This is a genomic window from Bartonella sp. MR90HLJMH (assembly GCF_042194115.1).
Classification (GTDB): Bacteria; Pseudomonadota; Alphaproteobacteria; order Rhizobiales; family Rhizobiaceae; genus Bartonella; species Bartonella grahamii.
The window spans coordinates 188,463-246,133 of the sequence record NZ_JBHIMM010000002.1 but is presented as its reverse complement, the minus strand read 5'-3'; the positions used below and the strand labels follow the sequence as shown (position 1 = coordinate 246,133).

Annotated in this window: 54 protein-coding genes, 1 tRNA gene, 1 other RNA gene and 1 pseudogene; 17 read left to right on the top strand and 40 right to left on the bottom strand. The window is 39.8% G+C overall.

The window, feature by feature from the left end:
* Positions 1-1,458 precede the first annotated feature (1,458 nt).
* The 4 genes from ACFIJ9_RS02365 to ACFIJ9_RS02350 all read right to left on the bottom strand — a co-directional run bounded on the left by ACFIJ9_RS02365 (position 1,459) and on the right by ACFIJ9_RS02350 (position 5,253).
* Positions 1,459-1,854: a hypothetical protein gene (locus ACFIJ9_RS02365; protein WP_375635636.1), complete on the bottom strand. Its 396-nt coding sequence runs from the start codon at positions 1,852-1,854 to the stop codon at positions 1,459-1,461.
* A 974-nt stretch (positions 1,855-2,828) separates the two neighbouring features.
* Positions 2,829-2,951, bottom strand: a complete 123-nt coding sequence (locus ACFIJ9_RS02360) for a hypothetical protein (RefSeq protein ID WP_273788452.1) — start codon at positions 2,949-2,951, stop codon at positions 2,829-2,831.
* 164 nt (positions 2,952-3,115) lie between these two features.
* Entirely contained in the window at positions 3,116-4,351 is a 1,236-nt protein-coding gene (locus ACFIJ9_RS02355; protein WP_375635635.1) for an MFS transporter, read from the bottom strand.
* A 434-nt stretch (positions 4,352-4,785) separates the two neighbouring features.
* Positions 4,786-5,253, bottom strand: a complete 468-nt coding sequence (locus ACFIJ9_RS02350; protein WP_375635634.1) for a DNA polymerase — start codon at positions 5,251-5,253, stop codon at positions 4,786-4,788.
* A 1,827-nt stretch (positions 5,254-7,080) separates the two neighbouring features.
* Here ACFIJ9_RS02350 and ACFIJ9_RS02345 point away from each other — a divergent pair.
* Positions 7,081-7,452 carry a helix-turn-helix domain-containing protein gene (locus ACFIJ9_RS02345; protein WP_375635663.1) on the top strand — a complete coding sequence of 124 codons (372 nt, stop codon included), beginning with the start codon at positions 7,081-7,083 and terminating at the stop codon, positions 7,450-7,452.
* Positions 7,453-7,626: 174 nt separating this feature from the next.
* Here the strand turns inward: ACFIJ9_RS02345 and ACFIJ9_RS02340 are convergent, their stop codons facing one another.
* Both ACFIJ9_RS02340 and clpB read right to left on the bottom strand, forming a co-directional pair.
* Positions 7,627-8,766, bottom strand: coding sequence for a hypothetical protein (locus ACFIJ9_RS02340; protein ID WP_375635633.1), 1,140 nt, complete (start codon positions 8,764-8,766; stop codon positions 7,627-7,629).
* A gap of 872 nt (positions 8,767-9,638) precedes the next feature.
* Positions 9,639-12,218, bottom strand: coding sequence for an ATP-dependent chaperone ClpB (gene clpB, locus ACFIJ9_RS02335; RefSeq protein ID WP_375635632.1), 2,580 nt, complete (start codon positions 12,216-12,218; stop codon positions 9,639-9,641).
* A gap of 617 nt (positions 12,219-12,835) precedes the next feature.
* Between clpB and ACFIJ9_RS02330 the strand changes: the two genes are divergently transcribed.
* Positions 12,836-13,765 (top strand): DUF3472 domain-containing protein, encoded by a 930-nt coding sequence (locus ACFIJ9_RS02330; RefSeq protein ID WP_375635631.1) that lies wholly within the window; start codon positions 12,836-12,838, stop codon positions 13,763-13,765.
* Positions 13,766-13,835: 70 nt separating this feature from the next.
* Here the strand turns inward: ACFIJ9_RS02330 and ACFIJ9_RS02325 are convergent, their stop codons facing one another.
* Both ACFIJ9_RS02325 and ACFIJ9_RS02320 read right to left on the bottom strand, forming a co-directional pair.
* Complete coding sequence (locus ACFIJ9_RS02325; protein ID WP_375635630.1) at positions 13,836-14,024, bottom strand: hypothetical protein; 189 nt, start codon at positions 14,022-14,024, stop codon at positions 13,836-13,838.
* A gap of 722 nt (positions 14,025-14,746) precedes the next feature.
* Complete coding sequence (locus ACFIJ9_RS02320; protein WP_375635629.1) at positions 14,747-14,887, bottom strand: hypothetical protein; 141 nt, start codon at positions 14,885-14,887, stop codon at positions 14,747-14,749.
* A 1,022-nt stretch (positions 14,888-15,909) separates the two neighbouring features.
* On the opposite strand from ACFIJ9_RS02320, the gene ACFIJ9_RS02315 reads away from it, so the two are divergent.
* Positions 15,910-16,281, top strand: coding sequence for a helix-turn-helix domain-containing protein (locus tag ACFIJ9_RS02315; RefSeq protein ID WP_375635628.1), 372 nt, complete (start codon positions 15,910-15,912; stop codon positions 16,279-16,281).
* A gap of 426 nt (positions 16,282-16,707) precedes the next feature.
* On the opposite strand, the gene ACFIJ9_RS02310 is transcribed toward ACFIJ9_RS02315, so the two are convergent.
* The 6 genes from ACFIJ9_RS02310 to ACFIJ9_RS02285 all read right to left on the bottom strand — a co-directional run bounded on the left by ACFIJ9_RS02310 (position 16,708) and on the right by ACFIJ9_RS02285 (position 20,717).
* A complete protein-coding gene (locus ACFIJ9_RS02310) occupies positions 16,708-17,916 on the bottom strand; it encodes an MFS transporter (RefSeq protein ID WP_375635627.1) in 1,209 nt (402 codons plus the stop codon).
* Positions 17,917-18,221: 305 nt separating this feature from the next.
* A complete protein-coding gene (gene yacG / locus ACFIJ9_RS02305) occupies positions 18,222-18,428 on the bottom strand; it encodes a DNA gyrase inhibitor YacG (RefSeq protein ID WP_375622490.1) in 207 nt (68 codons plus the stop codon).
* A gap of 98 nt (positions 18,429-18,526) precedes the next feature.
* Positions 18,527-19,240, bottom strand: coding sequence for a Maf family nucleotide pyrophosphatase (locus ACFIJ9_RS02300; protein WP_375635662.1), 714 nt, complete (start codon positions 19,238-19,240; stop codon positions 18,527-18,529).
* A gap of 220 nt (positions 19,241-19,460) precedes the next feature.
* Positions 19,461-19,679: a translation initiation factor IF-1 gene (gene infA, locus ACFIJ9_RS02295; protein ID WP_004857577.1), complete on the bottom strand. Its 219-nt coding sequence runs from the start codon at positions 19,677-19,679 to the stop codon at positions 19,461-19,463.
* Positions 19,680-20,010: 331 nt separating this feature from the next.
* A complete protein-coding gene (locus ACFIJ9_RS02290; RefSeq protein WP_375635626.1) occupies positions 20,011-20,142 on the bottom strand; it encodes a hypothetical protein in 132 nt (43 codons plus the stop codon).
* 437 nt (positions 20,143-20,579) lie between these two features.
* A complete protein-coding gene (locus ACFIJ9_RS02285; protein ID WP_375635625.1) occupies positions 20,580-20,717 on the bottom strand; it encodes a hypothetical protein in 138 nt (45 codons plus the stop codon).
* Positions 20,718-20,872: 155 nt separating this feature from the next.
* Here ACFIJ9_RS02285 and ACFIJ9_RS02280 point away from each other — a divergent pair, with 155 nt between their 5' ends.
* The 3 genes from ACFIJ9_RS02280 (at position 20,873) to ACFIJ9_RS02270 (ending at position 23,217) form a co-directional block, all read left to right on the top strand.
* Complete coding sequence (locus ACFIJ9_RS02280) at positions 20,873-21,238, top strand: helix-turn-helix domain-containing protein (protein ID WP_375635624.1); 366 nt, start codon at positions 20,873-20,875, stop codon at positions 21,236-21,238.
* Positions 21,239-22,106: 868 nt separating this feature from the next.
* Positions 22,107-22,472 carry a helix-turn-helix domain-containing protein gene (locus ACFIJ9_RS02275; protein WP_375635624.1) on the top strand — a complete coding sequence of 122 codons (366 nt, stop codon included), beginning with the start codon at positions 22,107-22,109 and terminating at the stop codon, positions 22,470-22,472.
* 379 nt (positions 22,473-22,851) lie between these two features.
* Complete coding sequence (locus ACFIJ9_RS02270; protein WP_375635623.1) at positions 22,852-23,217, top strand: helix-turn-helix domain-containing protein; 366 nt, start codon at positions 22,852-22,854, stop codon at positions 23,215-23,217.
* Positions 23,218-24,132: 915 nt separating this feature from the next.
* Here ACFIJ9_RS02270 and ACFIJ9_RS02265 read toward each other — a convergent pair.
* The 3 genes from ACFIJ9_RS02265 to ACFIJ9_RS02255 form a co-directional block, all read right to left on the bottom strand.
* A complete protein-coding gene (locus tag ACFIJ9_RS02265) occupies positions 24,133-24,276 on the bottom strand; it encodes a hypothetical protein (protein WP_375635622.1) in 144 nt (47 codons plus the stop codon).
* A 698-nt stretch (positions 24,277-24,974) separates the two neighbouring features.
* The gene (locus ACFIJ9_RS02260) at positions 24,975-25,556 is read right to left on the bottom strand and encodes a disulfide bond formation protein B (RefSeq protein ID WP_375635621.1); all 582 of its coding nucleotides are present in this window, start codon (positions 25,554-25,556) and stop codon (positions 24,975-24,977) included.
* 10 nt (positions 25,557-25,566) lie between these two features.
* Complete coding sequence (locus tag ACFIJ9_RS02255) at positions 25,567-25,719, bottom strand: DUF5993 family protein (protein WP_015856857.1); 153 nt, start codon at positions 25,717-25,719, stop codon at positions 25,567-25,569.
* 814 nt (positions 25,720-26,533) lie between these two features.
* On the opposite strand from ACFIJ9_RS02255, the gene purE reads away from it, so the two are divergent.
* Complete coding sequence (gene purE, locus ACFIJ9_RS02250) at positions 26,534-27,031, top strand: 5-(carboxyamino)imidazole ribonucleotide mutase (RefSeq protein ID WP_015856858.1); 498 nt, start codon at positions 26,534-26,536, stop codon at positions 27,029-27,031.
* A gap of 1 nt (position 27,032) precedes the next feature.
* The gene (locus ACFIJ9_RS02245; RefSeq protein WP_375635620.1) at positions 27,033-28,184 is read left to right on the top strand and encodes a 5-(carboxyamino)imidazole ribonucleotide synthase; all 1,152 of its coding nucleotides are present in this window, start codon (positions 27,033-27,035) and stop codon (positions 28,182-28,184) included.
* 248 nt (positions 28,185-28,432) lie between these two features.
* Here ACFIJ9_RS02245 and ACFIJ9_RS02240 read toward each other — a convergent pair whose 3' ends face one another.
* Entirely contained in the window at positions 28,433-28,576 is a 144-nt protein-coding gene (locus ACFIJ9_RS02240) for a hypothetical protein (protein WP_375635619.1), read from the bottom strand.
* A 2,578-nt stretch (positions 28,577-31,154) separates the two neighbouring features.
* On the opposite strand from ACFIJ9_RS02240, the gene ykgO reads away from it, so the two are divergent.
* From ykgO to ACFIJ9_RS02215, 5 genes are all read left to right on the top strand, one after another.
* The gene (gene ykgO / locus ACFIJ9_RS02235) at positions 31,155-31,280 is read left to right on the top strand and encodes a type B 50S ribosomal protein L36 (protein ID WP_013545486.1); all 126 of its coding nucleotides are present in this window, start codon (positions 31,155-31,157) and stop codon (positions 31,278-31,280) included.
* A 140-nt stretch (positions 31,281-31,420) separates the two neighbouring features.
* Positions 31,421-32,206, top strand: a complete 786-nt coding sequence (locus ACFIJ9_RS02230; RefSeq protein WP_375635618.1) for a tetratricopeptide repeat protein — start codon at positions 31,421-31,423, stop codon at positions 32,204-32,206.
* 802 nt (positions 32,207-33,008) lie between these two features.
* A non-coding RNA gene (gene ssrS / locus ACFIJ9_RS02225) (6S RNA) lies at positions 33,009-33,169 on the top strand.
* Positions 33,170-33,500: 331 nt separating this feature from the next.
* Positions 33,501-34,106: a 5-formyltetrahydrofolate cyclo-ligase gene (locus tag ACFIJ9_RS02220; RefSeq protein ID WP_375635661.1), complete on the top strand. Its 606-nt coding sequence runs from the start codon at positions 33,501-33,503 to the stop codon at positions 34,104-34,106.
* An 18-nt stretch (positions 34,107-34,124) separates the two neighbouring features.
* On the top strand, positions 34,125-34,946 hold the full coding sequence (locus tag ACFIJ9_RS02215; protein ID WP_375635660.1) for a TIGR00282 family metallophosphoesterase: 822 nt from the start codon (positions 34,125-34,127) through the stop codon (positions 34,944-34,946).
* A gap of 368 nt (positions 34,947-35,314) precedes the next feature.
* Here ACFIJ9_RS02215 and ACFIJ9_RS02210 read toward each other — a convergent pair whose 3' ends face one another.
* The 8 genes and pseudogenes from ACFIJ9_RS02210 to ACFIJ9_RS02175 form a co-directional block, all read right to left on the bottom strand.
* Positions 35,315-35,671 (bottom strand): helix-turn-helix domain-containing protein, encoded by a 357-nt coding sequence (locus ACFIJ9_RS02210; protein ID WP_375635617.1) that lies wholly within the window; start codon positions 35,669-35,671, stop codon positions 35,315-35,317.
* A 281-nt stretch (positions 35,672-35,952) separates the two neighbouring features.
* A complete protein-coding gene (locus tag ACFIJ9_RS02205) occupies positions 35,953-36,309 on the bottom strand; it encodes a helix-turn-helix domain-containing protein (protein ID WP_375635616.1) in 357 nt (118 codons plus the stop codon).
* Positions 36,310-37,182: 873 nt separating this feature from the next.
* Positions 37,183-39,090, bottom strand: coding sequence for a Ti-type conjugative transfer system protein TraG (gene traG, locus ACFIJ9_RS02200; protein WP_375635615.1), 1,908 nt, complete (start codon positions 39,088-39,090; stop codon positions 37,183-37,185).
* 525 nt (positions 39,091-39,615) lie between these two features.
* Positions 39,616-40,083 carry a helix-turn-helix domain-containing protein gene (locus tag ACFIJ9_RS02195; protein ID WP_375635659.1) on the bottom strand — a complete coding sequence of 156 codons (468 nt, stop codon included), beginning with the start codon at positions 40,081-40,083 and terminating at the stop codon, positions 39,616-39,618.
* 733 nt (positions 40,084-40,816) lie between these two features.
* Entirely contained in the window at positions 40,817-41,083 is a 267-nt protein-coding gene (locus tag ACFIJ9_RS02190) for a hypothetical protein (RefSeq protein ID WP_375635614.1), read from the bottom strand.
* A 163-nt stretch (positions 41,084-41,246) separates the two neighbouring features.
* A pseudogene (locus tag ACFIJ9_RS02185) lies at positions 41,247-41,440 on the bottom strand (UDP-N-acetylglucosamine 1-carboxyvinyltransferase); the annotation flags it as partial.
* Positions 41,441-41,630: 190 nt separating this feature from the next.
* The gene (murA, locus tag ACFIJ9_RS02180) at positions 41,631-42,926 is read right to left on the bottom strand and encodes a UDP-N-acetylglucosamine 1-carboxyvinyltransferase (RefSeq protein ID WP_375635613.1); all 1,296 of its coding nucleotides are present in this window, start codon (positions 42,924-42,926) and stop codon (positions 41,631-41,633) included.
* Between the two features lie 159 nt (positions 42,927-43,085).
* Positions 43,086-43,238, bottom strand: a complete 153-nt coding sequence (locus tag ACFIJ9_RS02175) for a hypothetical protein (RefSeq protein WP_375635612.1) — start codon at positions 43,236-43,238, stop codon at positions 43,086-43,088.
* A gap of 177 nt (positions 43,239-43,415) precedes the next feature.
* Between ACFIJ9_RS02175 and ACFIJ9_RS02170 the strand changes: the two genes are divergently transcribed.
* Positions 43,416-43,490, top strand: a tRNA-Thr gene (locus ACFIJ9_RS02170).
* A gap of 619 nt (positions 43,491-44,109) precedes the next feature.
* On the opposite strand, the gene ACFIJ9_RS02165 is transcribed toward ACFIJ9_RS02170, so the two are convergent.
* The 4 genes from ACFIJ9_RS02165 to ACFIJ9_RS02150 form a co-directional block, all read right to left on the bottom strand.
* The gene (locus ACFIJ9_RS02165) at positions 44,110-44,853 is read right to left on the bottom strand and encodes a YqaJ viral recombinase family protein (RefSeq protein ID WP_375635611.1); all 744 of its coding nucleotides are present in this window, start codon (positions 44,851-44,853) and stop codon (positions 44,110-44,112) included.
* Positions 44,854-45,642: 789 nt separating this feature from the next.
* Positions 45,643-45,831, bottom strand: coding sequence for a hypothetical protein (locus tag ACFIJ9_RS02160; protein ID WP_375635610.1), 189 nt, complete (start codon positions 45,829-45,831; stop codon positions 45,643-45,645).
* A 2-nt stretch (positions 45,832-45,833) separates the two neighbouring features.
* Entirely contained in the window at positions 45,834-46,223 is a 390-nt protein-coding gene (locus ACFIJ9_RS02155) for a hypothetical protein (RefSeq protein ID WP_015856872.1), read from the bottom strand.
* 312 nt (positions 46,224-46,535) lie between these two features.
* The gene (locus ACFIJ9_RS02150; RefSeq protein ID WP_015857134.1) at positions 46,536-46,853 is read right to left on the bottom strand and encodes a transcriptional regulator; all 318 of its coding nucleotides are present in this window, start codon (positions 46,851-46,853) and stop codon (positions 46,536-46,538) included.
* Positions 46,854-47,268: 415 nt separating this feature from the next.
* Here ACFIJ9_RS02150 and ACFIJ9_RS02145 point away from each other — a divergent pair, with 415 nt between their 5' ends.
* Positions 47,269-48,339 (top strand): YdaU family protein, encoded by a 1,071-nt coding sequence (locus ACFIJ9_RS02145; RefSeq protein ID WP_375635609.1) that lies wholly within the window; start codon positions 47,269-47,271, stop codon positions 48,337-48,339.
* A gap of 137 nt (positions 48,340-48,476) precedes the next feature.
* Here the strand turns inward: ACFIJ9_RS02145 and ACFIJ9_RS02140 are convergent, their stop codons facing one another.
* Both ACFIJ9_RS02140 and ACFIJ9_RS02135 read right to left on the bottom strand, forming a co-directional pair.
* Positions 48,477-48,599, bottom strand: a complete 123-nt coding sequence (locus ACFIJ9_RS02140; protein WP_375635608.1) for a hypothetical protein — start codon at positions 48,597-48,599, stop codon at positions 48,477-48,479.
* A 295-nt stretch (positions 48,600-48,894) separates the two neighbouring features.
* Complete coding sequence (locus tag ACFIJ9_RS02135) at positions 48,895-49,017, bottom strand: hypothetical protein (protein ID WP_273788622.1); 123 nt, start codon at positions 49,015-49,017, stop codon at positions 48,895-48,897.
* Here ACFIJ9_RS02135 and ACFIJ9_RS02130 point away from each other — a divergent pair.
* On the top strand, positions 49,016-51,013 hold the full coding sequence (locus ACFIJ9_RS02130; protein WP_375635607.1) for a toprim domain-containing protein: 1,998 nt from the start codon (positions 49,016-49,018) through the stop codon (positions 51,011-51,013). The genes ACFIJ9_RS02135 and ACFIJ9_RS02130 overlap by 2 nt on opposite strands.
* Here the strand turns inward: ACFIJ9_RS02130 and ACFIJ9_RS02125 are convergent.
* The 8 genes from ACFIJ9_RS02125 to ACFIJ9_RS02090 form a co-directional block, all read right to left on the bottom strand.
* Positions 51,004-51,348: a hypothetical protein gene (locus tag ACFIJ9_RS02125; protein ID WP_375635606.1), complete on the bottom strand. Its 345-nt coding sequence runs from the start codon at positions 51,346-51,348 to the stop codon at positions 51,004-51,006. The two genes, ACFIJ9_RS02130 and ACFIJ9_RS02125, sit on opposite strands and share 10 nt — an antisense overlap.
* Positions 51,349-51,746: 398 nt before the next feature.
* Positions 51,747-52,307, bottom strand: coding sequence for a hypothetical protein (locus ACFIJ9_RS02120; RefSeq protein WP_375635605.1), 561 nt, complete (start codon positions 52,305-52,307; stop codon positions 51,747-51,749).
* A 24-nt stretch (positions 52,308-52,331) separates the two neighbouring features.
* Positions 52,332-52,559 (bottom strand): hypothetical protein, encoded by a 228-nt coding sequence (locus tag ACFIJ9_RS02115; RefSeq protein WP_375635604.1) that lies wholly within the window; start codon positions 52,557-52,559, stop codon positions 52,332-52,334.
* An 82-nt stretch (positions 52,560-52,641) separates the two neighbouring features.
* A complete protein-coding gene (locus ACFIJ9_RS02110) occupies positions 52,642-52,965 on the bottom strand; it encodes a hypothetical protein (protein ID WP_375635603.1) in 324 nt (107 codons plus the stop codon).
* 24 nt (positions 52,966-52,989) lie between these two features.
* Positions 52,990-53,613: a hypothetical protein gene (locus tag ACFIJ9_RS02105; RefSeq protein WP_375635602.1), complete on the bottom strand. Its 624-nt coding sequence runs from the start codon at positions 53,611-53,613 to the stop codon at positions 52,990-52,992.
* A 58-nt stretch (positions 53,614-53,671) separates the two neighbouring features.
* Positions 53,672-53,872: a hypothetical protein gene (locus tag ACFIJ9_RS02100; RefSeq protein ID WP_375635601.1), complete on the bottom strand. Its 201-nt coding sequence runs from the start codon at positions 53,870-53,872 to the stop codon at positions 53,672-53,674.
* Positions 53,873-54,142: 270 nt separating this feature from the next.
* Positions 54,143-54,385 carry a hypothetical protein gene (locus ACFIJ9_RS02095; RefSeq protein ID WP_375635600.1) on the bottom strand — a complete coding sequence of 81 codons (243 nt, stop codon included), beginning with the start codon at positions 54,383-54,385 and terminating at the stop codon, positions 54,143-54,145.
* Positions 54,386-54,389: 4 nt separating this feature from the next.
* Entirely contained in the window at positions 54,390-54,713 is a 324-nt protein-coding gene (locus ACFIJ9_RS02090) for a hypothetical protein (protein WP_375635599.1), read from the bottom strand.
* A gap of 85 nt (positions 54,714-54,798) precedes the next feature.
* On the opposite strand from ACFIJ9_RS02090, the gene ACFIJ9_RS02085 reads away from it, so the two are divergent.
* Positions 54,799-55,368, top strand: coding sequence for a hypothetical protein (locus ACFIJ9_RS02085; protein ID WP_375635598.1), 570 nt, complete (start codon positions 54,799-54,801; stop codon positions 55,366-55,368).
* Positions 55,369-57,671 lie beyond the last annotated feature (2,303 nt).

The following is a 57,671-nucleotide window of genomic DNA, read 5'->3' as shown; positions in this document are numbered from 1 at the left end:
AAAAAAACATCTCTCAATGCTTCTCACACCCATTTCACGGATATCCCCCATACAAATATAGACGCAAATATAATTGTTAAATTCCGCATAGAATATAAAAGCCAACCACGATTTTTCTCTCTTCACATCTCTTCACACATCCCCTCTTTACACATCCCCCTTTCAATCTGTTCACAGCTATTCCCAAACTCTCCTCTCCAACCAACGCACGAACAGCACTCTTCATTTCCCCTCCAGTTTGCATAACTCTTCGCCTCATCCCCTCCTTCTCACCACTCCATACCATAACAATATATTGATTTATAAGAAATAATTTAGCATTATTGATACTGATTGAGAGTTCCAAACATCGTAAGATTCTCTCATTTCAAATCTCTCCCATGTTGAATCAATCAAAATCATTCGCTTGCACGTCAAAAGCAAGGAGAGCCCGTGTGGATAAAAAACGATTCAGAAAGGAATAAAAATGGCTCTTATGAACCGTCTCAAGTGCCAAGGGCTGTAGCCAACACCCACGAGCTAGCAAATATAATGATGATACCGGCTTGCTTCTTCATAAGCGTAAAGATAGGGGAGCTCAATGGATTTATCATTATACCATGACAAAAAACACGCACAATACATAAATCCATAAGTCCTCCGCTTCACTTTTACAGATTCACATTTTTACGCTTTTACATCTTTACAGAACAAAGCCAAAGGAAAGATTCACCACCCCACGCTGCTCTATAAACACTGGTCTGCAACAATCTGATTTCTCGTCTATCAGATTCCCCTGTTGATTATTTCATATGGCTATCCCACACCTCAAAGAAGGCTATTTCATCAGACAAGACAGATAAGCCATGCCCTAAAATATTCCCCACACGCTCTTCTCCAGTCAACACGCTTAACACCCCTCTTCATCCCAGCCTTTCCCCACTCCATTCACAAACGCGTCCCCCTAGTTCTCTGACCACATTCCATGCCATGATAAAAGCATACACAAAGCACAAATCCCCCGCCTCACTTTCACAGATTCACATTTTTACGCTTTTACATCTTTACAAAACGCAGCCAAACGAAACTCCCAAACCACCACGCGACAATTTGATAAAAACAAAACACCTTTCAACAATCTCAAACAACAGATTTCCGTAAAGAGTTCATATGAATTTGATTGTTTAGATCTGACTATTAAATTGGCATATAGAGCTGTAGAACAGAAAGTAATTTTCTATAAGACAGAAATGATAAAAGCGCTATATAACTGAGACAGAACATGAAGAATTGCGAACAGATAAAACGATATCTCTTTTCATTACAATACTGAAATTGTAAACGAGACGACTGGTAATTGTCAGCTGAATATATAATTTTCACATCTGTAAATTTTTATTGATTAATTCAATCCCAACATTTCCCCTGAAACACATTTCTTCATTATCTACTTCTTTGAGACAAACCGGCAAAGGGGTTTCATCTATTATAAGTACGGAAATAATAACGGGTTACTCCAACCTCATCATAAGAAACCATAGACAGAATACCTGTCTTTATTGGCATTATTTGATAAGTCAAGATTACACCATTTTGCTGTTTGTTTGGTTGGTCTGTATAGATCACGTTATATCCATTCCGTCGCAAGAGATTAATAAATACAGGAGTAAAGTTGTCTTCTGTTTTATTTTTTTTCACAATAAGTGTTGTTGTAGCTGGTGGTAAAGGTTTTTTAAGATTACGAACAAAATCGTTAGCAATTAATTTTATATCACTCTTCGTAACATTAGGACTGACATAATTTGATGAATAATTACTCATAGATGCACAACCAGCCACCAAGACAAGAGGCAACGGAAATAAATATTTTGACATCTAGACTTCCCCTATAAATTGTATTTCCTTTTTTGAGAAGCTCCTACACAAGAAATAAGAGCATCCTTTCTAAGAATAGCATTAACAACATACTGCTTTACAATCAAACATTAGTTAATCAATTTCTCACTTGTAAAAGAACAACCACCATCTCTAATAGTACTCAAAGCTTATGCTTAACATAAAAAATATATATGTTAAAAGTACACAAAACATATGTAAAGAATATAGTATACATATACTATATGTATACTTATTTTCATGATTTTCTGTATTACATATTATTTAAGACAGATTTATCATTAAAGAAGCACAAACATTGGATGACTTTCCAAGCAATAAAAATGATATTTTTTATCCCCATAACATTGAAATTATCACTTGCTCGAAGAGTAATTATTGTTTGAATATTTAGGTTTTTACGGGCCATTTAGATCCCGACTTCCCCACTATCTACCAATTTGTACCGATATTGTTTCTTTTGGTTTTTCATTTACGCTCATCATTAGCTATTTTATGTGTTTTTTGAGACAATTGTGAAGCTCTACCCCAAAACAACGAATGAAATTTCAAAACACCACGCAACAATTTGATAAAAACAAAACACTTCACAACTTAAATTCCACTGGCAAGCTTATCCCCACCCCTTTTCATTCTTTCTCCATCCCAAGGAGGGTATCTACCCCTCACACATCATCCTTCATCCCTTCGCACCACCACCTCTTATCCACACTCTCCTAACCTATCCATGCGCACTCTCTTCATCTTCTATTCCCCCTTTTTCCCCCCCATTATACACTTAACAACTTAACACCCCTCTTCCTCCCAACGTCCCCCTCCATTCAAGAAAACTCTTCCCCCAATCCTCGCACCACATTCCACGCCCAAAAAAGCCCAACGTGACCAAAAACACGCACAATATATAAATCCACAAATCCTTCGCTTCACTTTTACGGATTCACATTTTTACGCTTTTACGTCATTACAGAACAAAGCCAAAGGAAAGGCTCACCACCCCACGCTGCTCTATACACACTGGTCTGTAAACGAACAAAGCTTTTTGCCCAGCCAATCCGCTCCCCACAGTCTTCAGACACCCCTCCTCAAACGACAGGACTTCATCAGGCTCAACAAATCAAGCCCTGCCCTCAAATATTCCAGCTTTTCACTCCCCCCTCAAAGAGCGATGTTTTTACATCATGAACAGGATAATTAACGAACCGTCTTAGAAAAAAGAAACGGCATGGAGATATTAAATATATCAATGGTCGTCATCTACTGTCGTATTAAGAGATGTTGTATCTTTATTTTTCTTAATTTTTAAAATGCCAATCATTCCCGTGGAAATAATTAATGCAGACATAGCTAAAAAGGAGCTTAACAATCCCACGAGTGCAAAAAGTCCAGCAATAAAGCCAGACACTGCTTCCGCAGAGTTCGCTAAAGTTGAAAAAGTTCCAAAACTCTTACCAAAATCTTCACGACGAGAGTATAATTGAATAGCTGAGACTAAACTAATATCCACAAATGCACCAATAAATCCTAAAACAAATGCTAACACGAGAAGGAGTTTTAAATAAAGTTCTGCAGCTAAGGGCATAACAAACAGAATAACCCCATAAAGAAGCCAAAATACCATGAGTTTCAACGATGTAATCTTGAATATAATTTTATGATATAACAAACCACCAACAATAGTTCCAACAGCCATGAGAGAAAAAATATAACTAACAAGGCTTTCCTCTCCCCCTATAGAGAGGACAAAAGCTGGAATTAAAAATCTTAAAATTGCACCAGTAAAGAGAATAGCAAACGACGAGCCAACGAGCGTAATAAATAAATTATTATTTTCTTTAGAAATATATTTAAGATAGGAAGCTGTTTCTCGATAAATTTTTATAAAATTGAATGATTTATTCTCGCTTGAATTTAAATTCATGAGATTAAATAACACTATAATAGATATAAAATAGGTAAAAAAATCAAAAATGAGTACTGCCGATTTATTTGCTAAAAAAAGCAGTAGGGAACAAACTAAAGGACCCATGACGGATGCAGTTTCCTCTATAATTTGTGCAATGCTATTGGCCTTTGTCAGATCCTTTACTGAGAACATTCTGGGAATAGCAGCTTGAAAACTTGGTTGGAAAATACTTCTTCCTATCGTTGTACATATTGCTGCGAAAATAAGAACAATAATATGTGCAGTCCCTGTTATAGTGGTTATAAAAACGAATAATGAGGCTAATAATCTAACAAGTTCACTTAAGATCATATTTTTCTTCAAAGAAAAATTATCAGCTAACCAACCTCCTATAGGACCAAAAAAGAGAAAAGGGATAAATCGAAAAAAATACACAAGACCTGTAAAAAAGATGTTATCTGTTAATTCTAAGACCAGTAAAACAAAAACAACTTCATAAGCATAATCACCAACTTTAGAAATAAAGAGAGAGGAAAAAAGAGCTAAAGGACTCTTTTTTAAAAATAAATTCATATCAACCATCCGATATTAAACTTTTCTACAGTTAAAGTTGCACTCCCTTCAATACAATTGGTGATATGAACTTCAAAAGAGTTGTTTACTCTAACAAATTGCTTAATAAGTTAAGTGAAAATTTTTAAAGAAATACTCCTCTTGATATAAGCATTTAGACCAATATCAAGTAATATATTAATTTTTCTTTCTTATTTGCTTTAAAAAAGAAAGAATGTAAAAATTATGAGATCAAAATCTGCTATATTATTATATTGACTTCCAGCCCACATCTCAAAGAATGAAAATTCCCAACCAGCACTGGTCTACAACCCCACTTCAAAAAGCAGCTTTCCCCACAGAACAAAGCTTACACCCAACCGCCCCTCAAACGACAACACTTCGTCAGGCTCAACAAATCAAGCCCACTCTCCTCCTATCCATGCGCACTCTCTTCATCCTCCATTCCCCCTTTTCTCTCCCATCACACACTTAACAACTGAACAGCACTCTTCCTCTAAACTTCCCCCTCCATTTATGAAAACACTTCCCCCAATCCTCGCACTACATTCCACGCCCCAAAAAGCCCAACGTGACAAAAAACACGCACAATATGAATTTGTGAATATTTCGTCTTTTTTGTAGATAGAATTACTTATAGGTAACAGTTTTAACATCATAGCTGGGTACATACTGTTAACATCATATACTTCAATTCCATTATATATATATGTCCCCATTTCTTGATTTAAAAAACAAAGCCCACCTTTATATGCATTTTTTAATATCTCATCATCATTTAATTCTAAAGTAGGTGTTAAAAAGTTGCTTTTGTAATTCCCGATAAATTTTTCATTACAGGGCTTGGTAAAGTATCGTATTTTTTTAAAATATCCTTTTTTAATAAAATGTCTTTTAACCATATCTTTTATGATATCATCTTTAGCTTTTGAGAAATTATTTTTTTTAAATCAGTCTTTTAGAACTTCTATCTTTAACAATATTTCTGTTTAATTTTGTTATTATATTTATTGTAGTGAATTAACTGATTTTCAGTTTCTGGATACGCTTTACAATAAAAAGCACTATTTGGAATTAATTCATTATATTTATGGGCACGAACAGCAAAGTTTTCTTTTTTTGTTTAAACTTTTTTTCTGCTTGCCATTTTTTTAATTCTCTGCTAGCCTCACACACATTCTTAGTAGTGACGGTTTCCGAAGGTGCGATTTCCTCCATCGCCCTTATACCTAATGAATTACTAAGATATGAACATGCATAATTTATATGTGGTTTTAAGTTTTGCATATCAGTTTTTTTGACATTGTTTCCCCAATGTTGAGAATTTTTTCCACTATTGAAGCCCTCTGTTCCCGCAGAGGGCTTATTTTATAATAATGTGACAAGTGTAACTGTATCATCTATTTTTTCTTGTAATAAATTAATAAATTTTTCACCATTAAAACATCTGTTTAAAATTTCATAATCTTTAAACTCATAAGTTTTTTGTTTCTGGATTAGAAAATTGAACTTACATTCTTATTTTAAAGTCAAATCTCATTAGCAATACCGTGTATTTTATTACATAGTAAGCTCTATTATTGTTACTAGATTTAGTTAATTTTACTGATAAAATTAGACCCATATTTTGACTGGGGGTTTCAAATTTAGAGACAATATCAAAAAATCTGGAATAGCTGTTCTTGCTATGACAAATAGAACTTTTTTATCATCAAAATATAGAACTGTTTGTACAGTATTAGTCTTTTTGTCTAAACGAGGAAATTCTGCTTTACCAGCTGAACAACCTAGTACTTTAAATTTAAAATCATCTTGACTATACATAAAGCACAAATCTCCCGTTTTGCTTTTACAGATTCACATTTTCACGTTTTTACATCTTCATAGAACGAAGCCAAACGAAACTTCCAAACCACCACTCCGCACTGCTCTGCAAACGAACAAAGCTTTTTGCCTAGTACCCTTAAACTTCAAATCTCCCTCAAACAACAGCACTTAATCAGGCTCAATAAATCAAGCCCTGCCCTCAAATATTCCAGATTTTCACTCCCCCTCAAAGAGCCGTGTTTTACGGCACAATAGAATAGAAAATTTTTGATTTTTCTTGCTAATCTTCTGAAATTCCTTTAACTTAAAGTGTAATTTTGATCGTCTACGCACCGATCAAGAGGGATTAAAGGTCCTAAGCTCTAGCGTAAAAACGAACCCGCTTTGCGAATATCTCGGAATTCCGGGAGATTTTGCTATGTCCAGGTGCTTCTCAGCACTAAAAGCAAAATGCTGATTCGAGGTCAGTGCTTTCAGGCTCCCGGAATACCAATGCGAGGGCGCTCGCAACCGGAGGGGGCTTGAAGTGCAAACCAAAAATCCACATTTTATCGACATTTCTGATTAAGCAAAAAACGCGATTTATAATCCATATTTCGCACTTTTTTAAAAAGTACCCAATCTTATAGTCTTTGAAATTATTTTGATTTTTCTTGCTAATCTTCTGAAATTACTTTATCACTTAAAGTGTAATTTTGGTCGTCTACGCAACGACCAATAGGGATTAAAAACCCGAAGACTTGACACATAAATTTATCCCGCTTTGCGGGTATCCCGGAATTCCGGGAGATTTTGCTATGTCCAGGTGCTTTAGCACTAAAAGCAAAAAGCTGAGTCAAGTCAGTGTTTTTAACTCCCGGAATACCAATGCGAGGGCGCTCGCAACCGGAGGGGGGCTTGAAGTGCCAACTAAAAATCCACATTTTATCGACATTTTGATAGGCAAAAGAATCCGTCACAGACGCATTTCAATAGGGCTTTCCCAAAAAGAATTAGGGAGCCATTTAGGTGTCAGTTTCCAACAAATCCAAAAATATGAAAAAGGCTTCAATCGTGTAAGCGCAAAATGTTTGCTCGAAATCGCCCAAAAACTAGATGTCCCCGTAAACTTCTTTTATGCAGACCTTGCCACAAAAGAAGATCTTTCAACAAAAGAAACTCTCTTACACCACGATCAAGAAACCTATAGCGAAAAAGAACACACCCTTTTAAAAAACTTTAGAGAGCTCAAATCTAAAAAACAAAAAGCAATCTTGTGGCTAATTTCTGATTAAGCAACAGCGCAACGATCAACATTATTCCATTCATATCCCCCCTTAAATCGAATTCAAACCAGCTCCCCACACCCCCTCAAAGAGCAATATTTTACGGCAGATAGAATAATCAGCTGCATTTTTGTTTTCACTTATAATTTTCCAATGACTTTTGAATGCCTCTATTAATCTTTTTTATAGCACTTTTACTCTTTTTAAAGCTTCTTTCTCTGCTTCTTCTTTTAACTTCATGTCATTGGCGCCTTCGTACCTTTTTATTGTTTTTTCAATCTGATCATCAGTCCCTGCTTTAAAGACAATCATTGTTTCAAACGGACGAAATAATGACGATTGCGAAATATGAAACAAGATATTCGTGCGCGAATTGCTTGGATCAAACTTGCTATACCTTTTTATTTTTAAGTCATCGATAGATATCGCTTTTTTTGACATAGCAAGACCAATAACATCGCTATTTTTCTCACCAAAATCTTTCACTTTTAAAAGGTTATTTTTAGCGTCACAAACTGTCGATATATTCATGACTTCGTTAAGAACTTGATCATTTATGTCAAATTGAGCACCTATGCCAAAAATGAATACAAGATCACGCAAAGAACAAGCTTTTTGAAAATAACAAGCATTGTACAAACGTGAGTGAATCCCAAGACAGTTGACTGCTTGTCGAATGATTTTTATAGCGAGCTCATATGATTTTTCATCTAAACGAAGATTACGAATGTCTGGAATGTAGATTTCTTGTGTTTCTTGTAACGGTGCAACTTCACTGTTTAATGCACTATCAATAAGCTTTTCTAACCAATTGTAACTCTCAATATTATCCTGATTTCGGAAGAACGATCTGATCTCTTCTAAAAGATTGTCCAGCCCATACTCTTCTCTAAAAGCACGCTCTCTTCGATCACACGTCATCGTAAATGTATGGGTATTTTCTCGTTTGTCCGGTATAGATGATGCGTCAATTTCTGGATCATTCACTTTAAATGGATCAACGCTTTCTCCACTTTTAACAGATATCGAATGCTCACCTCTAATAGTATCAAAAACTCTCGCCCCTTGCTCCTCCCTAAAAGAAATGCCTTGTTCAAGAAACATCTTTAATGGATTGGAATCATCCGGTGTTAACGATATACGCTGTATTAAAGAGTCCAAAATTTCCTGTTGAAGCTTATCATCACTTATTAACGAATCTTTCCTATCCTCATAGAAATCCTTTAAGCCTTTTGGAATACGCCGATTGTAACTCTTAACGCCCTCTGCAAACCAGCTGTTAATTAATTCCTTGTTTGTGGCTAAGTTTGTGGCTAAGTTCATGAGATTATACCCCCCGCTTAAATTTCAAATGATCCTTTTGATCAATAAACTCCAATACAGTTTTTATTAAAACTCTTGAAAAAAGTTCATTATCTTTTTGTTTTACTTAATATTTACCGTATTTTAGCTTATTGGTAAAAATAGACTCAATTAAGATATAGATGATATTTTTATTATACACCTCCACTTAAACTTGCTTTTATAACGCGAATAGAGAAAATTTTAACAAAAAACAGGTTAGAGGTCTTGTTTTTTAAGTCTTTATCTTGATTAAAAAATTACAAAGGAGCAAACTTGATTGTGCAGATAATCATGCTTCATTATCTACGAGCCACCAACATAGAGTTGTGATCAATCAAACAGTTTTAAAAAACTTTTAGCAAAATTTTAAAGCAGAAAAACGCATAGCACCGAAAAAAATGAGAGAGCAGTGCATTTTCCGCATCCTCCACCTTTTGCTTAAACAGCAAAACTCCAATCCATCGTCAAAATATCTTCGTCTAAAATTCCCCATGTCACAGATCAGCCCCCTCAAAGAGCAATGTTTTACGGCAGATAAACGGCATTTCTCTTTAACGCTTTTACGCACAAAGCAATAAAGCAATAAAGCAATAAAGCAATAAAGCAATCCCGCTTGTGACTTCACTCATTACATTGCAAGAAAATAGTTTTCACTACAAACAGAAGTAAAAGAATCCTACGATATTCGAGAACACTCATTTAACATGCAAAAACACCGACCACTCCCTTTGCTTTGCAATAAAACACCCGCTGTCTCATCGTGAATTTTTCTAAATCAGCACGCCTCAAAGAGCGGTGTTTATCACATAATAGGATTATCACCGCCCTTTATAGCGTGAATTTCTTCAAACTTAATCTTCAGGCAAAAATTCCAACCGATCACCTTGTTTTATAATTTTCACCGTTGTTTCATCGTGAATTTTTCCAAATAAGATATTTTCCGCCAGTGGGTCTTGAATTTCTTTTTGGATAATCCGTTTAAGCGGACGTGCACCATAGAGGGGATCATAGCCTTTATCGGCAAGAAATTTCCTCACCTCTGGCTCGATTTGCAAAGTTATTTTGCGTTCATTGAGCAAATTTTGCAAATGTTCTATCTGAATATCGACGATCGCTTCCATATCGTGGCGTTGCAATCTTTGAAAGAGAATAATCTCATCAATACGGTTTAAAAACTCCGGACGAAAAGCCGCTTTGACGACATTCATGACATCATTTTTTGCCTGATCAGTTGTTTGTCCTTCAGGCAAAGCGGTTAAAAATTCAGCGCCAAGATTAGAAGTCATAATCAGCAAGGTATTACGAAAATCAACGGTACGTCCTTGACTATCGGTCAAACGTCCCTCATCGAGCACTTGCAACAAGAGATTAAAAATATCAGGATGTGCTTTTTCAATTTCGTCGAACAGAATGACCTGATAAGGTCTTCTGCGTACGGCTTCGGTCAGCACGCCTCCCTCTTCATATCCAACATATCCAGGCGGCGCCCCAATAAGCCGCGCCCCAGCATGTTTTTCCATATATTCAGACATATCGATGCGCAACATGGCATTGGAGTCTTGGAAAAGAAAAGCGGCCAGAGCTTTGGTTAATTCGGTTTTTCCCACACCAGTAGGACCCAAAAACATGAAAGAGCCAAGCGGACGATTGGGATCTTGCAACCCTGCGCGCGCGCGGCGTACAGCGCGAGAAACAGCTTGAACAGCCTCTCCCTGACCAATCACACGTTTGCTAATTTCATCTTCCATCCGCAACAGCGCCTCCCGTTCTGCCTCCAGCATTCGATCAACAGGAATACCGGTCCAGCGTGAAACAATCCGTGCCACATGTTCAGCAGTGACCGTTTCTTCAACGAGATGATTTTGTTGGTCATCATTTTCAGCGATGCTCAATTGTTTTTCGAGTTCAGGGATAACACTATAAGCGAGCTCTCCAGCTTTTTGGAATTGTCCATCACGCTGTGCAATAGCCAAAGCATTGCGTGCTTCTTCGAGTTGTTTTTTCAAATCAGCAGCATGCCCTAATTTTTGTTTCTCAGCCTGCCAAGCCGTTGTCATCTCAGCGGACTGTTGTTCCAATATTTTCAGTTCATCCTGCACGCTTTTCAAACGTTCTTTTGCTGTTGGCTCGACATCTGTTTTCAAAGCTTCACGTTCAATTTTCAACTGTAAAATACGCCGATCAAGTGCATCAAGTTCTTCCGGCTTTGAATCGACCTGCATCCGCAACCGTGCCGCCGCTTCATCGATAAGATCAATAGCTTTATCAGGCAAGAAACGATCCGTAATATAGCGGTTAGACAAACGCGCCGCCGCAATCAAAGCACTATCAGCCAAGCGCACTTTGTGATGTTGTTCATATTTTTCTTTAATACCGCGCAAAATAGAAATAGTATCCTCTAAAGAGGGTTCAGGCACAAAGACAGGCTGGAAGCGGCGTGCAAGAGCAGCATCTTTTTCGACATATTTTCGATATTCATCCAAAGTCGTAGCCCCCACACAATGGAGTTCTCCGCGTGCGAGAGCAGGTTTTAGCAGGTTGGAAGCATCCATAGGACCATCGGATTTTCCTGCCCCCACGAGATTATGCAATTCATCGATAAACAAAATGATCTGTCCATTTTCAGCTTGCACCTCTGCCAGCACCGCTTTGAGGCGCTCTTCGAATTCCCCACGAAACTTTGCACCAGCGATAAGCGCTCCCATATCGAGCGCATGAAGCTGTTTATCACGCAAAGTTTCAGGCACATCGCCATTAACAATGCGCAATGCCAACCCTTCCACAATAGCTGTTTTCCCCACCCCAGGCTCCCCAATCAACACAGGATTATTTTTCGTCCGCCGTGAAAGCACCTGAATAGTGCGGCGAATTTCCTCTTCCCGCCCAATAACAGGATCAAGTTTTCCTTCACGAGCATCTTTTGTCAAATCACGAGCATATTTTTGCAAAGCATCATATTGGCTTTCGGCATGGGGGCTTGTTGCTGTTTTTCCCTTCCGCAAATCATTAATAGCCTGATTAAGCGCTTGCGCTGTCAAACCACCCTTTGTTAAAATATCAGCGGTTTTTGCGGTCTTTTCCATGATCAGTGCTTGCAACACACGCTCCACAGTCACAAATTGATCACCGGCTTTTTTCGCCAGATCTTCAGCCATGTTAAAGACTTTTGCCAACGGCTGAGACAAATAGAGCTGTCCATTTCCCCCTTGCACTTTTGGCAAAGCATCAAGTGCTTTGTTAAGCGCCTTTCGAATAAGAGTAAGATCACCACCCGCTTTTTGGATCAGTGATGCCGCCAACCCTTGAGAATCGTCTAACAGCACTTTCAACAGATGCTCCGGCATAAATTGCTGATGATCAGAAGAGAGGGCACTATTTTGTGCTGATTGTAAAAAACCTTGCAACCGTTCGCTATATTTTTCCAAGTTCATTTTTTTTCCTTAAATCTCAAGCCACCGCCGCACTTTAAACTCCCCCAACATTCCACAAAAGAGACATCTTCAAAGGACCGACTAATCCCCACAAAACACCGCAAATGATGCCGCATGAAGAAGAACCGTAGTGCTAAAAAGAATATGGGTCCTCACAAGCCCTATAGCAAGAGGGAGAGAAAGGCGCACTGTCATTATTTAAATAAAAACTGCAACTCCCCTATAACCCCACCAGCACAACCCCACCAGCACAACCCCACCAGCACAACCCCACCAGCACAGCCCCACCAGCACAGCCCCCACCAGCACAGCCTTACAAGTAAAACCACAACATCAGTACATCATTATTAATGAATTGAATTTAAATGAAAGCAAATACACCTTTTGATTTTTAAAAAGCGTATTTTACGACATGTAGTTAAGAGTGAAATAAAAAGTATTTATTATATTTTCTATTTAAAATAGATTAAATATAATTATATTTATGGAATCATTTCAAATTTATTAAATGAAATTAGGTTAATTTGTACAGTAAAGTAAAAAATATTCTTATAATTATTCTATTTTGTCTCATAAGCAAGCCAAGCTACGCTGTTTTTGCTGGTAAAGTTGTCACGATGCAACACACATGGTCTCAAAATAGGTCATTTGATACATTTTCTTTTTTTCAGCAAATAACTTATGATGGTGGACCTCATTCCATCTATTTCTGGGGAAACGAGTTTCAATTCAAAAATGGAAAAAGTGGCTATATTGGTTTATTCAACAGAGGCACCCGCACCATTCACTTTTCTATCCGGAATGCCACGGGATGGAAGAGTGAGAAATGTAAACATTTTACCCATGAGGGCTCAGGAGTACGCTGTGAGATTGAATTTCCGTGGAAAATTGGAACTCGATACAGATTGGATGTTTCCAAGAATGGAAATCTAGTTACAGGAACAATAATCGACCTTATAGCTGGTAAAGCAACAACAGTCGGTGTTATCGAAGTTCCAAACACATTTGGCAAGCTCCATAAATCTTCGAGTTTTGTTGAAGATCATTCTCGTTGGAAGAGGCATCTTTCCTCCTGTTATGTGTTAAGTCCACAAAGTTCCACCTTTTTCAGCCCTATAGCTGATTACAAATACCAAGCGTTCATAAATGCCTCTGCTGAAGGACACTGTAAAGATCCTCACGTCGTCCAAATAGTATGTAAATTCAGTACGTGCATGAATAGTATAAGCGACCTTGGAGGTTTAGCCTCCCCCACAGCTGAGCCGAAAGTCCCCATTTCCAATGGGAAAGACCTCTCTGCACAAACTATTTCGGATAAATTGAAAAAAGAAGAGCTTGTCGTCGTTTATTTACAAGATGGTGCTTGGGCACCCAATATCTTTTTCCCGTCCCCCGGCCCATTTATGTGGAAATCAATCTTCGTAGACAACCATGCAGCTTCAAGTTCCTCAATTCGTACCGATCATGAGATACGAAAAGTAACCACAGGCCAAAAAATCATGTATATGTCTGATGGAAAAACTTGGAAAATTATGAAAAAAAACTAAGCTTTTCTTCTTAATAAAACATAAATTCCTCACGCCCTTTGAAAACAAATGGGAGGTTAGGTAGTTTTTTTCATCTTCCAACCACTGTTTTTCTCCATTTTCTAGTTCCTTTTTCCAGCCCTGCTCTCATCCCATCTAGCTTACCCCATCCCCGTGCTTCCCAGCACATTTTCTCCACTCTCACCCTCCTCTCAAAACCACAACACCCTTTTAATAGAATCCTCACCTCCCTCTCTATCATCCTTACACCATCCTTCACGCATCCCTTTGCACCACCCGCCTCTTATCCACCCCCTCTCTTTGTCCATACGCACTCTCTTCATCCTCCATTCCACACACCCCTTCCTCGCCGTCATATACTTACGACTTAACACCCCTCTTCATCTCAATTTTCCCCCCTCCATTCACAGTCTCTTCACCCCCCATTTATCTCACCACATTCCATGCCATGATAAAAGCATACACAAAGGACAAATCCTCCGCTTCACTTTTACAGATTCACATTTTTACGCTTTTACATCTTTACAGAACGAAGCCAACGAAACTTCCAAACCAGCACCCCACGCCACTCTATAAACAATAGTCTGTAAATAATTCAAATGCTTGCATAGCAAGTTTCCACCACTGACCACCCATTCGTTTCAGATCATTCCCCCATTCCCCCTACACACTCTTCTCCAATCTCCAACCAACGCCCCTAACAGCATTCTTTCATTTCCTTTCCAGTCTGCACACCCTCCAGCTCGCCAATCCTGTCAACACATTCCACGCCAGACAAAAGCCAAACATGACAAAAACACGCACAATGCATCAATCAAATCCATAAGTCCTTCGCTTCACTTTTACAGATATACATTTTTACGCTTTTACATCTTTACAGAACGAAGCCAACGAAACTTCCAAACCAGCACCCCACGCACCACTCTGTAAACACTGTTCTGTAAACAATCTGATTTCCCGTCTATCAGATTCCCCTGCTGATTATTTCATATGGCTATCCCACACCTCAAACGAGACTGTTTCATCAAACACGCCAGATAAGCCATGCCCTAAAATATTCCCCACACACTCTTCTCCAACCAACGCGCTTAACAACTCTCTTCCTCCCAACTTCTCCTCCATTCACAAACTCTTTCCCCATTTATCTCACCGCATTCCACGCCAGACAAAATCCCAACATGACCCGAAAACATGCACAATGCATAAATCCACAAATCCTCCGCATCATTGTACGGATATACGTTTTCACGCTTTTACACATTCACAGAATGCAACCAAATGAAAGGTTCACCACTCCGCAGTGCTCTATAAACAATACTCTACAATTTAACTTCTTACCCAACACCCCCTATAAACTTCAGATCACCCACTCCTCAAACGAAACTGTTTCATCAGACCAGACAAGGAAATCCAGCCTAAATATTCATCACACTCTAAAAAACACCTTGATAAATTGATATGCCTGATATCATCGCCTCTCCAAATAACGCCGTTTTATGACATATTGATTTTTCTTGCCAATTTTCTGAAATTACTTTATCACTTAAAAGATATTTTGATCGTCCACGCAACGATCAAGAGGGAAAACAAGCCCTAAACCCTAGCGTACAATTGAACCCACTTTTGTGGGGGACCCGGGATTCCGGGAGTTTTTGCCATGTCCAGGTGCTCTTAGCACTAAAAGCAAAAAAACTGACTAGAGCTCAGTATTTTGACTCCCAGAATACCAATGCGAGGGCGCTCGCCCCCAGCGGGGGGCTTGAAGTGCAAACCAAAAATCCACATTTTATCGACATTTCTGATTAAGCAAAAAACGCGATTTATAATCCATATTTCGCACTTTTTTAAAAAGTACCCAATCTTATAGTCTTTGATATTATTTTAATTTTTCTTGCCAATTTCCTGAAACTACTTTATCACTTAAAGTGTAATTTTGGTCGTCTACGCAGCGATCAAGAGGGAACTGAAAGCCCTAAGCTCTAGCGTAAAAATGAACCCACTCTTGTGGGTGTCCCGGGGTTCCGGGAGATTTTGCTATGTCCAGGTGCTTTAAGCACTAAAAGCAAAAAGCTGACTAGAGCTCAGTACTTTCAGACTCCCGGAATACCAATGCGAGGGCGCTCGCAACCGGAGGGGGGCTTTAAGTGCCAACTAAAAATCCACATTTTATCGACATTTTGATAGGCAAAAGAATCCGTCACAGACGCATTTCAATAGGACTTTCCCAAAAGGAATTAGGAAGCCATTTAGGTGTCAGTTTTCAACAAATCCAAAAGTATGAAAAAGGCTTCAATCGTGTAAGTGCCAAATGTTTACTGGAAATCGCCCAAAAACTAGATGTTCCCATGAGCTTTTTTTATGCAGACCTTGCTACAAAAGAAGATATCTCAATAAAAGACACTCTCTTACACCACGATCAAGAAACCTATAGCGAAAAAGAACACACCCTTTTAAAAAACTTTAGAGAGCTCCAGCCGAAAAAACAAAAAGCAATCTTGTGGTTGATTTCTGATTAAGCAAAAGCACAACAGTTAACATACCCCCTGCCTAAAATTTCCCATACTTGATATCACCACACCCCTCAAAGAGTGATATTTTACGGCATGTAGGATAATTTATACTATAGCTCATTTTCTGTTTCCGTTATTGCTTCAAGCCAAGCTGATTGAGGATCAGTGGCTGGGGTTGAAAGTTTAACTATTCGTAGCATAACAGGGTTCAATACAGTGCAATCGTTACTCAAAACCATGTCTCCGCTTGAGTTTATGAGACGGTAGAACAGTGTCAAGAAGGCAAAGCCCCGAAAAAAACATATGAGCGGTTAAGTAAAAATCAAAAGATTGAGCTTATAACGTTGAAAAAGCTGCTCTATGTTGGATTATCTCCACGTCCTCTAAATCTCAGAAAAATGATTTACAACACATGTTTCGTTGATGAGCCAATCATTCAGAATGAATAATGAACAAAGGACGGCTTACCAATATCCTGATACCCAATAAACAGAATAACCCACTCAATCCAGAAAAAAGGAACAACTGCCCAGCCGAAGTGTGACCTAAAACAAACGCTCCAACAAAGGGAGCCACCAACATAGCTAAATTTTGTATAGACTGCACCCATCCAGAAGCCAACCCAATCTGTTCATTGAAATTGGTTACCAGATAAACATTAGAAGATATGGAAAAGTAGGCACTAACCATTCCAACAAGAAAAGAACAGAAAAACAAAGTTTCAATACGGAGTAAATCCAAGTAAAAAAAGCACACTGAAATCATTACAAAACAAACCATTGTTGACATTGCAGGCATTAACAACTCTGATATTTTGCCTGTAAGGGGTTTATGCTTTGATTGTTTCACTCTCCAAAACCCATATAAAAAATTACCAATCCCTGAAGCAGATACCAACATCCCAAGAGCCTGTTTATTCATTTTCAGTGCATTAAGGATGACAGGCAACTGATTATTCACCATAAAGATCATGGCAAAATACACAAACATCACCGCCACATAGGCATACCAAGTTGTCCCATAAAGCCTATGCTGTGATTTCATGGTGTTCGCTGTTTTTACTATGAGCGACGAGACAGGTTGTGCACCAATACAACAAAACACTATAAAGCCTAGCAACGTCAGAAATCCAGAAAACAATAAAGTATATGTATCTGACAAAAACGCAGAGAGCGTACTCCCCAAAGCAGGTCCTATCATCTTCGCCATGCTATTGATCATGTTAAGCACAGAATAGTAACGAGTACGTTCTTTTTCAGGCACAGAATTTGCACTGAGAACGAAAATTGCTGGAATGGCTAGACTATTGAATGTCGCTCGAATAACTGCCAGTATAATAAATCCCTGCAGACTCGTCGCCATCAATAAAACGACAGTACATAACGCCCGTAACAACAACGATGCACGCAACCAATGTATCATATAACGATGACTTACCAACATTCCAATTGGCTTAGACAGAACGATACCCGGTAATAATGTTGCCGCTCCAATAAAAGCGACATCATATTGATCAGCTTTCCAGATGAACACAGATACGGTCAAAATCACGATATAATCAATCCAGCCCCCAAATGACACCATGCCATTACCCAGCAAAAGCACCAACAAGCGATTGTTTGTTGCCCCGTCTATTTGCACTAAAACACGCCCCCCTCTTTTTCCTTAGCAATACTGATTGGATTATCAATTCTTCCCTCACACCCTAAAGGCATCAACGACCTTCCGCAACAAAGCAATTTATAATTACAAAACCACTGGTGCTAAGTCTTAGATATGTATTAAAACTTTCATCATTGATTGAACTTAATCTGCGTCTTTGCGAATGACGACAATAACCAAGCCGTTAATCCAGCTCTTGAATCCATTTACGATAATCCCGCGCGCCCTCACCTTCAGCTCCAACACGAAAAACGCTCTGAGCATTCTCTCCTCAAGAGGACTCTTTATTCTTCTTCATCACTTTTCTGCGGCGGGGGCGGTAAAATATAAGCGCCTGAAAGCCAACGATTAAGATCAATGGCTCGGCACCGTGTGGAACAAAAAGGATAGGCGTTTTGTTGTGACATTTGACCACAAATAGGACAAGGATGCGGAGGACGAGTCTCTTTTTGCAAATTTAGCTCTTTTTTTTCTTGGCGCACCTTTGTCATCTGCTCCTTCATTAACTTTTCTTCTGTTCCTTTTTTTCATTTTTGCTTTTTTCTTTTTGTTGCTTTTCACCTTGCATTGATCTTGCCTTAAAGTTTTTCTAATGCGTTTCTTCAACCCAATGAGTGAAAAGTGGATAGTGATAAGCGGTCAAGAGATCGACTGTTTCAGCCAAAGGCAATCCCACAACATTAGAATAAGAACCCGTGATATAGACAACAAAAGCACCGGCTTTTCCCTGAATAGCGTAGCCACCAGCTTTCCCTTGCCATTCACCAGAAGCAAGGTAAGCCTTCATCATGGAAGAAGTTAAGCGTCTAAAACGGACACGACTTTCAACCAATTTTACGGTTATTTTTCCACGTTCATTGAGCGCACAAACGGCGCCATAGACCTTGTGCGAACGCCCAGAAAGGTATCGCAAACATTCATAAGCCTCGTCTTCACCCTCTGGTTTGGGGAGAATGGTGCGCCCCACAGCCACCACCGTATCAGCAGCCAAGATAATCATTTTCTGTTGAGGTAATTTTTCTTGACCATTCTGCAACTCTTCTTGACCATTCTGATCGTACCAGCGCAAAATTTCTTGGGCTTTCAGCGCTTTTTCTTTTGCCAAACGTTTGGCAAGATTTGCAGGATGTTCTTTTAATTTTGGCGTTTCATCAATATCGCTTGCACAAACCTGCTGAGGATCAATCCCTATTTGTGCTAAGAGCGCTAAACGTCTTGGCGAAGCAGAAGCAAGCACCAAATGAATTCCTTCTGTAAGAGCATCTGCCAAACGTTTTTTCCCCCACTCTCTTATATTTTTCATTTCCACCCCTTCACAATCGACTTCCCTCTCGCCCCTTTTACGCGCCCCCTTTTTAAGCGCCATTAATCTCCTTATCTTTTTTCCGCATTGATTTTACAGTTTTTCAATGCCATTCAAACACTCCCCTTTTTTCACTCATGAAAAGCAAGCTTAAAAACTGTTAAAAAATAATAGAAATAATATGATGGCTTTTACAAAAAAGCGCAAGCCACCCCTTAGGCTACTTATAGCGATATGTAATGCGCCCTTTTGTCAAATCATAAGGTGTCATTTCCACCATGATTTTATCACCTGCCAACACGCGAATACGATTTTTCCGCATTCTACCAGCAGTATGCGCAATAATTTCATGATCATTTTCCAGTTTCACACGAAACATTGCATTCGGTAAGAGTTCAGTAACGATACCAGAAAATTCTAAAACTTCTTCTTTTGACATAAACAAACATTTCCTTTACAGTGCACATATTTTATTAAGCTGTGCGTTATTTCCAGCGTTCATATCCTATTTTCTTAAGTTTGTGAATAAAAATTCAACAAAAAGAGAAAGGTTTTTCAAGTTTACTCTCTCATGCGCTCAAAAAACATCACCACACATATCACCACACACATTGAGGCTCAAAACTTTCTCTCCACCAATTTTTCCCACCCATTTCCTCCAATTTTTAGGATGATCTTGATTTCAGAGTGACGAGAAATTGCGCTAAAATTTCTCCCCCTCAAGCGTTTTCCCAATGCCTCTGACTATCTCCACGACTTACAAACAATCCTCATCCCTCCAACTTTTCCTCACCTTCCGCCTTCCACACCCTAAACATGCGCCATTGGGATAAATGCAAACACCTCTCCCCATCCAGAAGCCCCCTCCTTTTTTCAAAAACATCCTTCACAAATCCATCCACGACATGCTCCACAGCCCTCTCCACTCTCTATGCATTTCCCCGCACAGCCTGACCCATTTTTCCTCTCTCCACACATTTCATCTAAGCTATCCTCTATTTATGTTGCTCTCCCAGCTTGAAAACACGATCCCTATACATTCCGTCTCATTAACCACAACGCCCCCTAACGACATAAAGCCTTTTCCTTTTTTTTGCACATTTCCGTTTTTACGCTTTTATACATTCACAGAAAGCAGCCAAATGAAACTTCCACATCACCACCCCCGCGCTGCTCTGAAAACAATGCTCTACAACCCAGCTTCTTACCCAACACCCCCCTATAAACTTCAAATCACCCCCCCTCAAACGAGACTGTTTCATCAGACCAGACAAAGAAATCCAGCCTAAAATATTCATCACATTCTAAAAAACACCTTGATAAATTGATATGCCTGATATCACCCCCCCAATAACGCCGTTTTATGACATATTGATTTCTCTTGCCAATCTCCTGAAATTGCCTTATGAATGAATACTGTAACTTTGGTCGTATACGCAACGATCAATAGGGGATCAAAAACCCGAAACCTAAACATAAATTTATCCCACTTTTGTGGGTTTCCCGGGTTTCCGGGAGTTTTTGCTATGTCCAGGTGCGATGAGTACTAAAAGCAAAAAGCTGATTTAGGTTCAGTATTTTTGACTCCCGGAATACCAATGCGAGGGCGCTCGCAACCGGAGGGGACTTGAAGTGCCAACTAAAAATCCAAATTTTATTGATATTTCTATAGGCAAAAGAATTCGTCAAAGAAGAATTGCCATGGGACTTTCCCAAAAAGAATTAGGAAGCTATTTAGGCGTCAGTTTCCAACAAATCCAAAAATACGAAAAAGGCTTAAATCGTGTAAGCGCAGGGTGTTTACTCGAAATCACCCAAAAACTGGATGTTCCCATAAGCTTTTTTTATGCAGATATTGCCACAAAAGAAAATCTTTCGACACATGCCGCACACTATGATCAAGAAACATACAGCGAAAAAGAACACACCCTTTTGAAAAACTTTAGAGAGCTCAAAGCGAAAAAACAAAAAGCAATTTTGTGGCTGATTTCTGATTAAGCAAAAGAGTAACAATTGACATTATTTGCCAATATCCAACTCCCCCTATAAACTTCAGATCACCCACCCCTCAAACGAGACTGTTTCATCAGGCCAGGCAAAGAAATCCATCCTAAAATATTCATCACACTCTAAAAAACACCTTGATAAATTGATATGCCCGATATCACCGCCCCTCCAAATAACGCCGTTTTATGACATATTGATTTCTCTTGCCAATCTTCTGAAATTACTTTATCACTTAAAAGATATTTTGATCGTCCACGCAACGATCAAGAGGGAAAACAAGCCCTAAACCCTAGCGTACAATTGAACCCACTTTCGTGGGGGGCCCGGGATTCCGGGAGTTTTTGCTATGTCCAAGTGCTTACCAGCACTAAAAGCAAAAAAACTGACTAGGGTTCAGTACTTGTGACTCCCGGAATACCAATGCGAGGGCGCTCGCAACCGGAGGGGGCTTTAAGTGCCAACTAAAAATCCATATTTTATCGACATTTCTATAGGAAAAAAACGCGATTTATATCTATAGGAAAAAAACGCGATTTATAATCCATATTTCGCACTTTTTTAAAAAGTACCCAATCTTGTAGTCTTTGAGATTATTTTGATTTTTCTTGCCAATTTTCTGAAATTGCCTTATAAATGAATACTGTAATTTTGGTCGTATACGCAACGACCAATAGGGAACTAAAAGCCCTAAATCCGAGCGTACAATTGAGCCCACTTTTGTGGGTATCCCGGAATTCCGGGAGTTTTTGCTATGTCCAGGTGCTTTAAGCACTAAAAGCAAAAAAACTGACTCGGATTCAGTACTTTTAGACTCCCGGAATACCAATGCGAGGGCGCTCGCAACCGGAGGGGGCTTTAAGTGCCAACTAAAAATCCAAATTTTATTGATATTTCTATAGGCAAAAGAATTCGTCAAAGAAGAATTGCCATGGGACTTTCCCAAAAAGAATTAGGAAGCTATTTAGGCGTCAGTTTCCAACAAATCCAAAAATACGAAAAAGGCTTAAATCGTGTAAGCGCAGGGTGTTTACTCGAAATCACCCAAAAACTGGATGTTCCCATAAGCTTTTTTTATGCAGATATTGCCACAAAAGAAAATCTTTCGACACATGCCGCACACTATGATCAAGAAACATACAGCGAAAAAGAACACACCCTTTTGAAAAACTTTAGAGAGCTCAAAGCGAAAAAACAAAAAGCAATTTTGTGGCTGATTTCTGATTAAGCAAAAGAGTAACAATTAACATTATTCCATTCATATACCCCCTTAAGTCAAATTCAAACCAGCACACCACACCTCTCAAAGAGCAGTGTTTTACGGCATAATAGAATAGAAAGATTTTGATTTCTCTTGCCAATTTTCTGAAATTGCCTTATGAATGAATACTGTAAGTTTGGTCGTATACGCAACGACCAATAGGGAACTGAAAACCCGAAGACTTGACACATGAATTTATCCCGCTTTGCGGGTATCCCGGAATTCCGGGAGATTTTGCTATGTCCAGGTGCGCTCTAGCACTAAAAGCAAAAGGCTGAGTCAAGTCAGTGTTTTCAGACTCCCGGAATACCAATGCGAGGGCGCTCGCAACCGGAGGGGGCTTTAAGTGCCAACTAAAAATCCAAATTTTATCGACATTTTGATAGGCAAAAGAATCCGCCATAGACGCATTTCAATGGGACTTTCCCAAAAAGAATTAGGAAGCTATTTAGGCGTCAGTTTCCAACAAATCCAAAAATATGAAAAAGGCTTAAATCGTGTAAGCGCAGGGTGTTTACTCGAAATCGCCCAAAAACTGGATGTTCCCATAAGCTTTTTTTATGCAGATATTGCCACAAAAGAAAATCTTTCAACACATGCCGCACACTATGATCAAGAAACATACAGCGAAAAAGAACACACCCTTTTGAAAAACTTTAGAGAACTCAAAGCGAAAAAACAAAAAGCAATCTTATGGCTGATTTCTGATTAAGCAAAAGAGTAACAATTGACATTATTTGCCAATATCCAACTCCCCCTATAAACTTCAGATCACCCACCCCTCAAAAGATGATGTTTCATCAAACGCGACAGATACGTCCTATTCTAAAATATTCTTGCCCCTTCACCACCCTAAAGTAAGATCACTGAAAGCACCCGTTCACTCCCTCTTCAAAAAGCAACTTTCCCCCTCTCTTCCCTCACACCCTCTCTTCTCTCTCATCAACGCACCCGCCTCTTCATCCAAACTTCCCCTCCCTTCACAGACTCTTCATCCCCAAACCCCAATCTTCTCTCTACATTCCATGCCATGATAAAATCACACACCACACATAAAATCGCAGCTTACTTTTTTGCACATTTCCGTTTTTACGCTTTTACGTCATTACAGAAAGCAGAAAATCTGTAAAAAATGCATTACACAATAACGTTTTCACCAACTGTCATTAAAATCTCGCCTCCCTTTTCATTTAAATCCCTCTATTTTCACTTAAATCATAGATATAAACCGCCCTATTATTTGCATTGACCAGCATAAATTTTTTCGACAACTTCTAGCTATCAAAAGGATTTATAGGAAGCATTTTACGACTTTTAAAAAATTTTTTATTTACATCCAGTGCTTTCTTGTAACGTACGAGAGTACATTTAATTGATTGACTATAAGAAAATTTGAAATGAGAGAACCTTTTCGTTTTTCTCATTCAATATTCGCAACGATAACTTATCCTTATAAATCACCGTATTTTTTCGTAAGACAAAACGCACAAAACACAATATACTTGCGTTGCATATTCACACGCTTGTTTTAAAGACAGATCTCTCAACGCTCATCACACCCATTTCGCCAACGCTATCCATGATAGGAATGGCAAAATCCCCCCCCCATGAAATGTATAAAATCCATTCAGCCCCCCCTATCTTTACGCTTATGGAGGAACACACTGGCAGCATCACAAAAACTCTGCCAGCTCCCAATGTTGCGGACAGCCTTCAGTTCAAGAGCCAATTCATTAAAGGCATGCCTTTCTTGTAAAGTTTTTACCCACATGGCCCATCCGCTCATGATGTGCAAGCAAGTAATTTTAATTGATTCAATATGAGAGAACGGGTGATGAGAAAATCTTATTATTTTTCAGCGTTGTGCTTCACGTTGGAAATGATAATTTATCATTATAAATCAACACCTTAATAAAAAAGAGAGTCATCCAGACGCTTTATTTTTTCTAAAAAAGGCTTCACACTGAAAAGAAAAGATCTAAAAATTAGATAAAAAAAAAGGTTTGCCTCTAATAAACAAACCTCTGCAGAAAATTATTCAGATAATTTTCAAAATTTTAAATTAATCCCTCTAAAAGCAGCAAAGATACTTCAGAAGCATCAAAATGAATACAATAACTTATTTAACGCAATGTTAAGAAAAATCAAGAATAAAAATTTTTTATCGTTAATGCACCTTTAAAAAACGAAGCTTTTTAACCCACGCAGCTCAACAATCTGGGATTGTTCTAAAAACACCTGCAACCAATCCTTTTATCTCCCTCAAAAGACAGTATAAAAGGTTCACAGAGCAAGTCTTCGCTTAAAAAAACATCAATCGCAAGCGCTCATAAAAGCCAGTGTTGGCATAAAAGATCAGATTATCGAATAATCTTGCTAAAATGTCTTCCCAATCAATAAAAAAGAAGCGGATTTTTTAACATTTCCGCCTCTTTAACAATAAAATCACGATGAGGGATTATTAAAAATTCAAGACTGTGAAGGGAACCAATTTGATAACAATTCATACCTTACAGGATCATCAGCACATTGTCCACCACCACATTCCAGTATGGTAGAAATCAAATTTGCCGCAATCAAAAACACAAATAAAAAACTTGCCGTTTTACTCAAAAATGGAAAAGGAGAAAATTCTTTGAACTTATGTGCCAATTCGCCTAAAATCATGACAAATGAGACAGCAAAGATACAAAGGACAGAAATAATGAAAGCCCAAGTATAAAAATGCAATCCAAAGAACGTTGAACCATATCCCAAATCATCAGGTGTTATATGCAAAAACACTTGCCGTGCTGCAACGGCACTCGTTACCATACAACCGAGAATAACCATACCATAATGGGTATTTTTCACCTTATGGTGAATATTGAGCAAGAACCCACAACCTGCCAGCATCAATCCAACGCGCTGTAGCAAACAAAGGGGACAAGGTAACTCAAACTTTACCAATTGATAATAAAAAGCCACCACCAAGACAATAGATAACCCAATGAGTCCTAGCGTATTCATAAAGATGACGAAATGAGGGTTTTTTTGTTCAACTTGTTCCATGGCTATTCTCTCAAAAAGATAAATTTAAAGTAGAAGTTGCGTGATGATTGAAAGTGAGAAGAATGACAACGAATAAAATTGCCCACAAAGCATAACTTATATTTTTTTTGCCATACATAGTCGTTATTGCAGTACCTAAAGCGATTAAAAATGGAAAAAACATAGCTTTAAATCTCCTTTACATCCGGTGTTTAACTTTTAATTTATTTCAGCTTCCACCATTATTACAAAATTGGGCAAAAAAGAGACCATGGATTTATTATTCACAATTCGTCATTCACTTTATCTTGTCATTATATTTAAGTGAAAAAAAAACGCAGAACCATATAATCGCTAAGAAACACATCTTAACAAAAGCACAAAAGCGTTGATTATTCGCTTCCCTTTATATCAGCTATTATTAAAAATATATCAACGATTACAAAGAGCATATTCCCCCACTCAATTAATAGAATCACTTGAACAGCAAAATAAATAGCCTTTGAAATTAAGAGAGCGACATCTCTTTTTTCTCAAAAGAATATCCTCACTTTGCAACGCATTTTCGCCATAAAAATCTCTTTTTCTCATAAGCAATTTTTCAAATTGCAGCAGATTTTATAATATATGGTGACCATGTTTATTTTAGCAAATAAAAATGAGACATTTTTTAAAACTTACAATCAATGGCTTTCCCCCGATGTATTTTTTCCTCTTACCTTAAATAAACGACAATCCCGAAGCTCAACAGCCTCATAGGTCCCACACCACCCCTTAACACCCCCCTCAAAATTCATCCCTCCCCCTCAAAAGAAGTGCTTCATAACCTTCAATACTTTAATTTTTCAACTCTCGAGATCCCCCTTTAAATTTTTAGCTTTCCATCTTATTTGAAAAATAACTGTTTCTCTGTCATCAATTGGCTTTGCAAAGAGAATATAAAACTTTTAAAAAAATAATGATAAAGAATCGCATTGAACCTTTGAAAAGGATGGTGAATGATGAAAAAATCATGTGATGTCGCGATTTTAATGGGGAGCCAATCGGATTGGCAAACGATGTGCCATAGTGCAGATATTTTGACGAATCTTGGTATTTCTCATAGTTCGCATATTGTCTCAGCACACCGAACTCCTGAACGCCTTTATCAATTTGCAAAAGAAGCAAAAGACGCAGGGTTTAAAGTTTTAATTGCCGGTGCAGGGGGTGCAGCGCATCTTCCTGGTATGCTAGCAGCCCTTACGCCTCTTCCTGTTTTTGGCGTTCCAGTGCATTCTCATTCTCTTTCTGGTCAAGATTCTTTGCTTTCAATTGTGCAAATGCCAGCAGGGATACCCGTTGGCACATTAGCAATTGGCAAAGCAGGCGCAATTAATGCAGCACTTTTAGCCGCAGCCGTTATGGCCATTTATGATCATGATCTCGCCCAGCGATTACAAGATTGGCGTCAACAACAAACAGCCAATGTCGCCAAAACGCCTGTAACGGAGGTTTAAAATGGCACCGTTTTCCAACACCACCCTCTCATCCAACACGCCCCTCTCGTCCAACGCCCCCTCACCTAACATATTACCTCCAGGCAGCGTCATTGGTTTAATCGGGGGCGGACAATTAGCACGGATGCTCGCCATAGCGGCCGCAGAATTAGGGTTTCGAACAGTTATTTTTTGCCCTGAGGCCGATTGCCCAGCCGCTCAAACAGCAAACAGCCATATTGTTGCCTCCTATGACGATACATCAGCTTTAGATCATTTTATTTCTCAGTGTGATGTTGTCAGCTATGAATTTGAAAATCTTTCGCTTCAAACGGTTCAATATGTAGAGAAGAGTAAGCCTGTTTATCCTTCTTCCAAAGCATTAGAGATCACGCAAGATCGACTTTTTGAGAAGCAATTTTTACGTGATCAAGGGATTGGAACCGCCTCATGGTATGCTGTTGACAATTCTTCTTCTCTTCTTTCCGCTCTCGATGCCTTAGGCGAACGTGGTCTTTTAAAGACGCGTCGTTTTGGTTATGATGGGAAAAACCAGATCAAACTTGACCGCCCCAATGAACAAACCCTTGACGAAGCCTTAAGGACTTTTCAGGAGCAGCCTTGTATTTTGGAAGAAATAGTTCCTTTTTTATCAGAAATTTCAGTTCTCTCGGCTCGCACAAAACAAGGGGAACATATTTTTTATGATTGCCCTGAAAACCAACATAAAAACGGAATTCTTCATAAATCCTTTGTTCCATCCCATATTCCACTTGACGTGCAAAAAGCAGCCCAAGAAATCAGCCTAACAGTAATGGATGCCCTCGATTATGTTGGTGTTCTTTGTATTGAACTTTTTGTCTTAACGGATGGTCATCTTTTAGTAAATGAACTCGCGCCGCGTGTCCATAATTCTGGTCATTGGACACAAAAAGCATGCATAACTTCACAATTTGAACAGCATATCCGTGCTATTTGCGGTCTTCCCTTAGGCAGCACATACCGTCATAGCGATTGCCAAATGACAAATCTTCTTGGGAACAATTTAAGCACGTTAAAATATTTTCTCACGCAAGAGCGCACCTCAATCCATTTATATGGCAAAAGCACTGTTCAACCCTACCGCAAAATGGGGCATGTCATCCAATTAATGGGACCAGCGAGCAAATCTTAACGCTCACATATAAAAACGCTTTTTCACCCAAGTGAAGACAGAAAAAGCACCCTCTCCCCTCACACCGATATCCAGCGGCTCAAATCGCGCACACCCCTGACCTTTTAACTTTCCCCTGACATGGGCTTCTCCCCCCTTCACACCCTCCTACAAGCCCTGCTCTTTTAAAAACATCACCTCTTCTCGCCCACAAACCGTTTCACATCTCATCCCCCCTCAAAAACAAATCTTCACTCCACACCGATTGACTATCCATGCGGCTCAACAAACGCTCCCCAACCCCTTTCAACCCTTCTTTCCCACCCAAAACTCTGTCCCCCTTTTTTTCTCAAAAACATCATCCCCTCATCCAACATCACCGCCTCATCCAACATGTTACCTCTAGGCATCATTATTCTCCCATGATAACGGCAGCCCCTTCATTTTTCTTTTAATCCCAATCTTTAGGAAATAAACTAATCTATTGCGCCCATAGATACCAATCCACGATGCGCTTTTATTGCCTCTAGCTTCTCTTCTTATGTTTATTTTTGCACAAAAGCATTTTCACAAAAGCATGAGTTTTGTTTTCTCATAAAATCGCTGAGAGGTAAAACGTATTACTCTACCCAAACAACTCTCGCAAACGCAGCCCAATATTGATCAGAAGATAGCCCCTCCAGCATAGCAACTTTCCTCTCTCTCTTTTTTCCTTAACGGATAGAGGACCTTCTTCTTTTGTTCATCCGCTCAACATCTTTCTCGAAAAAGTCTCCTCAACGTCCCCCAACGGCTTAAATTTCTTCTTTACAAATCAATTTTTCTTCTCTCACGCTCCCCCTCTTTTCAGCGCATCGATTTTCCCACCTTTTCTTTAAGCTTGTTAAGACAATAAATTATAAGGCGCATCACCACCGTATAATGCTCATGGGTTTTATGGCATATCTTTATTGCATCCCGCACAGTTCTTTATGAACTCCCTTATCGTAAGCGTACTTTGTTTACGCATACTCTCACCCACAAAAGATTCTCTGTAACTCTCTATCCTGCTCAACAATGACATTCATCAAGACCATCAGACCCGCACACTTCACGAAGTTTCAATTTTTTTCGCGCTCCAAGCTTCTTTCAAGAGCACCTAACAGCACCCTTAATTGACTAAGTATAAATGTTTATTTTATTATCCTAGTAAAGCTAAATTATACTTTTAATACTATCATTGCCTTTAAAACGCTCATTTAGCGAAAAAATACTTCATTTCTAAAAATAATGAAGCAACTTTAAATGAGGCACAGCCTGTTCCTCCCAAAAAAACGGAGAGGGGGTCCATTCAGACACATGCTATTCCTCTTTCTTTTAACCTTTCGTAAACCCATTGTTCTCGTAACGAAAGTCTTCGCAATAGGCTTTTTATTAATGACAGGAATTCTTTGTATAGCATGCCTTATGGGAGGAAGAGAGTCACTGCCCCTATCGATCGGGATACCAATGATCATTGTGTCAGCTCTCTTTGGCATTGGCAACATGTATATAAATTGGTATTATGACATACTTTTATTACGTCTATCGCCAGACAATGTGAACCTTTCACTCTTTCAATAAACATCATCATAGATCACCCTTGGGAAGGTCAAATTTTTTCTACAGCATGGATATTAAAAGGAATTCAAACTATCCACATTCAAGAGCCAAAGTATATTCTCACTATACTGGTTCCCTCACCGGATAATTTGAATTCCCCATCCGCTTGACAATATCCAGCAATCCACCCCACGTAGAAATACACGTAGAAATAATTGGGTTGCAAAAAATCATAAGCTATTGACTTCAAAGAGAAATTTATGCAGAATCTTTCACTCTAATAGCACAAATTTAATCCCCCATTAGAAGTTCCAAGCGCGCCACTCCGTTCCTGATCTCCACGTCAAAGATATAATTACAGGACGTGATTACAGCACTAAGCTTATCCATTCCCAAACATCCTCTCAGCCCTCACGTAAAATAAAAAGCCTCAAACAGAAGACACTTGTATTACCAATTTACGCGCTTATTTTAAAGAAACACTTGGCCAATGCACATTGCCACCACTTCACAACAGCCCCTCATCATAGAGTATAAAAGCTCTCGATAATAGCTTAAACATTTATAGTGCACCACCCCTTCTTCAAGCTTATGAAGCGTAAACGCCAGCCTCATCACACCGTTTTGCCAGTCCCCAATGTTGCAGCACTCTCTTGCACTTGAAAGCATTTATAAAAGACCGTTTTATTCCTTACTCTTCAAGTGTTTTTACCCATACACCAATCCCGCTTGTGATATGCAGGCAGCAAATGCTATGGTTAAAGATACATAGATTTGTAATGAGAAAACCATAACACTATGCGAGACTCTTAAGTTTGCTATGTCTACTATGAACAGTAGAAATTGATCCTTATCAATTCATCCCTTTTGTCTTCATCATGCAATTTATTTTCTAGGTTTTAAGAGCAAACTTTAAGAATATCCTCACACACTAACAAAAAACACATCATGGTATAAATTTTACATAAGCCTTCTACACCGCCTAAACGATGATATTTTACGGAAAAACAGGTTTCTCTTCTCACAAATGAGAAGCTTTTACTTGTTTCCACTTTTTATTCTTCTTTTTTGCGAGAATATTTTTACCTTCAAGGCAACCATTAACCCACCATAGGAAATGTATAATACACCCTTGACAAGAATAAGACTTCTTGTTAAATCTTTCTTACTTTTTTTGCAATTTTCACTTATTCGTTGTGCTAATGAAGTGGTTAATGCGTACCTTAAGAGTGCGCTTCTCTTTTTGTGATCACAGTGAAAAAGTGTGTCGTGTGATGTTATGATGCAAGTACGATATCGCAATGCAATGTTCATAGTGTGAGCAGTGTATTGGGGTTGTAATATTGTATTTTCGTGTTTTAATGTTGTATTATAGTATTGTGTTACGTAAACTGTTTAACGGTGAATATGATGAAAATTAAAAATTCGCTTAAAGCACTAAAGGAGCGCCACCGTAACAATCGTTTGGTGCGTCGTAAAGGTCGTATTTATATTCTTAATAAAACGAACCCACGTTTTAGAGCGCGTCAGGGCTAATTCTTTTAGGGTTAATGTTTTTATGCCTACTTTTTGTAGGCTTAAAAATTTTTCTTAAGGTTTTTTTGGTTATAAGTCCGTTGGTTACGAGTCCATTGTTTGATAATATTTGGTGATTTATCTTTTGGGGGCTTGTTTTTATGGATTCTTCTATTTTTCTAAAAGCTTTTCGATTTTTTCAGCTGCGTTTTTTCTGTATCTTCCAGCACATTTTTTTTCTTTTTTTTGTTGGCATTTTTTGTTTTGTTCCCTCTAGCTATGGGCAAAATCCTCCTTCGCTTCCTGAAGATCGTCCTTCTCCACAATCGCTTTTACCGTTAGATGATCTTATTCCCAATTCTCCTGCCCCTTCCTCAATGCCCTCTGATTCTGATTTGTCTGCGATTACTCTTGAAGATTTTGACAAAGAGCAGCTTTCCCATGTTGACAGAGTTAAGCAACGCAAAGAAGCCGAAATTTTACGTTTACTGAAAGAGTTGAAATATTGTGCTGATGTTTCTCAAGCGAAAAAGATCAGTCAACAACTTCAACTTTTATGGTCGCAATCGGGGAGCGATACAATTGATCTTTTAATGTCATGGGCTGAAAATGCGATCAGTAGCGACGATTATGGACTTGCGCTTGATTATATTGATAATGCTCTTGCACTTTTACCTACTTACGCTGAAGCTTGGGTAAGACGTGCTTGGATTCACATTCAACTAAACGACTTCAAGCTTGCCATGCTTGATCTCAACCATGCTCTTGAACTTGAGCCGCGCAACTATATAGCTTTTTTTGAACTTGGCGTTACCATGGAGGCAACAGAGCGTCCAAAACTTGCTCTTAAAGCTTATGAAGCAGCATTAGAGTATTACCCACAAATGCGCAGGATTCAAAAGCGCGTGCAAGCTCTGTTAGACGAACAAACACCACAAGCTCTTTGAAACCATTCAAAAACGAGACGCTTTACGACATCCTTTCAAACTTAGATAAAACGCAAGCCGGCTTCACATTCCACTCAATAAACTAAAAGCCCCCTGCTTATAACCACGCCATCACCCCCCACCACGCAATTGACAATGTCTTTTTTGAATTTTGACCTGTTTTGTATTGAAGGCAGCTTCCAAACACTTCCAATATACCCTCTACAGAATTTCTTCTCATAGCAAGCAAACACTTCACACCTGAGTCTTCTTCACACCACCTCTTTTTTTTACATCCCTCCATCATGGATAAAAAATTTGTAAATACGATCCTCAAAAAATATTTTTTGAAAAAAGCTTAAAACATCGCTAAGCACCTTTGATAAACTGTCATCGTCTTTTTTTATTTTTATGAGCTTCAACCATAGCGGAGCACATACCGTATCGGCTCTCCTCCACCCCTCAAAGTTGATAAAACAGCACTGAAATATTCCCTACAAGGAAAAAACTTCAAAGACGCAATGTCAGTTAAACAAACATCCTTGAATAAGAAACTTTTCCCCTTCAAAGCTCCTCCAAGCATTCCCGCGAAACATAAAAATCAAGCGATTGCCAATAAACCGTTCTGCGTCACTCAATCACTCACCCCCAATCATATTTTTTGCTTTTTTTGCTTTGAATAAAGCATTCTATATATAATACAGCCATTTCCAGCAGCCACCAGCAAGATTGTAAAACCATCTTGAAAAAACTTTATGAAAAATAAGAGATCGCGGTTATTTTATCTCTAGCAGAAACTCTGAAATTGTTTTATATTAAGGAGGGTGTTCTGCGCTTCTCGACAGGAAATAACGTATTCCTGAGACCTTAATGATCTCCAAGGGAGCTGTCCCTGATCAAGCCCGTGGGCTTTTTCATATGGCGCCCACCTATTTGTATAGGTTCCCGGGATCAGCTTTTTCCATCGGCTGTTGTGGATCACCCTTTTTTACATCAAAATTTTTCCAGATAAAAATTGAGAGCGACCTTTTACATAAGACTAATGACGATACTCTCTTTTCAAAAAATAAAAATTACGAGGGGCTTTATTTTATGAAACAGACAGCACTTACAAAAAAATCCCCTCTGTAAATCCGCTTCATCCCTTTGCACAGCAAGCAGCGCAAAAGCGGCTTGTCGCACCAAGATACCCCCTAAAGAGCACACACTTTTTTCATGCTTTTTTTTCATGAGCACAGCTCTTATCTTAACAGAGATTTACAAAACGCCAACAATAGATAAAATGCCAGCATCTTATAAAACAACTGGCGAGACAATGACACATAATCCCCCCTGTGAATCTGCTTCATCCCTTCGTACACAGCAGCGCAAAAGCGGTTTATCGCGTCGTGATGCTCTTTTAATAGAAGAGCGCACACTCTTTTCGCAGCGTGCTTGTTGCCACTTTATTGAATACCTTGAAAAAAAGGGGACAGATTTTTCACGCCTCATTTTGGCAGGCTATTGGCCCATTAAATCGGAAATTGACCCGCGTCCTTTACTGGATGCTGTAGCATTACGCGGCGGACGTTTAGCCTTACCAGCAGTACTTGATCCCACCACCATGGTTTTCCGTGCATTTTCGCCCAGCACGATTTTAGAGCCCATGCGCTTTGGCACCTTTGGTCCCAGTGCCGACAATGGTGTTGTTGTCCCCAATAATATTATTGTTCCACTTTCTGCGTTTGATCGTCAATGTCACCGTCTTGGCTATGGAGGAGGATATTATGACCGTGCGGTTGAAGCTCTTGAAAAACAAGGGCATCAAATGACATTATGGGGCATAGGATTTTCATGTCAGGAGGTTTCCTCTATTCCCGCAGCAGAACATGATCTACAGGTACAGGGAATTTTTACAGAAAAAGGTTTCTTAAAATGTTAAAATGTGATTAAAGTGCCTATGCGTTTTTTATTTTTAGGTGACATTGTTGGTAACACAGGCTGTAAAGCTGTTTTTGAACACCTTCCTCAACTGATTAAGAAGTGGCAGCTTGATTTTGTTGTGGTAAATGGTGAAAATGCCTCTGGTGGTTTTGGTCTCACACAAGAAACGTATCAAGATCTTTTGATAGCCGGTGTTGATGTTGTCACCACGGGCAATCATGCTTTTTCTCACAAAGAAGCATTGCAGTATGCCCATGAGAGCGATCGTTTTTTACGCCCTGCCAATTTTTCGAAAGAAATTCCCGGAAGAGGTGTTGGTATTTTTACGGCAAAAAATGGAGCCCGTGTTCTTGTCGCCAATCTGTTGGGCAGCGTTTTTATGCCGTTCAAAGTAGAAGATCCATTTGAAACAGCGGAAAATATTCTGCTTGCCTGTTCATTGATGGAGCAAGCCGATACGGTTATTTTTGACTTTCACGCAGAAACGACAAGCGAGAAACAATGTTTTGGCCATTTTCTTGATGGTCGTGTGAGTGTTATCGTTGGCACACATACGCATATTCCCACGGCTGACGCGCAGATCTTAGAAGGTGGGAGCGCCTATTTAACAGATGCAGGCATGTGTGGAGATTATAATTCATCTCTTGGAATGGATAAAGAAGAACCCTTACACCGTTTTCTTTATAAGACGAAGCAAGATCGTTTTGAACCGGCGTGTGGTCCCGCCACCCTTTGTGGTTTAGCGGTTGAGATTTCAGATCGCACAGGTTTAGCAGAAAAGGTCTCGGCGGTACGGATTGGTCCTCATTTAAAGCCTGAAGTTCCAGATTTTTGGTAGCTTCTTTTAAGCCGCCCCTTTGATGATTACTCTCCACTGTGCGCCCTTTGGATGATCGCTCTCCACTGTTTCCTTTTGAGAACTCTATTTGGCAAGACGATTTTTCAAACCTTTCCCAAATCCTAAAAACACCCCACCCCCCAATTTGCCTAATACAGCAACTTTTCTAGCACAAATAAGTCACTCTTTTTAAAAAAAATAAAGGATAAAGGATAAAATTTTTCGTGATTGTTAAAACGATGAGAAGGAGGTTTTATTTCGACATTTCTGCGGGGGGGGGGAGGGAGAAATGCTAACCCCCTTCTCTGAAAAAGGGTTTATATAATAATTTATTATTTAGCAAGAGCCTCTTTAATCTTTTTTTAATTCTAACGAAAATTTAATCTTAAAATTGCTTTCTGCTTTTTAGGTTTGAGCTCTCTAAAACTTTTCAAAAGGACTTGCTCTTCTTTGCTCGAGATCCTTTCATCATAAGGATACAAGAAGTTTTCTTTTGTTGAGAGATCAGCGTAAAAAAAGGAAATGGGAACATTGAGAATATCAGCAATTTCTTGTAAACGCCCCGCCCCTATACGATTAGAGCCTTTTTCATATTTTTGGATTTGTTGAAAAGTCACACCTAACTGGCTGCCTAATTGCTTTTGCGACATCCCCAGCATTATTCTTTTAAAGCGAATTTTTCTGCCTATCGAAATGTCGTTAAAGTGTGGATTTTTAGCTTTCACTTCAAGCTCCCCTGCCGGTTGCGAGCGCCTCTTATGCGTATTCCGGGAGTCAAAAACACTGAATCCGAGTCAGCTTTTTTGCTTTTAGTGCTAGAGCGCACCTGGACATGGCAAAAACTCCCGGAATCTCGCGATACTTATAAAGCAGGCTAATGTCTCAGCTTGAATTCTCAGGCTTTAGGTTCCACCATTCAACCACACTGTACGACGAGAACCTTGGCTCTTGTTCATAAAATAATTTCAGGAGACCAGCAATAAAAATTAAAACAGTGTTTCTTATCTCATGAGACAATCAAACACAAAATTGCTTTCTGCTTTTTAGGTTTGAGCTCTCTAAAACTTTTCAAAAGGACTTGCTCTTCTTTGCTCGAGATCCTTTCATCATAAGGATACAAGAAGTTTTCTTTTGTTGAGAGATCAGCGTAAAAAAAGGAAATGGGAACATTGAGAATATCAGCAATTTCTTGTAAACGCCCCGCCCCTATACGATTAGAGCCTTTTTCATATTTTTGGATTTGTTGAAAAGTCACACCTAACTGGCTGCCTAATTGCTTTTGCGACATCCCCAGCATTGTTCTTTTAAAGCGAATTTTTCTGCCTATCGAAATATCGTTAAAGTGTGGATTTTTAGCTTTCACTTCAAGCTCCCCTACCGGTTGCGAGCGCCCTCGCATAAGTATTCCGGGAGTCTGAAAGTACTGAGTTCGAATCAGCTTTTTTTGCTTTTAGTGCTCATCGCACCTGGACATGGCAAAAACTCCCGGAATTCCGGGATACCTACAAGAGTAGGTTCATTTTATGATCGAACTTTAGGGCTTTCAGACCCTACTGATCGCTGCGTAGACGACCAAAGTCACCCTTTAAGGTATAAAGGAATTGGAGAAGATTAGCAATAAAATTTAAAACAGTCTTTATTTGTATTTTTATCAGAGGCACCCCACCTCTCTTTTTTGATTAAATTATATACGAACGAAATGAGCGCTATTTATTGAAATAAGTATAAGATCATAATCAAGAGATGCTAGACGTATTAGCTCGTAGTAAAAGCCTTTCATAGACATCATTAGCAAACAAGCAAAGAAATATCATGATGATACCACCAATGACCATTGCTGTTTGGTGTTCATAGGGTGCAACTCTCGCTGTATATCCCCAAAAAAGAAAAAATAGGAATAAAATCAAGCCACCAGCAAAGAAGTTTAAGAAGGCAAAAACTGGTTTACGAATAAATAATAGAATAAGGAAGATTGCGTAAAGCAACTTTTTAACTATCACAGCCAATATTCTACGTATTATCTTGAACACCCCACACATTATAATTGATAAGATACTCTTTTTATGTCTTGATTTTTTTGGTGTTTGTCTTCTTAGCAGAAAGATCGTTTATGACTTTCTCCCATTTTCAAGCCACTGTACTATAAAAATGTACTATAAAAATAATTTATCTCTAATTATATCACCCCAAAATACAATAATGCTTTATTCATTTTAACTAAAAAACAAGTGCTTTATTAAGAAGAAAAGCTATTTTCATTAGCAAGAGCTGTTAAATCCTTACGTCTAAAATAGATAGAGCGTCCACAACGGATAGGGAGCTCTCCTTGCACGAGAATAATCTGTTCGTCTTTTCGCATTTCTTGTGTTATTTCATGTGGATATATTAAGGGTCTTTGTCGCAAACTTAAATGCTCTGTTCCTTCTATACCTGATGTTCCCAGAGTTATGCTTGAATCTTTCACTTCAATGGTCATTTGACCACATGCCTTAGATATATTTTCAGCAGTTTTAATATCTTTTATTGCGGCATAGCTTACAAAAGCACAATTTTTAAACCATGTCATAACGCCTAACGAACCGAAATAGCGTTCTATTTGCTCTACAGACTCGTAAAAAAGCATGAGAGATATGCCATATTTGCGTCCATGATCACGTGCTTCTTCTAAAATGTTCATATATCTTAAAAGATCAGCATTATCTAAAATAAAGAGCGCTCTTTTTGCATAATTACCATTAGCAGCTTCCATAGCTCTGAGAAAAGAGCCAACAAGGACACGCCCAACACCTGGATAAGATTTTAAAATTTTTGAGGGGATATTTAAAAAAATATCGATATCTCCTTTTGTTATATCATTAGTTTTAAAGTTATAACCACTGATAAGATCTGCATAATTAGAGAGGGAAAGCCATTGTATATCTTTTGCAACAGTAGAATAGACATCTGAGAAAGTTTGTTCAATCATGTTTGTAAACACCCCAAGAGTTTCACGAATAAATTGGGATGGCGATGAAGCCTGTAAGGAACGCAATTTTCCAATCACAGACGGTTCTGGCATTGACATGATCGTATGAAGGGTTTTTAAGTTTTTTTCCTGTAATGTGTATTCATCAGAAAAGACCACATGCGCAAGTATTCCTGTTAACAAATTATGTGCCTGTGATACAAAGAATTGGTCTGTCGAAGTTGATTTGTAGTTTTCAGAAAGAAGGAGTCTAGCAACTTCAACCACACCCGCTTCTCTTTCATAAAGGGGGAGATTTTCATCTAACAGCCAATCTAAAGGATTAAAAGTTTCTGTTGAAGAACTATGGGGGTCAAGAACGTATACTTTTCTTTTTAACTGCTCCCTTGCGTCTTTAACTATTGGAGCGATTTCAGTTGAAGGGTCAAAAACGATCAGTGGACCGGAATATTTGAGACAAGTTGGAATAACATTACTGGTTGTTTTATAACCACCAGAACCAGCAAAAAATAACATATGGGTTGAATCAAAATCCAGTTTATATGTCAACAATGGCTGGCGACCACCTTTTCCCCATGTTGTTTTGTCTTTAGGATTAAAAGGGACATCTTTAACAATATCTTTGTCGACTCTATAGCGCTCTCCTATGACGACTTCACCATCACGAGGAAAAATCTCTTCAATCTTTTTCATACTCATCCATTGAACACCACCAAAGATCGTATTTTTTGAAATTTTCAAAGGTGAAGCTTTAGGTAATGATAGTTTTATCGTGTAACCAAGGATAACAATGCCAATAATAACACCCCCTAAAACCATCCTATCAAAGAAAGGAAAAACATCCGCCCATGTCATATTATCTTGACCTACATAGGGACTAAGTCTGATATATTCATTTGCACTATAATAAGTTGCAAACAAACCAAAGATGATCATGGACGAAATAATGATATTTTTTCTGGTATGCCTTTTTTGTAATAAGATGAATGAAGAACATGAAAGTGCAATAAGGATTAAAATATCCAGTGGCTTTGATCTTACAAACCAATAAGCATCAGGCGTCGTTCCATTTTCTGTAATGTTATTGATGGTTATATTGACCAAAAAAGCTACAATGATTGAAAAGATGAGTGGCAATGCTAAAAATATAATCTGTTTTTTGTCTAATTTATTGACCATTTTCCCCCCTGCATACCAGAAAAAGCTTCTCTTCCTATTTTTTTCGAAATTTTTGAATTTTTATCAAGTTTTGAAACGTAAAGCAAACCATCTTAAGATGAAAGACTTATCTGCCTCTCTAAGACGGGCTTTTATAAAAAGCTCCCCTAAACTAATTTTTTCAAGAATTTTTCCAAAGTTTCTTTGATGCTTCACGCGCTATTTAAATTTCTTACTTAACTCTTTTACGACACTGTATACGCTTCTTAACAGAAAAAAAACCAATAACAATACGCATTAGTGTTCACTGAAAAAAAGCGCGGTTTATCATGTTGTGCCGTAAAACATTGTTGTTTAGAGCGGTGATATAAGGCATGTAAAACTTTCCATATTAAGTGTTTTTAGAGTGTGTAATAAATGGGCATGGCTTGCCCCGTAGAGCCTTTTTAAAGTGAACCACATGAGTGGTTAGGAGTAGGTCACCCCCCCCGCCAACAGAAGCCGGACTGTTTACAGAGCAGCCCTTAAGTCAGGAATATGCATCCTTTAGAGCGTAGAGCGGGAAGAAATCAAACACAAAATTGCTTTCTGCTTTTTAGGTTTGAGCTCTCTAAAACTTTTCAAAAGGATTTGCTCTTCTTTACTTCCGATCCTTTCATCACAGGTTGAGACGTCTTCTTTTGTTGAGAGATCAGCGTAAAAAAAGGAAATGGGAACATTGAGAATATCAGCAATTTCTTGTAAACGCCCCGCCCCTATACGATTGGAGCCTTTTTCATATTTTTGGATTTGTTGAAAAGTCACACCTAACTGGCTACCTAATTGCTTTTGCGACATTCCCAGCATTGTTCTTTTAAAGCGAATTTTTCTGCCTATCGAAATGTCATTAAAGTGTGGATTTTTAGCTTTCACTTCAAGCTCCCCTGCCGGTTGCGAGCGCCCTCGCATTGGTATTCCGGGAGTTGAAAGAGCTGAAACTTGACTCAGCCTTTTGCTTTTAGTGCTAAAGAGCACCTGGACATAACAAAAGCTCCCGGAAATCCGGGATATCCATAAAGCTGGATAAATACGTGTCTCAAGTTTCGGGTCTTTCATTCCCTGTTGGCCGTTGCGTAGACGACCAAAACATTCTCTTACCAATAAAGCAATTTCAGGAAATTTACAATAAAATTTAAAACAGTCTTTATTTTATGAGCTCCACCCCCGCCTCTCAAATGCTTATGCCCGCTCGTAAAAACTCCAAAACCATGAGATAAAACCCACTTTTATTGAGAGGACTAATAACCCTTTATTTTTGAGATCAAGCCTCCCAAAAGCACACCTAACAACATATAGCCCCCTCCCAAAGCCATTTTTGAGAGACATCTTACAGATTTACACTGTGATGCGTTGGATTTTTGCGCCAAATCGGACTAATTTTTCCTCCAATCTCTCAAATCCACGATCAAGATGATAGACACGATTGACGATTGTTTCTCCCTTTGCTGCCAATGTAACAAGATAAGAGGGCTGCAATCACAAGAGAAACAAAAAGCGCGCAAATCCGTCGCCATGATGAGGCCCCCCTTGCAAATTCTCTGTTTTATGAGATGCGCTACCCTCTAATCCATAGCGCTTTATCGGCGCCCCATTAACAATGCCATCCTCAGCTTTTAAAGAATGAAGATACTTTTTTGTTATGATTGTCTTTTATAGGTTTTCCATATTCGTTTTTTCATCAATTAAAGAGATTACATTGCCCTTTTCATCAGTACCCGTGCCCAAGAGTTCTACTAAACTTCCGTGGATTGCGAGATTCTAAAGGATTACACTCCGGATTCTTGTCATGTACTATACACCATTCTATATAAGCAGGGTCATTCTGAAAATCTTCTGAAGCACCATAAAGAACTTTTTTTTCAAGTTGATTTACACCAGACTTTTTCCATGTACCTGCAATGGTTTGAGGCAATTGAGCTTGATAACATCCAATCATAATCAATAAAGCACTCAATAATTTAAAAGTCTGCTTCATTTCATTTTCCTTGAATAATTATAAACACTATAAAATACATAGATTATTTTATTATCATATTTTTATATTAAAAAACAATAAATATTGTGAACGTTTACTATCATTTTGAATTATTTTCTTTGGCAATGATAATACAAATAACACAAATACAAAAGAAACAAAAAGCGCGCAAATCCGTCGCCATGATGAGGCCCCCCTTGCAAATTCTCTGTTCCATGAGATGCGTTGCCCTCTCGCCCATCAAGCTTTCTAGACGCCCTCAAACGATTGAGTTCTTGAACATGCATAAAACGATTTTCGAAAATCGTCTCTGTAATATGCGCGGTTCCCTCAACCCCGTGTTATGAGCGCCATAAACGACATTTAGACAATGATACAAATCTTTTTTTGTTTTATGAGCTCCACCCGCCTCTCAAACACTTATGCCCGCTCGTAAAAACTCCAAAACCATGAGATAAACCCCACGTTTATTGAGAGGATTAACAAACCTTGTTTTCTGAGATTAAGCCCCCCGAAGAGAGAGATTAAAGAATACCCTCAAAGGGAATTACACTGTGATACGTTGGATTTTTGCGCCACAACGGACTAATTTTTCCTCTAATCTCTCAAATCCACGATCAAGATGATAGACACGATTGACGATTGTTTCTCCCTTTGCTGCCAATGCTGCAATCACAAGAGAAACAGAAGCGCGCAAATCCGTCGCCATGACAGGAGCCCCTTGCAAATTCTCTGTTCCATAGACAGTTGCTGTCTGCCCATCAAGCTTTATCGAGGCCCCTAAACGATTGAGTTCTTGAACATGCATAAAACGATTTTCGAAAATCGTCTCTGTAATATGCGAGATTCCTTCAGCCCGTGTCATGAGCGCCATGAATTGCGCTTGGAGATCGGTTGGAAAAGCAGGATAAGGTCCTGTTTTAATATCAACAGGCATAATTTTTGTGTTCTTTGGATTTCGCTTAACATGAATTCCTTGAGGTTCTATTTGAATCTCGAGTCCTGTTTTTTGAAGCACCTTAAGCACTTTTGTAAGATGATTAGGATTTGCATTTTTAAGAAAGACATCGCCTCCTGTCATAGCAACAGCCATTGCATATGTCCCCGCTTCGATTCGATCAGCAATGACGCGTATTTTTGTTCCTTTAAGTTTTTTAACCCCTTCAATTGTAAGCGTTGTTGTTCCTTCACCAGTTATTTGAGCCCCCATAGCATTCAGGGTTCGAATAAGGTTTGCCACTTCTGGTTCACAAGCCGCATTCTCAAGAAAGGTTGTTCCCTCTGCCAATGTCGCCGCCATAAGCATTACATGTGTTCCACCAACTGTGACTTTAGGGAAACGATAGTGAGCACCTTTTAACCCCCTTGGTGCTTTTGCATGAACATATCCATTTTCGATCGTAATCTGTGCGCCTAAAGTTTTGAGTCCCTCAAGGATAAAATCGACAGGTCTTGTTCCGATAGCACATCCTCCAGGAAGCGACACATAAGCCTCTAAGCATCGTGCAAGGAGAGGTCCGATAACCCAAAAGCTTGCGCGCATTTTTTTCACCAGTTCGTACGGCGCACGTGTTGTCGCTATTTTTTGCGCAGTAAAATGAATTGTTCTTGAATTCACACACTCATCGTTAAACTCTTGTCCATCAACAGCATACCCAACACCATGATTATTGAGAATACGAATAAGCAGTTCGACATCGGCCAGATGAGGGATATTTTCTAAAGTGAGCGTTTCTTCTGTCAAAAGCGCCGCAATCATAAGAGGCAATGCAGCGTTTTTTGCCCCTGATATAGGAATGGTTCCTTTAAGCTTTTTCCCCCCAACAATTTGAATAGAATCCATAGTGTTTTCCCTCTTTTCCTTTGTGCCTGCCCTTCCAAAGGTTTTTCCCCCTTCGGGAAGTTATGCTTTATTAATCGTTTTAGAACGCATTCTAAATATGAGAACAAATTATTGAGAAGTTTAGTTGCAAAGCTTCACTAAAAAACATTTTTTTGCATTTTAGAGCTCTGTTTGCGCTCTTTGTCGGCTTTGCTCTTTTCGACGTTTCAGGTTTTGACGCAATTGTTGCGCCAATCTTTCTTGACGCCGTTTTGCTTTTTCATTTTGATGATTCATTTCATTTTGTTTTTGTTTTTGATGCATTTGTGTCATTGCGCAACCTTTTAAACAGTGTTGAGCTTCTATCCAAGCAACTCATAACCTTAAATATTTAAGCATATAAGAAACATATGTCATGACATAAGATACGTTTTCTTGCAAGAATATACAAATGTTCTCTTGCCTATTTTCTGACAATATGGCACAAGACAGCGCAAAGATTGAAAAGGGGCTGCGGTAGCTCAGTGGTAGAGCACTCCCTTGGTAAGGGAGAGGTCGAGAGTTCAATCCTCTCTCGCAGCACCATTTTATTCTTCTTTTGTTTATTCTTCTCCTACCCCTCTCCTCTTTTCTATAAGCATCAATCACCTCCATTGATCCTCCATCAACGAAAGTATCATGCGCAGCATTCTCTCCCCAGTGAGAAAGGCTCTTGCCTTATTTATTAGTGCCTCCCTAACACTCAACATCTAACACTCAACATAAAAGCAGCTAAAACCCACGGCCCCATACGTCTCCTGTCTCACTTCCCCAACACGCCTCCCACAGTTCCTCATGCATAGGCTCTTCATACCTCTCTTTCCCTATACCGACTAAAACAGATAGCCCCCAAAAAACAAAAGCATAACGCGCACCATTGTCACCGCCATAAAAAAGCACTTGGCCCTTTCATGAGTAAAATAATACCTCCCCCCCTTAACACTCAACACAAAAGCTCCCAGCCCCCCCCTTCTGTCCCAATACGTCTAAACAAACTTTAACGGTCTTAATTCCCCCTTCAAACATCTCCTTCCATTTCCCAACAAGTTTTCACATTCACTCCAAATCCCCTGCGCTTCCTGTGCCCCCTACTTGCCGCTCTCCTCAAACACCCCACTTGCTTTTCCCCCTCTGCTCTTTCCTTTTTATAAAACTTTTCCCCTGCTCAATGCTGTACAGATCCCTTTCTTGCCCGCCTCATTCTTGTTTTGCTCACCAGCAGACGCTTTGCATTCGCTCCCCGCTCTCTGTTTTTCCTTTCCTTCAAAGCAATTTCTGTCCTTATACTAAAACCTGTCTCAACACACTTAATTTGCTGTACCATCTTCTCCAAAGCCTCATTAAAACGGCTAATTTCATTTTCAAGCTTGCAAATATACGCTTCATCACGATAAGCACGTTTAATCAAAGGTGGCATATCAGGCCAATAGAGCATTAAATCCACCCATTCGCGTTGAGAAATCCATAACCCTCCTTGACATTGTGCTTTATGTTCTGCTGGAAAAGTCTTTTGCATAAAATGAGGGATCAAAATTTCAGGTTTTTTTGTTTTTATTTCTAATAAGCCATTTTCTCCCACAAAAGCATCGGGAGAAAATCCTTGTCCGCGATCATCTGCCAAAACAAAGCCAATACATTCAGGTTCTGTATGCGTAAGTTTTGCATAGAGTTGTCGTGCGATTGGTTCTAATTCTGTCCCACGTCGCTGAGAAACCGTTGTTCCTTCCTCAACGGTTTTTCCTGTAATTCTTTCTCCCGCCAATTTCATCATCACACTATGATATCGTGAAGTTTTTTGCCCCTGTTTTTTTTGTGCCATAACCATCTCAAACAAAGAAGCCGTAATCAAACCATTGCGTACTTTCTGCCATTCTTCCGTTCCCTGAATACAATCGATAATGATTGGCATAGTATTTCTCCCCTTCATCTTTAAAGTGTTTTTTGCAATATATCCTCTTTGAAACATTCACATTGTTTAAGCCTGTATCCCTCACACGGACTAAAGGCGACAGCATCCTTCAATGCATCCCTCAAGTATTGTGCCCCTAAAACAAAAAAACTGCTGCCCCCCTCAACATCCCCCCGCAAATTTCTCAATCACCCCAATGAAAAACCCAGCCGACAACTTTTCCCCCTCGCAAACCGCCCGCAATTTCTCATCCACAGACTCTTTTCTTCATATCCCCCTTTCCCATATCGGCTAAAAATTTTCCCCCAAGCTCCCCCCAAGAAGGAAAACATAACACGCATCATGGTCACCGCAATAAAAAAGCATTTGCCCTTTCATGAGTAAAATAATGCCCCCTTAACACTCAATATAAAAGCTCCCAGAACACACGTGTCCCAATACGTCTAAACAAGCTTTAACGGTCTTAATTCCCCCTTCAAACATCTCCTTCCATTTTCCAACATGCTTTACGTATCACTCCAAGCCACTGATAGTTACCTCTCCCCCCAATTTCCTCAATCCCCCCAATGAACCCAGCCGACAGCTTTTCCCCTCGCAAAGCTCCCGCAATTTCTCATCCCCCGCAATTTCTCATCCATAGGCTCTTTTCTTCATATCCCCTTTCCCATATCGGCTAAAAATTTTCCCCCAAGCTCCCCCCCCCCAAGAAGGAAAACATAACGCGCATCATGGTCACCGCAATAAAAAAAGCACTTGGGCCCATCATTGCGGCTCCCTTTTTCAATCTAGCTATTGCACGACGGAAAAATCATGGCGGCAATATTCTTCCTCCAATTTTTTTGCCATAAACTGAGCCACCTCTTGCGATATGAAAAGAATAGCGTTGTGTTTTTGTGGTTCGAGTCTGATTAAATTTCGCATATTTCCAGCATAATAAAGTGGAACCCCTTGATAAGAAGTCTTGAGATAACTTGGCATGTTTACCACCAATAATCTGTCAAGACATCACATGGGCGTAAACGATGCTGTTTTTCATAAGAGCCATAGAGATTATCTTCATAATCGCAAGCGGCTCTTTCATTTAAACAAACATGATAAGCTTCACTATTCAAAACGAAGGGCTGCAATGGCGTATTTTCTTCATTCATTTCATGATTTTCGACATAAAAGTCAGCGATTTGTTCCGTAACATCTTCAGCATGAGAAGTTGTCAGATCGAGTCGTAAAACTCTATAAACAGTTTCACATTCTTCAATCAGTTCGAGCACTTCTTCGATTTCATCGATTGGTCCTTCATAAGTATTAGGATTTTCCTCTTCGCATAAAACGATAATGATTTCATCCTCTTTAACGAATGGAATATTTTTCATGATTTCCCCCTTTAGATAGTTGATAAAGCATAGCCTTGTCTTGACAAGACTAAATATAGCGTTAGTCTTATATCCTCTATAGGAGAGATGTCAACCATTTTATCCTTCATAAAAGATATATTTTAAATCTCTGCGGGGTTCAAATGACATATGTAAATAAAAATCTATTATTCTTTGTTCCTCTCATGTCCCTTTGTTGTTCTCTATTTGTTCTTACTCGATTGCAATTATAAACACGCTGGAGAGATAAAATGAGTGATATAATATTAATAAAATACTGGAGTCGTCTTGATTCAAAAGCACAGAAGGAACTTATTTTGGAGCTTCGTCAACGGGTCGCCGCAAAAGAGTCAAAATCGCCTGTCTCTCTTGCGGAGAGAGTTTTGAAATAAGCTCTATAAATTCTTTATCTTCAGGGCTAGCCCCTTTACCGTAAAGAATATAATTCATACTGATATTAATTTCGTGACAAATTCGCGAAAGAGATTCGATTGTTGGTTCTTTTCCTTCAGAAAGAATAGAATGAAGGTATCCCGCACCTTTACCAGCAGAGAGGGAGATAGATCTTTTTGACCGCCCACTTTTTTCCAAAGCGATCCTTAATCTTTGACGCCAACCATCGATATTCATAATTTCACCATATAGCGCGTCTTTTACAAAAAACACGTCCTTTTTATAAAATTGGCTTGCATTATCCTCTAAAAAGGATAAAATTAAGGAAACAAATTTTACTTTTTAGGGGGGAAAATTTTTTATTTTTGGATCATAAAAACACTTTAACCACCCCAAAGGATATAAAAGCCACCTCCAAAAGTTGCTGCCCAAAAGCAGATATATTGAAAATGTGTGGTACTCTTTATTTTTTCCATCACCGCAATCTTAAATCGTAAGTTTGCATGCGCTTCAAGCACACCCACTCATTTATAAACGTCGCAAAGAAGCCTCTCGTCATCATCAAACAGAGCCAAACAAAACACAAGCTGAATCCCTATTTGCGCTTTTATCGTCAATAAGAATGTATAAAAAAAAGAAAGTAGACTGCAGTATGAAACACGCTAATCAACAAGAAACTCCTCATTATGAATCGTCCAGGCTTCCGTATGTTTGTTGGTATCAAAATGACTTTCTAGGAGGTGTTCGTGGGATGCGCGCACACGAGATTGGAATCTATACGATTCTTCTCAATGAAATGTATGCACGCGGTCGTCCTCTAGAAATATCGGAAGAACGTTTAGCGCGTCTTTGTGGTTGTGACAAGCGAACTTTTGTTAATGTTTTAGAAATGCTCATCCAAGAGGGTAAGATTTTAAATTTAGCCAATGGATTATGGAACAAGCGTTGCGAAAATGTTTTTCAAGAGCGTGAAAAATTGCTTGAACAAAAATCCTTTGCGGGTCGTTCTTCGGCAAAAAAGCGTAAAAAAATCAATGCTGAGATTCAACAACTGCTTAACGAGAGTACAAAAGATGCTGCACAAAGCTTAGAAGCTCAAAAGACAGAAGAAAAGAAAACACCTCACGGTGTTTTTGAAAAGAAAATTTTGTGTGATGAGATAGAACCTTGTTTTTCCTGCGAAGAAAACTTTGAACAAAGCGATCACCAGTCTCTCTCTTTAGCTCTTGATTCTGCTCTCCCTTCCCCTCCACAAGAAGAAGCGGAGCAAAAAAACGCCTCTCCCCTAAACACTCCACAAGCCGATTTTGCCCCCGCCCCTATTGCGCAAATTGTCATGGGGGAAAAAACAAAATCCGCCACCAATCTCCCACCCAGCAATCTTCCTGTATCCATCCCGCCTTCTTCCAACAAAAAAACCACCGCCTCAGTTGCCAAAGGACACCGTCTTCCTGAACATTGGCAAGCAGACATCAAGGCGGCAGTTTCAGAAGGTTTGAGTGAAAGCCAAGCCTATTGGCAAGAAAAGAAGTTTCGCGACTATTGGCAAGCCAAGAGCGGAAAAGAAGCTCTCAAAGTAGACTGGCAAGCCACATGGCGCAACTGGTTTCGCCGTGAGATCGAACGGCTAGAACAGCAAAAACAGGGAAGCTCCTCATCTTTCATCTCTGAGAACAACGACATGCTTTACCGCAGTTTGATCAACTATAGCGACAATTCTTGACATCACACGAACAACGTATTTTTCAAGCACGCGCGGGGACAAAAAATGTTTCAAAACCATAAAAATAACAACAAAAACAACAATGAAATAAGCTATTCATACAGCAAAACAAGTCAACACCACCCCTACAACTCTCATCACAAAAGTGCTCGCCCTACACACGCCTCATCTCTTGCACGCAAAGGAACACAAACGCTCTCCAGCCTCTGTGTATCCATCCCGCCTTCTTCCAACAAAAAAACCACCGCCTCAGTTGCCAAAGGACACCGTCTTCCATGCCCTTAGCAAATAGTTATCAACGCAGCAGTTTCAGAAACTTTCAGCAAAGATCATACCCTTCAAACAACGCTCGTCAGCCTTTCAGCATCCACCCCCTCTTTCTCGAGCAACACCCTTCTTCCAATTACCGCCCTTGCCAAAAAGGGTACCGTCTTCCTGAGCATTAGCAAGCAGACATCAAGGCAGCAGTTTCAGAAGGTTTGAGTGAAAGCCAAGCCCATTGGCAAGCCAAGGAGTTTCGCGACTATTGGCAAGCAAAGAGCGACAAAGAAGCTCTCAAAGTAGACTGGCAAGCCCCATAGCACCACGGATTTCACTATCAGATCGAACAGCTAGAACAGCAAAAAGAGAATTCCCCCACATCTTGAGAAAAACAACAATCATTTCACGAATGACCATGAGCACAATTTTTGAAATCAAACAAAAACTTATCTCACAAGCAGATAGAATAGTAGAAATGCTTCTTCCCCAAGGGCACAAACGAGGCAACAATTGGATTGTAGGCAACACACGTGGTGAAGCTGGTCAAAGTTTATCAATTTGCTTGAGTGGCAGTAAAGCAGGACTTTGGTATGATTTTGCAGAAGGCACTGGAGGAGATCTTTTAGACCTTTGGTGTGAAGTCAAAGGCATTAGCCTCTCTCAAGCATTAGAAGAAGCACGCGCGACTCTCAATCTGACACGCCCAAAACCCTTTATGGTCCCTCATCGTTCCTATCGCCGTCCACCGGTTCCTACAGGGCAGACCCCGCAGAATCTGGTAAAAAACTATCTCCACAAAGAACGCCACATTCCTCTAGAGATTATAAAGCGTTACCGCATAGGAGAAAATGGTGAAAAAATCATTTTCCCCTTTTATAAACCCGATGGCACCCTTGCTCTAGTTAAAGAACGGCTCGCGCAAGCAGGAGCAAAAAGCAAACCAACAGCCTCTCAATGTGAACCGATTTTGTTTGGTTGGCAAGCCCTTTGCCCCACGCAAAACACACCCTCAACCAACCCAACCTCTGCACACGCATCCCAAAATACACCCTCAACCCACCCCGCCTCTACACAGGCATCCCAAAATACCCCCTCAACCAACCCCACCTCTACACACGCATCCCAAAACACCGCCTCAGCCCACCCCGCCTCCACGCACACGGCCCAACAGGCAACCCAGCACGCGCCGTTTCCCACTTTTTCTTCAACAAACCGTACAATTGTTATCACTGAAGGAGAAATTGATGCACTTTCCTTAGCTGCCTATGGATATCCGGCGGTTTCTGTTCCCTTTGGGGGAGGAAGTGGAGGCAAACACAACTGGATTGAAAATGAATTTGATCATTTAGAATCTTTTGAAACGATTTTTTTAGCCACCGATATGGACCAGCCCGGAGAAGAAGCAGCCCTCGAGATTGCCAGCAGGCTTGGACGCCACCGTTGCTACCGTGTACGTTTACCCCTTAAAGATGCTAATGACTGTTTAACCGCAGGGATTGATAAAGCCACCATAAAAGCCGCCTTTTCCTCAGCACAAAGCTTTGCACCAGAAGGTTTACGGCGCGCCTCAGACTATAAAGATCAAGTGATTGGGCTTTTTTGGCCAGAGCCTGAAAAACATCTTGGTTATACGGTTCCCTATCCTAAACTGAAGGACAAATTGCATTTCCGCCCAGCAGAATTAACGCTTTGGAGTGGTGCCAGTGGTGCAGGAAAAAGCCAATTGTTATCAGACTGTATTCCCCATTGGATTGCGCAAAAGAGTCGCCTTTGCTTAGCATCTCTAGAAATGAAAGGAGAACAATCTTTACGGCGCTTAACCAAACAAACAGGCGGCTTAGAAAAGCCTACAAAAGAGACGATTGAACGGATTCTTCATTTTTTAGACGATGGGCTTATTCTTTATGAACATGTTGGCAAATCAAGCGTTGACACCTTGCTTGATGTCTTTGACTATTGTCGTGCGCGCTATGGCTGCGATCAATTTATCATCGACAGTCTCATGCGGCTTGGCATTGCCTCTGATGATTATGCAAGACAAGAACAAGCCGTTTATAAAATGGTTGATTGGGCTGTTTTAAACAGTGTACACATTCATCTTGTAGCCCATGCCCGCAAAGGCGGTCTGGATAAAGATATCCCCAGCACAGAAGACATTAAAGGTGCCTCAGAAATTGGCGCCAATGCCTTTAATATCATCACCATTTGGCGCAATCGATCGTTAGAAGACAAAATCTTTGCCGCCTCTCTAGCACAAGAAAAAGCAGATTTAGCCAAACGCCCTGGCGTCATTATGAATATTGCCAAACAACGTTCTGGTGATTTTGAAGGCAAAATAGGGCTTTGGTTTGATCCTCAAACCTACCGCTATCGCTGTTCTTTTGAACAAACATTCCCTCGACGTTATCTGTAATGCTCCATAAACCCCACTCTCTTTAAAAACGCCTCCGCCTTCACACGCGCACGCCTTGCTCCCACAGAAACAACAGGAAGGATAAATCCACAAATGATAAAAAACACCCAATCCTTCGAGAACCAAAGCCAGCCCAACCCCATATTCTCTGCTCCCAAACGCAAACAAAAAAAGATCGCTCCAACAACGGCGCAAAACACCAGCCCCTTCAATAGCCACAAACAACGCGTCAGCACCCCATCTTGCCGCCCCCTCATATGCAAAATCAAGAACCACTCCAACACTACAGCAAACACGATCCCTATCAAGGACAGGAGTCCCCACGGTATATCCATACTCTCCATCCCCTAAAAGAGCCAAAAAAAAGACGACTCCTAAAATACAGTAAAACAGCACTTCCTTCAAAAAGAGGGAAATACCACAAATACAATAAAACGCCGCCCGCCACCACGGAATATCGAAGCGCTTGGAAACTTTATAAGTACCAATAACGACAACAATAAAAAGGTAGGAAAACACCAACAACAGCAAAAAAAACAAATCGTTCGACATCACATACCCCTCACAGCAAGCACATTAAAGGTCACACCCATGGAGAAAAAAAACACCACCTACCTCAAGAACCAAGCCCCTAGAACACGCGCACGCCTTACACCCTGATAAATCAAAGGAGAAAGAAATCCAACAATAAAGAGAAACACCCTCTCATTCGAGAACCAAAGCCAGCTCAACCCTAGATTCTCTGCTCCCTCGCGGGTAAAAAAAGGATTAGTGCCAAAATGCAGCAAAACAGCACAAAATTCAAAGCACGCAACAACCTCTGTAACACCGTATCACTTTGCTCGCGTATAAAGAACCCCAAGAGCACTTTCAACAATACAGTCAAAAGCAATCCCTTTAAGAATACCGCCCTTATGCTATCCATATCCCTGACGCCCACAGCAGCAAACCACAGGATAAAGCCCATCATGCAACAAAACATGACCGCCTTCAAGAACACTTGCCCCGCCACAGGCATACTCTTGACGCCCAGATGCACCAAACCAAGGACAGTTGCAAAAATGCAAGAAAACACCGCCCCCTTCAACAACAGCTCCCCACCAACAGCGCGACTGCCCACGCCCACATAAACAAAACCAAGGTAGGTGGCAACAATGCCATAAAGCACCACCCACCTCCAAAACATCCACCCTGTAACAGAGCGACGCTTTGCTCCCTCATAAATAAAAATCAAGGCCAGAGCAAAAAAGCAGAAAAAAACCAACAACAGCCAAAACATCACATCGTTCGACATCAAATACCCCTCACAGTAATAACATCAAAGATCACGCCCGTAGGGAAGAGAAACGCTCATTCTTTTTAAGCCCCCCAACAGTACACGCACACACCGTACCCCCTCCAGAGCAAAAAAAGGAACAAGTCCAATAGTGCCCGCAAACACCCCATTGTTCGAGATCACAAACCAGCGAACCCCCATATGCTTGGCCCCATTATGCGCCAATCCAACAACAGCTCCAACAACGCAGGAAAACACCGCTAACTTCAAAAAAGATACCCCACGCGATATCCCCTTACCCCGCACCTTCATAAGTAAAAATCAGAGACCATGCCAAAAATGCAGCAAAAGATCAATCCTTTACAAAGAATGAAAGCCTAAACCCAAGACGCTTTGCCCCTAGACAAATAAGACCAAGGACAAGACCAAAGACAACGCCAAAAAGAATGTAAAAAACCCACTTGTTTGAGAACCACACCCAAGTCAAACCAAAATGCTCAGCTTTCGCATAAACAAACTTAGAGGTCACGCCAACAAAGAATGCAAGCACCCCACCCTTAAAAAAGTCCTTCCTTGTAAACCCAAAAAACCTTATTCCCACATAAATAGAAATAAAGGCGAGAGCCAAAGGGCAGAAAAATACCAACCACTGCAAAAACATCAAATCGTTCGACATCAAATACCCCTCACAGTAATAACATCAAAGATCACGCCCGTGGGGAAGAGAAACGCTCATTCTTTTTAAGCCCCCCAACAGTACACGCATACACCGTACCCCCTCCAGAGCAAAAAAAGGAACAAGTCCAATAGTGCCCGCAAACACCCCATTGTTCGAGATCACAAACCAGCGAACCCCCATATGCTTGGCGCCATTATACGCCAATCCAACAACAGCTCCAACAACGCAGGAAAACACCGCTAACTTCAAAAAAGACACCCCACGCGATATCCATTTACCCCGCACCCTCATAAGCAAAACCAAGGACAGCCCCAGCAATGCAACAAACACCGCTCCGATCACTAAAAATTCCCACGATATATCAAAACGCTTCGCTCCCTTATAAGCAAAGCCAAGAACCACTACAGCAATGGTGCAAAACACCACAGCCTTGAAAAACACGCCCCACGATACAGTTCTACTGTTTGCTCCCACAACAATAAAACAAAAGGTCGCTCCAGCAATGCAAGAAAGTTCCACCCCCTGCCAAAACACCTCCCACGTAATAACCGGTCGCCCCGCATCCTCATAAGCAAAACCAAGGACCAAGCCAATAACGCAGAAAAACGCCAGCCCCTTCAAAAACATGTCCCGCGCAACCACCATATGCCCCGCTCCTTTATTAAGTAAAAATCAGAGACCATGCCAAAAATGCAGCAAAAGATCAATCCTTTTCAAAGAATGAAAGCCTAAACCCAAGACGCTTTGCCTCTAGATAAATAAGCCCAAGGACAAGACCAAAGACAACGCCAAAAAGAATGTGAAAGACCCACTTGTTTGAGAACCACACCCAAGTCAAACCAAAATGCTCAGCTTGCGCATAAACAAACTTAGAGACAGTGATAATAATGAAGCTCAACGCCATTTTTTTTAAAAAGCCTTCCTTGTAACCCCGAAAGACCTCATTGCCGCATAAACAGACACAAAGACAAGAGCAACAAAGCAGAAAACCTCCAACCATGGCAAAAAAAACAAATCATGCGGCATCAATATCCCCCACAGCAGTAAAATTAAAGGTCACGCTCATCATGCAGAAAAACGCCAGCCCCTTCAAAAACATGTCCCGCGCAACCACCATACGCCCCGCTCCTTCATAAGTAAAAATCAGAGACCATGCCAAAAATGCAGCAAAAGATCAATCCTTTTCAAAGAATGAAAGCCTAAACCCAAGACGCTTTGCCCCACGATAAATAAGCCCAAGGACAAGACCAAAGACAACGCCAAAAAGAATGTTAAACACCCACCTGTTTGAGAACCACACCCAAGTCAAACCAAAAAGCTCAGCTTGCGCATAAATAAAATCAATGACAGCAGCAAAAATGAAGCTCAACAACAACATCTTGAAGAACAAACCCTGATTTACACCACGCCGCTGCATTACTTCATAACCCAACATAAGGAAAATGCCGGGAGTGCCATAAAATACCACAGCCCGTAAAAATACTCCCCACGTCATCCCCAACGCCTTCATTTCCATATAAACAGACACAAAGACAACAACCACAATGCAGAAAAATACTAGTCTTTTCAAAGACAAAGCACCGCGCAACATCATTCCACTCCCCCATCAAGCCATTCAAGGAAAATCCACCATGCAACAAAACACCCCTCTTTTCAAGAGTCAAATCCATGGGGCTCCCCCACACAAACGCAACAGTCCAAGTCACCCCCAAGAGCGCACAACCCTCACGCACACTCCAACACATGTCTTCCTCTAATCCCCCTGTTTTGCCTAGAGCAAGCAACATTTTTTAAAAACGAGAAGCAAACGATAATTTTTAAGGAGATGATATGACCCATCAAGAGAGAAAAAATACGCAAACCTGCCCGCTTGACCATCAAGATAAAGGAAGGCACATTGGTCATTTAAAGGCGCAAGAAATCCCTGTTGAAACGAGCAATCCTTATTTTCAATCCAATCATCCAGAAAACTCCAGCAATCCGCGTACCATCAATGCCATTGCCAATGCACAAAGCCATCCCATTGCACTTTTATATGCCAAAGGACATCTCAGCAAAGCCCAATATAAAGCGGCAGAACGTTTTTATTTTTACTGGCGTCAAAGTCAAGCCGATCTCCACATGAGCCTTGACTACACCCGTGAAAAGGTTTCCTGTAGCCAAGGGTACACACACCCCATTGAACGTCAAATAGAAGCATCCAATCATTTAAAAACAATCAAAGTTCAACTGGGTATTCTTGGCTATTCACTGCTTGAACGCGTTATCGGCTATGGACAAGCAATCAAAGAATTAAGTTCTTCAAAACGCAAACAAAATTCCCTTGCCGATCATTTACGAGATTGTTTAGACTTGTTAGCATTTCATTGGGGATATGCAAACCATAAACATTCTGAATAATCCCCCTCCTCGCCATTCTAAGCTACCTCCCATGTTGCTGCCCCCTCTAAAGCCCCCCACATGGGCTCAACCATCCAGAAGCTCCCCCCCAACCTCTTCCATCCCCTCACCCCCCCAAAGAATGCAGCTTCATAAAACCCTTGTGCTCAAGATACACTCCGCACCCTTAAAAACAAAAATCCTTCCCCCACACCAGTCCTGTAATCATGGGGTGCTTTTACGTTTATTCGTTTTTTATTGAAGAATACGTTTTGTCTAAGATGCTTGCATGCATCATAACAGCTTTAAATACAGTTTAATTGTTTAATTAATATCGAGTCTCAAAATAAATATTCAATTGAAAAAAGTATTCATTAATTTTTAATGCAAAATGACATAATCTTCTTTTTTGTAAAAAGTATTTTTTATATTGATATCTTTTCAATTCTCTGCTAATCATAGCATAATAGTTTTGTAAGTATGAATTTGCGGATTGAATACAGTCTTTTGAGTTCATTTTTTTAACATGTCCTACTAGCCAATGTTAAAATTCTCCTGCTTTTAGTCCTCTGATTACAACAGGGGACTTTTTTTACGACTGTACTTTTTTATAACTGTGTTGTCTTAAATCACTCTCTTATGAGCTTTGTTATATTCCTCCATAAAATCTCCCCGCAAAATGGATCATTCTTTTGTCAAATTGGCTTGCGTTCCATCCTCAAAGAACAAAGCTTTTTAACCCAATCTGATCTACAAACAGCTTGGATAGACTTCACTCTTGATTTTCCATTCAGGATTTTCAGCTAAACTCAAGGTGCGACAAAACAAGCTCTGCCCTAAAAATCCACCGCACCCTTAAAAAAACACTTCAATATATCCAAAGCGGCTGGCTCTCATATCACCAAACCGCAAATGACAGTGTTTTACGACATAACAGAATGACTTATATTTAATGCCTTTCTTTATCCTGTACCCCACCAAAAGGTTGATGTATCACGACACCATATTGATTTATAATTATAATCACCCGTTCTTCATATTAAAATAAGAGACCCGAATATCATAGGGGTTCTCTCATTTTAAATTTATTTCAGGTTGCAAGAATCAACGCCATGTCTTTTGCACATTACCAACATGAGAGACATATGAAATAAAACACTTCAAAGATAAAGAATCAAAATGCCTCTTATAAACACGCTCAAGCACTAAAGGCTGTCATCACATTAGGCACTAGAATAGTATGATAGTGCTGGCTTTCCCCTTATGAGCTTTTAAAGAAGGGCTTATCCACTTCACGAGAGATTTCCCCATTATCCCATTCACCAACATCCCCATTCACCAACATTATTGTGAGATAAGACAACATGATGTTTTTTAAATAAGGACGTAAATGTGCAACACAAATATATTCTGTTTAGAACATTCTGTTTTACGTAAGGCGCGTAAAACCCCATTAAAAAACTGGTATCCCCACGAGAAAAAATCTAAAGCGTGAGGATAAAAACATAAAGCAAGCGTGATTCCATTCAGCTATTGCTCTTTAACCGTCAAACCGCATAAAACATAGATCCGGAAAGACGGAGGGAAGCTTTATCCATAGCACTTCATATTCTTCTCAAATATGTTGATCTTCCTGCTTTAAAAGATAAACTAAAAATATATACAACATCTCTCCTAACACCCCCCTCTTTCTAGCATCCCTCAAGAATCAAACGTTATACAGCTCATTTTGTCATATTATAAAGCACTGTTATTTTAAGGCGGTGTTGAAACAGTTAAAATAATTAAAGTGTTTAGCCAACGCCATTAGCGAAGCAAAAAAACAAACTGTTGAAAAGCAGTGTAAATCTTGTGTAAACATAAAAAAAACAAGAAAAAGGCACAAAAATATCTTAATTATTATAAAAATACTCAGCGTCTTTTACGATTGTATTGACGAACAACCCTGATCACATAATCATCTTAAATGTTGAGAATAAAGAATGAATAGCCCTAACAAATACAGCAACCTATCAATAAAAATATAAAAACAAATCTTTTGGCTATCCCTGTTTTTTACGGAATATGCCTTTCCCTTTGGATACTGCTCACTCTCATGAAGCAGCATCCAAACTGTAGAGGATGCACTCCGCCTTCAAAAGAGTGCATCCTTCCCCTCAACGGATACTGCTCAACCCTGATAAAGCAGTATCCAAACTGTAGAGGATGCACTCCAGCCCTCAAAAGAGTGCATCCTTCCCCTCAACGGGATACTGCTCAACCCTGATAAAGCAGTATCCAAACTGTAGAGGATGCACTCCAGCCCTCAAAAGAGTGCATCCTTC

Coding starts and splice junctions, on each gene's coding strand:
- ACFIJ9_RS02365 (WP_375635636.1), bottom strand. CDS start 1,854: ATGTCAAAATATTTATTTCCGTTGCCTCTTGTCTTGGTGGCTGGTTGT.
- ACFIJ9_RS02355 (WP_375635635.1), bottom strand. CDS start 4,351: ATGAATTTATTTTTAAAAAAGAGTCCTTTAGCTCTTTTTTCCTCTCTC.
- ACFIJ9_RS02350 (WP_375635634.1), bottom strand. CDS start 5,253: ATGGTTAAAAGACATTTTATTAAAAAAGGATATTTTAAAAAAATACGA.
- ACFIJ9_RS02340 (WP_375635633.1), bottom strand. CDS start 8,766: ATGAACTTAGCCACAAACTTAGCCACAAACAAGGAATTAATTAACAGC.
- clpB (WP_375635632.1), bottom strand. CDS start 12,218: ATGAACTTGGAAAAATATAGCGAACGGTTGCAAGGTTTTTTACAATCA.
- ACFIJ9_RS02330 (WP_375635631.1), top strand. CDS start 12,836: ATGCAACACACATGGTCTCAAAATAGGTCATTTGATACATTTTCTTTT.
- ACFIJ9_RS02320 (WP_375635629.1), bottom strand. CDS start 14,887: ATGGAGGAGAAGTTGGGAGGAAGAGAGTTGTTAAGCGCGTTGGTTGGA.
- yacG (WP_375622490.1), bottom strand. CDS start 18,428: ATGACAAAGGTGCGCCAAGAAAAAAAAGAGCTAAATTTGCAAAAAGAG.
- ACFIJ9_RS02300 (WP_375635662.1), bottom strand. CDS start 19,240: ATGAAAAATATAAGAGAGTGGGGGAAAAAACGTTTGGCAGATGCTCTT.
- infA (WP_004857577.1), bottom strand. CDS start 19,679: ATGTCAAAAGAAGAAGTTTTAGAATTTTCTGGTATCGTTACTGAACTC.
- ACFIJ9_RS02285 (WP_375635625.1), bottom strand. CDS start 20,717: ATGTTTAGGTTTCGGGTTTTTGATCCCCTATTGATCGTTGCGTATACG.
- ACFIJ9_RS02265 (WP_375635622.1), bottom strand. CDS start 24,276: ATGTGGGTAAAAACTTTACAAGAAAGGCATGCCTTTAATGAATTGGCT.
- ACFIJ9_RS02260 (WP_375635621.1), bottom strand. CDS start 25,556: ATGGAACAAGTTGAACAAAAAAACCCTCATTTCGTCATCTTTATGAAT.
- ACFIJ9_RS02255 (WP_015856857.1), bottom strand. CDS start 25,719: ATGTTTTTTCCATTTTTAATCGCTTTAGGTACTGCAATAACGACTATG.
- purE (WP_015856858.1), top strand. CDS start 26,534: ATGATGAAAAAATCATGTGATGTCGCGATTTTAATGGGGAGCCAATCG.
- ACFIJ9_RS02245 (WP_375635620.1), top strand. CDS start 27,033: ATGGCACCGTTTTCCAACACCACCCTCTCATCCAACACGCCCCTCTCG.
- ACFIJ9_RS02240 (WP_375635619.1), bottom strand. CDS start 28,576: ATGATGCCTAGAGGTAACATGTTGGATGAGGCGGTGATGTTGGATGAG.
- ykgO (WP_013545486.1), top strand. CDS start 31,155: ATGAAAATTAAAAATTCGCTTAAAGCACTAAAGGAGCGCCACCGTAAC.
- ACFIJ9_RS02230 (WP_375635618.1), top strand. CDS start 31,421: ATGGATTCTTCTATTTTTCTAAAAGCTTTTCGATTTTTTCAGCTGCGT.
- ACFIJ9_RS02220 (WP_375635661.1), top strand. CDS start 33,501: ATGACACATAATCCCCCCTGTGAATCTGCTTCATCCCTTCGTACACAG.
- ACFIJ9_RS02215 (WP_375635660.1), top strand. CDS start 34,125: ATGCGTTTTTTATTTTTAGGTGACATTGTTGGTAACACAGGCTGTAAA.
- traG (WP_375635615.1), bottom strand. CDS start 39,090: ATGGTCAATAAATTAGACAAAAAACAGATTATATTTTTAGCATTGCCA.
- ACFIJ9_RS02190 (WP_375635614.1), bottom strand. CDS start 41,083: ATGAAGCAGACTTTTAAATTATTGAGTGCTTTATTGATTATGATTGGA.
- murA (WP_375635613.1), bottom strand. CDS start 42,926: ATGGATTCTATTCAAATTGTTGGGGGGAAAAAGCTTAAAGGAACCATT.
- ACFIJ9_RS02175 (WP_375635612.1), bottom strand. CDS start 43,238: ATGACACAAATGCATCAAAAACAAAAACAAAATGAAATGAATCATCAA.
- ACFIJ9_RS02165 (WP_375635611.1), bottom strand. CDS start 44,853: ATGCCAATCATTATCGATTGTATTCAGGGAACGGAAGAATGGCAGAAA.
- ACFIJ9_RS02160 (WP_375635610.1), bottom strand. CDS start 45,831: ATGCCAAGTTATCTCAAGACTTCTTATCAAGGGGTTCCACTTTATTAT.
- ACFIJ9_RS02155 (WP_015856872.1), bottom strand. CDS start 46,223: ATGAAAAATATTCCATTCGTTAAAGAGGATGAAATCATTATCGTTTTA.
- ACFIJ9_RS02150 (WP_015857134.1), bottom strand. CDS start 46,853: ATGAATATCGATGGTTGGCGTCAAAGATTAAGGATCGCTTTGGAAAAA.
- ACFIJ9_RS02145 (WP_375635609.1), top strand. CDS start 47,269: ATGAAACACGCTAATCAACAAGAAACTCCTCATTATGAATCGTCCAGG.
- ACFIJ9_RS02130 (WP_375635607.1), top strand. CDS start 49,016: ATGAGCACAATTTTTGAAATCAAACAAAAACTTATCTCACAAGCAGAT.
- ACFIJ9_RS02135 (WP_273788622.1), bottom strand. CDS start 49,017: ATGGTCATTCGTGAAATGATTGTTGTTTTTCTCAAGATGTGGGGGAAT.
- ACFIJ9_RS02125 (WP_375635606.1), bottom strand. CDS start 51,348: ATGGATATACCGTGGGGACTCCTGTCCTTGATAGGGATCGTGTTTGCT.
- ACFIJ9_RS02120 (WP_375635605.1), bottom strand. CDS start 52,307: ATGTCGAACGATGTGATGTTTTGGCTGTTGTTGGTTTTTTTCTGCTTT.
- ACFIJ9_RS02110 (WP_375635603.1), bottom strand. CDS start 52,965: ATGTCGAACGATTTGATGTTTTTGCAGTGGTTGGTATTTTTCTGCCCT.
- ACFIJ9_RS02105 (WP_375635602.1), bottom strand. CDS start 53,613: ATGGTGGTTGCGCGGGACATGTTTTTGAAGGGGCTGGCGTTTTTCTGC.
- ACFIJ9_RS02100 (WP_375635601.1), bottom strand. CDS start 53,872: ATGGCGTTGAGCTTCATTATTATCACTGTCTCTAAGTTTGTTTATGCG.
- ACFIJ9_RS02095 (WP_375635600.1), bottom strand. CDS start 54,385: ATGCAGCGGCGTGGTGTAAATCAGGGTTTGTTCTTCAAGATGTTGTTG.
- ACFIJ9_RS02090 (WP_375635599.1), bottom strand. CDS start 54,713: ATGTGTTGGAGTGTGCGTGAGGGTTGTGCGCTCTTGGGGGTGACTTGG.
- ACFIJ9_RS02085 (WP_375635598.1), top strand. CDS start 54,799: ATGACCCATCAAGAGAGAAAAAATACGCAAACCTGCCCGCTTGACCAT.